This window comes from Bacillus salipaludis (genome assembly GCF_004358205.1).
This window is the reverse complement of record NZ_SMYO01000003.1, coordinates 114,337-172,007: the sequence shown is the minus strand read 5'-3', so window position 1 is coordinate 172,007 and position 57,671 is coordinate 114,337. Positions and strand designations below refer to the sequence as shown.

General features: G+C 39.1%; 51 protein-coding genes and 1 riboswitch. Of the genes, 34 read left to right on the top strand and 17 right to left on the bottom strand.

Annotated features, from left to right (window positions below; all coding sequences use genetic code 11):
• Positions 1-195 precede the first annotated feature (195 nt).
• The 4 genes from E2K98_RS06210 (at position 196) to E2K98_RS06195 (ending at position 3,726) form a co-directional block, all read left to right on the top strand.
• Positions 196-489 carry a hypothetical protein gene (locus tag E2K98_RS06210; RefSeq protein ID WP_133333394.1) on the top strand — a complete coding sequence of 98 codons (294 nt, stop codon included), beginning with the start codon at positions 196-198 and terminating at the stop codon, positions 487-489.
• A 132-nt stretch (positions 490-621) separates the two neighbouring features.
• Complete coding sequence (locus E2K98_RS06205; RefSeq protein ID WP_133333393.1) at positions 622-2,271, top strand: AAA family ATPase; 1,650 nt, start codon at positions 622-624, stop codon at positions 2,269-2,271.
• A 218-nt stretch (positions 2,272-2,489) separates the two neighbouring features.
• The gene (locus tag E2K98_RS06200; protein WP_133333392.1) at positions 2,490-2,672 is read left to right on the top strand and encodes a hypothetical protein; all 183 of its coding nucleotides are present in this window, start codon (positions 2,490-2,492) and stop codon (positions 2,670-2,672) included.
• 133 nt (positions 2,673-2,805) lie between these two features.
• Positions 2,806-3,726, top strand: coding sequence for a thermonuclease family protein (locus E2K98_RS06195; RefSeq protein WP_133333391.1), 921 nt, complete (start codon positions 2,806-2,808; stop codon positions 3,724-3,726).
• 618 nt (positions 3,727-4,344) lie between these two features.
• Here E2K98_RS06195 and E2K98_RS06190 read toward each other — a convergent pair.
• Positions 4,345-4,860 carry a J domain-containing protein gene (locus E2K98_RS06190; RefSeq protein WP_133333390.1) on the bottom strand — a complete coding sequence of 172 codons (516 nt, stop codon included), beginning with the start codon at positions 4,858-4,860 and terminating at the stop codon, positions 4,345-4,347.
• Between the two features lie 223 nt (positions 4,861-5,083).
• Between E2K98_RS06190 and E2K98_RS06185 the strand changes: the two genes are divergently transcribed.
• Together E2K98_RS06185 and E2K98_RS06180 are read left to right on the top strand one after the other, a co-directional pair.
• Positions 5,084-6,202: a lipase/acyltransferase domain-containing protein gene (locus E2K98_RS06185; RefSeq protein ID WP_133333389.1), complete on the top strand. Its 1,119-nt coding sequence runs from the start codon at positions 5,084-5,086 to the stop codon at positions 6,200-6,202.
• Between the two features lie 135 nt (positions 6,203-6,337).
• Positions 6,338-7,339, top strand: a complete 1,002-nt coding sequence (locus tag E2K98_RS06180) for an LLM class flavin-dependent oxidoreductase (RefSeq protein ID WP_133333388.1) — start codon at positions 6,338-6,340, stop codon at positions 7,337-7,339.
• A gap of 43 nt (positions 7,340-7,382) precedes the next feature.
• Here the strand turns inward: E2K98_RS06180 and E2K98_RS06175 are convergent, their stop codons facing one another.
• A complete protein-coding gene (locus tag E2K98_RS06175) occupies positions 7,383-8,126 on the bottom strand; it encodes a YoaK family protein (RefSeq protein ID WP_133333387.1) in 744 nt (247 codons plus the stop codon).
• A gap of 122 nt (positions 8,127-8,248) precedes the next feature.
• Between E2K98_RS06175 and E2K98_RS06170 the strand changes: the two genes are divergently transcribed.
• Together E2K98_RS06170 and E2K98_RS06165 are read left to right on the top strand one after the other, a co-directional pair.
• Positions 8,249-8,524: a hypothetical protein gene (locus E2K98_RS06170; RefSeq protein ID WP_133333386.1), complete on the top strand. Its 276-nt coding sequence runs from the start codon at positions 8,249-8,251 to the stop codon at positions 8,522-8,524.
• A gap of 84 nt (positions 8,525-8,608) precedes the next feature.
• Positions 8,609-8,836: a hypothetical protein gene (locus tag E2K98_RS06165; RefSeq protein ID WP_133333385.1), complete on the top strand. Its 228-nt coding sequence runs from the start codon at positions 8,609-8,611 to the stop codon at positions 8,834-8,836.
• Positions 8,837-8,896: 60 nt separating this feature from the next.
• Here E2K98_RS06165 and E2K98_RS06160 read toward each other — a convergent pair whose 3' ends face one another.
• Positions 8,897-9,601 (bottom strand): YjjG family noncanonical pyrimidine nucleotidase, encoded by a 705-nt coding sequence (locus E2K98_RS06160; RefSeq protein WP_133333384.1) that lies wholly within the window; start codon positions 9,599-9,601, stop codon positions 8,897-8,899.
• Positions 9,602-9,808: 207 nt separating this feature from the next.
• Between E2K98_RS06160 and E2K98_RS30810 the strand changes: the two genes are divergently transcribed.
• On the top strand, positions 9,809-9,946 hold the full coding sequence (locus E2K98_RS30810) for a hypothetical protein (RefSeq protein WP_165976190.1): 138 nt from the start codon (positions 9,809-9,811) through the stop codon (positions 9,944-9,946).
• 75 nt (positions 9,947-10,021) lie between these two features.
• On the opposite strand, the gene E2K98_RS06155 is transcribed toward E2K98_RS30810, so the two are convergent.
• On the bottom strand, positions 10,022-10,858 hold the full coding sequence (locus E2K98_RS06155) for an RMD1 family protein (RefSeq protein ID WP_133333383.1): 837 nt from the start codon (positions 10,856-10,858) through the stop codon (positions 10,022-10,024).
• Between the two features lie 194 nt (positions 10,859-11,052).
• Here E2K98_RS06155 and E2K98_RS06150 point away from each other — a divergent pair, with 194 nt between their 5' ends.
• Positions 11,053-12,090, top strand: coding sequence for a threonine aldolase family protein (locus E2K98_RS06150; protein ID WP_133333382.1), 1,038 nt, complete (start codon positions 11,053-11,055; stop codon positions 12,088-12,090).
• Between the two features lie 144 nt (positions 12,091-12,234).
• Positions 12,235-13,695, top strand: coding sequence for an amino acid permease (locus E2K98_RS06145; RefSeq protein WP_133333381.1), 1,461 nt, complete (start codon positions 12,235-12,237; stop codon positions 13,693-13,695).
• Positions 13,696-14,135: 440 nt separating this feature from the next.
• Here E2K98_RS06145 and E2K98_RS06140 read toward each other — a convergent pair whose 3' ends face one another.
• Positions 14,136-15,056 (bottom strand): nuclease-related domain-containing protein, encoded by a 921-nt coding sequence (locus tag E2K98_RS06140; protein WP_133333380.1) that lies wholly within the window; start codon positions 15,054-15,056, stop codon positions 14,136-14,138.
• A gap of 402 nt (positions 15,057-15,458) precedes the next feature.
• The gene (locus tag E2K98_RS06135; protein ID WP_133333379.1) at positions 15,459-16,238 is read right to left on the bottom strand and encodes a Cof-type HAD-IIB family hydrolase; all 780 of its coding nucleotides are present in this window, start codon (positions 16,236-16,238) and stop codon (positions 15,459-15,461) included.
• A 343-nt stretch (positions 16,239-16,581) separates the two neighbouring features.
• Here E2K98_RS06135 and E2K98_RS06130 point away from each other — a divergent pair, with 343 nt between their 5' ends.
• Positions 16,582-18,018: a DHA2 family efflux MFS transporter permease subunit gene (locus E2K98_RS06130; protein WP_133333378.1), complete on the top strand. Its 1,437-nt coding sequence runs from the start codon at positions 16,582-16,584 to the stop codon at positions 18,016-18,018.
• Between the two features lie 57 nt (positions 18,019-18,075).
• Here the strand turns inward: E2K98_RS06130 and E2K98_RS06125 are convergent, their stop codons facing one another.
• Positions 18,076-19,281, bottom strand: coding sequence for a nitrate/nitrite transporter (locus E2K98_RS06125; protein ID WP_133333377.1), 1,206 nt, complete (start codon positions 19,279-19,281; stop codon positions 18,076-18,078).
• Between the two features lie 336 nt (positions 19,282-19,617).
• Between E2K98_RS06125 and nirB (E2K98_RS06120) the strand changes: the two genes are divergently transcribed.
• The 17 genes from nirB (E2K98_RS06120) to E2K98_RS06040 all read left to right on the top strand — a co-directional run bounded on the left by nirB (E2K98_RS06120) (position 19,618) and on the right by E2K98_RS06040 (position 43,609).
• Entirely contained in the window at positions 19,618-21,729 is a 2,112-nt protein-coding gene (gene nirB / locus E2K98_RS06120; RefSeq protein WP_133333376.1) for a nitrite reductase large subunit NirB, read from the top strand.
• Positions 21,730-21,758: 29 nt separating this feature from the next.
• Positions 21,759-23,909 (top strand): assimilatory nitrate reductase catalytic subunit NasC, encoded by a 2,151-nt coding sequence (gene nasC / locus E2K98_RS06115; protein WP_133333375.1) that lies wholly within the window; start codon positions 21,759-21,761, stop codon positions 23,907-23,909.
• Between the two features lie 167 nt (positions 23,910-24,076).
• Complete coding sequence (gene nirB, locus E2K98_RS06110; protein WP_133333374.1) at positions 24,077-26,491, top strand: nitrite reductase large subunit NirB; 2,415 nt, start codon at positions 24,077-24,079, stop codon at positions 26,489-26,491.
• Between the two features lie 29 nt (positions 26,492-26,520).
• Positions 26,521-26,847, top strand: a complete 327-nt coding sequence (gene nirD / locus E2K98_RS06105) for a nitrite reductase small subunit NirD (RefSeq protein ID WP_133333373.1) — start codon at positions 26,521-26,523, stop codon at positions 26,845-26,847.
• Between the two features lie 112 nt (positions 26,848-26,959).
• Positions 26,960-27,733 (top strand): uroporphyrinogen-III C-methyltransferase, encoded by a 774-nt coding sequence (gene cobA / locus E2K98_RS06100; protein WP_133333372.1) that lies wholly within the window; start codon positions 26,960-26,962, stop codon positions 27,731-27,733.
• A 137-nt stretch (positions 27,734-27,870) separates the two neighbouring features.
• A complete protein-coding gene (gene purU, locus E2K98_RS06095) occupies positions 27,871-28,770 on the top strand; it encodes a formyltetrahydrofolate deformylase (protein ID WP_133333371.1) in 900 nt (299 codons plus the stop codon).
• 223 nt (positions 28,771-28,993) lie between these two features.
• Positions 28,994-31,717, top strand: a complete 2,724-nt coding sequence (locus E2K98_RS06090; protein ID WP_133333370.1) for a response regulator — start codon at positions 28,994-28,996, stop codon at positions 31,715-31,717.
• A 19-nt stretch (positions 31,718-31,736) separates the two neighbouring features.
• Entirely contained in the window at positions 31,737-32,579 is an 843-nt protein-coding gene (locus tag E2K98_RS06085) for a CheR family methyltransferase (RefSeq protein WP_133333369.1), read from the top strand.
• 28 nt (positions 32,580-32,607) lie between these two features.
• A complete protein-coding gene (locus E2K98_RS06080; protein ID WP_133333368.1) occupies positions 32,608-34,566 on the top strand; it encodes a PAS domain S-box protein in 1,959 nt (652 codons plus the stop codon).
• 41 nt (positions 34,567-34,607) lie between these two features.
• Positions 34,608-35,564 carry a sugar ABC transporter substrate-binding protein gene (locus E2K98_RS06075; protein ID WP_133333367.1) on the top strand — a complete coding sequence of 319 codons (957 nt, stop codon included), beginning with the start codon at positions 34,608-34,610 and terminating at the stop codon, positions 35,562-35,564.
• Positions 35,565-35,853: 289 nt separating this feature from the next.
• The gene (locus E2K98_RS06070) at positions 35,854-37,101 is read left to right on the top strand and encodes a multidrug effflux MFS transporter (RefSeq protein ID WP_133333756.1); all 1,248 of its coding nucleotides are present in this window, start codon (positions 35,854-35,856) and stop codon (positions 37,099-37,101) included.
• Positions 37,102-37,363: 262 nt separating this feature from the next.
• Positions 37,364-38,134, top strand: coding sequence for a 6-carboxyhexanoate--CoA ligase (gene bioW / locus E2K98_RS06065; RefSeq protein WP_133333366.1), 771 nt, complete (start codon positions 37,364-37,366; stop codon positions 38,132-38,134).
• On the top strand, positions 38,131-39,477 hold the full coding sequence (gene bioA / locus E2K98_RS06060; RefSeq protein ID WP_133333365.1) for an adenosylmethionine--8-amino-7-oxononanoate transaminase: 1,347 nt from the start codon (positions 38,131-38,133) through the stop codon (positions 39,475-39,477). Before bioW ends, bioA begins: the two co-directional genes overlap by 4 nt.
• Entirely contained in the window at positions 39,467-40,636 is a 1,170-nt protein-coding gene (bioF, locus tag E2K98_RS06055; protein WP_133333364.1) for an 8-amino-7-oxononanoate synthase, read from the top strand. The genes bioA and bioF overlap by 11 nt, the downstream gene beginning before the upstream one ends.
• Entirely contained in the window at positions 40,636-41,337 is a 702-nt protein-coding gene (gene bioD, locus E2K98_RS06050; RefSeq protein ID WP_133333755.1) for a dethiobiotin synthase, read from the top strand. The genes bioF and bioD overlap by 1 nt, the downstream gene beginning before the upstream one ends.
• Positions 41,334-42,341: a biotin synthase BioB gene (bioB, locus tag E2K98_RS06045; protein WP_133333363.1), complete on the top strand. Its 1,008-nt coding sequence runs from the start codon at positions 41,334-41,336 to the stop codon at positions 42,339-42,341. The genes bioD and bioB overlap by 4 nt, the downstream gene beginning before the upstream one ends.
• A gap of 65 nt (positions 42,342-42,406) precedes the next feature.
• Positions 42,407-43,609, top strand: a complete 1,203-nt coding sequence (locus E2K98_RS06040) for a cytochrome P450 (RefSeq protein WP_133333362.1) — start codon at positions 42,407-42,409, stop codon at positions 43,607-43,609.
• Between the two features lie 316 nt (positions 43,610-43,925).
• On the opposite strand, the gene E2K98_RS06035 is transcribed toward E2K98_RS06040, so the two are convergent.
• Genes E2K98_RS06035 through thiS form a run of 3 tightly spaced genes read right to left on the bottom strand, consistent with a single transcriptional unit; the run spans position 43,926 to position 45,914 of the window.
• Positions 43,926-44,945: a thiazole biosynthesis adenylyltransferase ThiF gene (locus E2K98_RS06035; protein WP_133333361.1), complete on the bottom strand. Its 1,020-nt coding sequence runs from the start codon at positions 44,943-44,945 to the stop codon at positions 43,926-43,928.
• Entirely contained in the window at positions 44,942-45,709 is a 768-nt protein-coding gene (locus E2K98_RS06030; protein ID WP_133333360.1) for a thiazole synthase, read from the bottom strand. The genes E2K98_RS06035 and E2K98_RS06030 overlap by 4 nt, the downstream gene beginning before the upstream one ends.
• Before the next feature lies 1 nt (position 45,710).
• On the bottom strand, positions 45,711-45,914 hold the full coding sequence (thiS, locus tag E2K98_RS06025; protein WP_133333359.1) for a sulfur carrier protein ThiS: 204 nt from the start codon (positions 45,912-45,914) through the stop codon (positions 45,711-45,713).
• Between the two features lie 141 nt (positions 45,915-46,055).
• Here thiS and E2K98_RS06020 point away from each other — a divergent pair, with 141 nt between their 5' ends.
• On the top strand, positions 46,056-46,805 hold the full coding sequence (locus tag E2K98_RS06020; RefSeq protein ID WP_133333358.1) for an MBL fold metallo-hydrolase: 750 nt from the start codon (positions 46,056-46,058) through the stop codon (positions 46,803-46,805).
• Between the two features lie 39 nt (positions 46,806-46,844).
• On the opposite strand, the gene thiO is transcribed toward E2K98_RS06020, so the two are convergent.
• Together thiO and E2K98_RS06010 are read right to left on the bottom strand one after the other, a co-directional pair.
• On the bottom strand, positions 46,845-47,978 hold the full coding sequence (gene thiO / locus E2K98_RS06015; protein ID WP_133333754.1) for a glycine oxidase ThiO: 1,134 nt from the start codon (positions 47,976-47,978) through the stop codon (positions 46,845-46,847).
• A complete protein-coding gene (locus E2K98_RS06010; RefSeq protein ID WP_328591964.1) occupies positions 47,953-48,585 on the bottom strand; it encodes a thiamine phosphate synthase in 633 nt (210 codons plus the stop codon). The genes thiO and E2K98_RS06010 overlap by 26 nt, the downstream gene beginning before the upstream one ends.
• A gap of 97 nt (positions 48,586-48,682) precedes the next feature.
• Positions 48,683-48,791: riboswitch (TPP riboswitch) on the bottom strand.
• A gap of 234 nt (positions 48,792-49,025) precedes the next feature.
• Between E2K98_RS06010 and E2K98_RS06005 the strand changes: the two genes are divergently transcribed.
• The 4 genes from E2K98_RS06005 to E2K98_RS05990 all read left to right on the top strand — a co-directional run bounded on the left by E2K98_RS06005 (position 49,026) and on the right by E2K98_RS05990 (position 52,455).
• Entirely contained in the window at positions 49,026-49,511 is a 486-nt protein-coding gene (locus tag E2K98_RS06005; RefSeq protein ID WP_133333357.1) for a GNAT family N-acetyltransferase, read from the top strand.
• A 281-nt stretch (positions 49,512-49,792) separates the two neighbouring features.
• Positions 49,793-50,962: a hypothetical protein gene (locus tag E2K98_RS06000; protein ID WP_133333356.1), complete on the top strand. Its 1,170-nt coding sequence runs from the start codon at positions 49,793-49,795 to the stop codon at positions 50,960-50,962.
• A gap of 74 nt (positions 50,963-51,036) precedes the next feature.
• Positions 51,037-51,267 carry a DUF2187 family protein gene (locus tag E2K98_RS05995; RefSeq protein ID WP_133333355.1) on the top strand — a complete coding sequence of 77 codons (231 nt, stop codon included), beginning with the start codon at positions 51,037-51,039 and terminating at the stop codon, positions 51,265-51,267.
• 453 nt (positions 51,268-51,720) lie between these two features.
• Positions 51,721-52,455 carry a rhamnogalacturonan acetylesterase gene (locus E2K98_RS05990; protein WP_268884023.1) on the top strand — a complete coding sequence of 245 codons (735 nt, stop codon included), beginning with the start codon at positions 51,721-51,723 and terminating at the stop codon, positions 52,453-52,455.
• A gap of 80 nt (positions 52,456-52,535) precedes the next feature.
• Here E2K98_RS05990 and E2K98_RS05985 read toward each other — a convergent pair whose 3' ends face one another.
• The 5 genes from E2K98_RS05985 to E2K98_RS05965 form a co-directional block, all read right to left on the bottom strand.
• Positions 52,536-54,440 (bottom strand): FtsX-like permease family protein, encoded by a 1,905-nt coding sequence (locus E2K98_RS05985; protein ID WP_133333353.1) that lies wholly within the window; start codon positions 54,438-54,440, stop codon positions 52,536-52,538.
• The gene (locus E2K98_RS05980; protein WP_133333352.1) at positions 54,415-55,185 is read right to left on the bottom strand and encodes an ABC transporter ATP-binding protein; all 771 of its coding nucleotides are present in this window, start codon (positions 55,183-55,185) and stop codon (positions 54,415-54,417) included. Before E2K98_RS05980 ends, E2K98_RS05985 begins: the two co-directional genes overlap by 26 nt.
• Before the next feature lie 176 nt (positions 55,186-55,361).
• The gene (locus tag E2K98_RS05975; RefSeq protein ID WP_133333351.1) at positions 55,362-56,336 is read right to left on the bottom strand and encodes a sensor histidine kinase; all 975 of its coding nucleotides are present in this window, start codon (positions 56,334-56,336) and stop codon (positions 55,362-55,364) included.
• Positions 56,333-57,034 (bottom strand): response regulator transcription factor, encoded by a 702-nt coding sequence (locus E2K98_RS05970; RefSeq protein ID WP_133333350.1) that lies wholly within the window; start codon positions 57,032-57,034, stop codon positions 56,333-56,335. Before E2K98_RS05970 ends, E2K98_RS05975 begins: the two co-directional genes overlap by 4 nt.
• A gap of 217 nt (positions 57,035-57,251) precedes the next feature.
• Positions 57,252-57,443, bottom strand: a complete 192-nt coding sequence (locus E2K98_RS05965) for a hypothetical protein (protein ID WP_026575434.1) — start codon at positions 57,441-57,443, stop codon at positions 57,252-57,254.
• Positions 57,444-57,671: the final 228 nt, after the last annotated feature.

The following is a 57,671-nucleotide window of genomic DNA, read 5'->3' as shown; positions in this document are numbered from 1 at the left end:
AATAAGAAGCTTGTTCATTTTATGTTTTCATTTTACTTTCTAAAGATGAACAAATTATGAAAAAAGGATGAAAGATATTTTAAAAGGTGCAGTTTTTTTCTAATTATTAGTCTGAAAATTTTAATTATTTAACCGATTATCTCATCACCTGTCCTATGCCGACCGCATATTTTGGAGTAAAGGTGGTGATAAAACATGTCGTTTACACTTTCAGATTGGCTGCTTTATACTTTGTGGGGCGTCTTTGGACTCATGATCATTGATTTTCTTATCGGATTTTTCCAATCCTTCTGGAAAGGTTCCTTCACTCCTTCCATTGTATTAAATTATTTAAAAGATATTATCTACCTCGTACTGCCATTAAATATCCTTATCTCATTGTTCCCGATTGACCCAAGCGGCTGGATCCTCGTGACCTTCTATTTCATTGGCGGACTCGGAGTAATCCTCAAATATTTAATGGACATCAAAGGAAAATTCACCAAGTAGTTGTGAAACAAATTCTGTGAAACAAGAAAAATCGGGTGGTGCCTGGCACTACCCGATTTTTCTCGACTCTAGGCAACTTATAAGTAAATTGCTCATAGAATATTCTAAATCTTCTGTAAAGGATATGAGACCATGAGGAATTATCGGTGGATTAAGTGGCGTAAAATTATCCTCTGGGCCGCAGCCCTCGTCCTGATCACGGTGTTGATTTGGAGTGGAGGGCCAACAGCCTGGAATATTGCAATTAGTATTCTTAGTTTATTGCTGCAGTTGCTGTTTGCAATGCTATTTATGATCATCCAATTTGTTGCGCTCTTTTGGTTCTTGGCCCGAGGGCGTACGTATTGGATTCTGCCAGGAGAGACAGGTTCAACTTGGGACGATTATCGAGGAAACCCGGAAATTGTAGAAAATGCAAAGAGAATTGTTACCTTGCTTAAAGGTGTTAAAGAGTTCAAGGAAATGGGCGGTGAGGCAATCCGAGGGTTGCTGTTATGTGGACCACCCGGAACAGGCAAGTCGTACTTGGCTCAAGTCATTGCCAACGAAGCACAGGTTCCTTTTGCCTATGCATCAGCGCCAAGCTTTCAAAATATGTTCTTTGGTGTTGGCAATCTAAAAGTGATGGGATTATATCGAAAAGCTAGGAAGCTTTCAAAGGTGTATGGGGCTTGCATCATTTTTATTGACGAAATTGACGCAATCGGTATGAGCCGTCAGACTGGTGGGGCCGGAGGAGGTATGATGGGAGGACTCATGGGTATGGGCGGTTCCGGTCTTCTCAATGAGCTGCTTTTGCAAATGGATCCACCAAATATTGACAACTCAAAAATAGCGAAGCTCCTTCGTTCACTCGGTCTTCGCCGCAAGAAAGCAGATCGTCCCGCAGTATTAACCATTGGAGCCACCAATCTACCCGACGTACTTGATCAAGCGCTCCTTCGCCCCGGCCGTTTCGACCGCAAGCTTTGGGTTGATTCCCCAGATTTTGATGGCCGTGTCGACGTCTTCGATTACTATCTTCAAAAAGTAAAAAAAGATCCAACCATTACTGCCGAAAAGGCAGCACTTGACACCATTGGTTACAGTCCCGCCCAAATAAAACATATCGTGAATGAGTCTGTTGTCATCGCACACCAGCGTGGTGCCCAGTTAGCAAGCTATGAGGATTTCCGGGCAGCGATGGAGACATATGAGTGGGGACTAAAACAGCCGCTCCGATCCATGAGCGAGGACGAAAAACGAAATGTTGCATACCATGAGGCTGGTCATGCGGTTGCACAATATCTTTTGAAGGCACACGAACGTGTGTGGAAGGTGACAATCATCCGCCGAGGCGGGGCACTGGGCCTCGCTGCAACTAAACCAACACATGAACGCTATAATCGAAGTGATGATGAAATTCTTGCAGAAATCCAAGTCTGTCTCGCGGCTAGGGCAGCTGAAGAAGAGTTTCTTGGAAAAAAATTAAACGGTGTTACCTCGGATTTGCAGCAGGCAACTTTGTTAGCCGGTGCTTACCTAGGTGCAGTGGGCATGGGTGACGAGTTGTTTAGCTGGCTCGCTTTAGGATCTCAGGCTGAGGGACTAAAGGCGCTTCGGTCAAAGATTAATGAATTGCTGAAAGCCCAGATGCTTGAGGTGAAAAAGTTAGTTCGCGAACACGCTGACTTCGTCCATTTGATTGCAGCGGAACTGCTGAAACAAGGCGATTTAACCGGTGAAGAAATTGAACAAATTTATATTAACATATATGGGCATAGCCGTCCGCAGCCGGCATAATGTAAATGCTCTTATTTAAATTATATAAAAACACCTTCGCTAAAGAAATTAGATTAGCGAAGGGGTCTTCATTTTTACTACACATTATTTGGTCCTAGAAAAGTGTCTTCCAAAGGAATTTGAAGGGAAAATTCATCAAAAGGATAAGATTGTGCCCTTTAGCCACACGTATAAAATATTTTGTTTAACAAAAACTACGTATGAAAAGGGGTGTTACTATGGCGAAAAAGGAAAAATTTTCTCCTCAGGAATTCCAAAACGAAACAGAAGGCAATGTTATCGATCAAACCCGTCAATCAGATAAAAGTAATATTGAACTAAATGATATCAAGTCAGAGACGGTTATTATTGGCGGCGGAGATCCTAATCTATCTCCCGATGCTGGTAAACCACTAATATAAGGGAAAAACAACCGAGATTGGTTGTTTTTTCTTTTGCAGACATAAACAATCCCTTTACATTAGAAATGTTTCTCACTATGATTAACTTTGGAAATATAATAGAAAGATTTCATAGTTTTAGGGAGAATTTATTTTGAAAAAAGGGAAATTAATAGCTTCATTGTCTTTGACAGTTTCGCTTATATTCGCTGGCTTCGCCAGCGCTAATACAACCTTGGCAAAAACAACAAGCCCCAAACTTGTTCCTGCAACCGTTTCAAAGAATATTGATGGGGATACCATCCAAGTAAAATATAATGGGAAAAATGAAACGGTTCGGATGTTATTGATTGATACACCGGAAGATGTCGATCCTCGTAAACCGGTAGAACCATACGGCTATACAGCAGCCAAATACGCAAAAAGTAAGCTTCCGGTTGGAAAACACATCTATCTGCAGCTCGGTAAAAAGGGATATGAACGTGATAAATATCATCGCTTATTAGCCTATGTCTACATCACAAAAACAGATTTATACAACAAAGATGTCGTGAAAAAAGGATACGCCAGAGTCGCCTATGTCTATAAACCAAATACCGACCATCTTTCTGAATTGCAAAGTGCCCAATCCTATGCAAAATCTAAAAAATTAGGGATTTGGAGCATTTCAGGATATGTAACGTCAAATGGATACAGTCTCAGCAAATCATGTTCTTATGCCAGAAGCAATGGATACTCAACAAACGGCTGTGGAATCACCGGTACAAAAACAACCAATAGCAGTTCCAAAGGAACCACTTCCAGTTCAACAAAAGTTACAGGTACAACATTAACTGTTAAACATGGTCAACAGGCGTCCATAACAATCAAAACGAAACCGGGTGCAAAAGGTACCATCCAAGTGATTTACAGCTCTGGTCCAAGTAAAGCATCAGGGTTAACAGCAAAAACAGCAAACAGCGGCGGCTACATCACCTGGTCATGGCGGGTAGGAACCAGCACAAAACCTGGAAGCTATCCTGTGATTATGAAAGCAAATGGCTCCACTATCAAGAAAACGTTAATCGTCCGATAAAGACAAGCCCGGCTTAGGGCTTGTTTTTTTTCAAAAAAATATCCGGCATTCGCCGGATCCATAAAAAATATATTAAAAGGGGGGTTTGGAAAGCTAGTTTCCGTTCCATAGATATAGTTTACCCCCGAAAAATGAACAAACTATGAACAAACTTTTAAGGTTCGTGTAATTTAAAAGGCTATACTATTTCTGTAAGTTCGGATACATGGACAAGTAAAATATTGAACCTATAACTTTCATCTTGGATTTCGCAAAAGTCGGAGGAATATTGATGGTAAAGGATATAATTCTTTCCTTGATACATGACACGTTTATTTTTCAAAATGAACAACACCTTTCAAAAAAATTATTCGGTTAACATTACACAATATGTAGAAATTCCATCGAATATGACAAATTTCAACCAACTCTTTAACTGAACATCGTCATAATTTGTAATTAAGTAACCTTAAGGAAAAAAGGTGCAAACGGTCGTCATCATGACAATTCTAAAAAGCATCACCATCATGATTACCCCTTCCAATATAGAAGACTTTTATAAAAATAGAATAGAGCATTTTTGTTAAGGTGTTATTATTTTATTGTAAATTTATGATTAAAATAGTGCCTCCTTAGAACTTACCTTAATTTATTATAGTGTTCATAAAATATTTTGAAAAGCTGCTCATCGCCGCCACGATCGGGATGAAGGCATTTGAGTAATTTTTTAAATTCCTTTTTTAACAAGGAAGGATCGGCGCTCTCATCTAATCCAAATATGGTGTTAAATGTAAGTGGGGGAGCAGCAGTAAGAGCATATTCTGCTTGTAACATTTTTTTTAGAGAACGAACCTTAGCTTGTTCAATGCGAACAGAGCTTTTTAATTGCTCAATATCCTCTTTTAATTTTTGGTTTTCCTTAAACGTTTTTTCCCAATGTTGAAAATCGACTCCATACCTCTTCGTTTTCTCCTCGATTTTCTTTTCAATAATAAATGATGCTAAATCACTGGGATTGACCAAGTAATCGATCTTTATATTTTTGGCCCTTCTTGCCGTTATTTTTCCCTCAAGAATCCACTGAATAACGGTTAATTCACTATCGGTAATACCTTCCTCTTTTAGGTGTACTGTCACTTCTTTTACATTTAACATAAGATCACTCATCAATCGTTTTCAGATTTTACACGCTAATTTTAATGTATCATACTGAAAACATTACATGTTTACTAAATTATTTAATTTTTATTAAAATAATTTGTCAAAAGTCTTACCGTAATAGAGACATTTTGACAAAGGAAGTCCACGTTCCTGCATAGAATAAAAAATATATAATATATTGGTAACTTTCAAAATTAAGGAGGAATAGGAATTAGTTATGATCCCTACGATCTTAATCCCGGGTATACAAGGTACAAAACTCGTCAATACCAATACCCTAAATTTCGATACCATCTGGTCAGCTGTTCAAAGTAAATTTGAAACCATCTATGATCTGGCATTAAAGCGGGATAGCCGTTTTGAAGTGAATCCAAAATCTATGATTGAGCGGAGTGATGTGGAAGATTTGGCTTACCGCCAAGCCGTACACATTATTGAAAAAAAGACGGCAAGTCCTGTCTATATTTTTGGGTACGACTGGCGGAAATCCTCAGAAGAAAATAGTAAGCGTTTGGAAACCTATATTGAATATTTGAAAGAAAAACTTTCTGTGAAAAAGTTTAACTATATTGCTCACAGTCTTGGCGGAATGGTGTTTAGCTGTTATTTGAAAAATTTAAAAGGGAATTATGAGTCAATTGAGCATGCCGTTTTGGCAGTATGCCCGTTTATGGGTTCGGTTCGGGCGCTAATTTCCCTTACTGCTGGAGAGGGCGGATTTGAATTTCCACTTTTCAATGCAAATGATGAATTTCGAAAAATTGCCCGGACGTTTCCATCGGTATATGAATTATGCCCAATCTATAAAGATGCCATTGTATTTGAAGGCGGCTCGGCATTTGATTTAGGTAATCCTGATGATTGGCAATCCAATATCGGTAATGATGACAGAGCAATGTTTCTTGACCGAATTAGTCAGGTGAGAAAATTTCGGGATATTAATCATCCAGCTATGCTTGATTTAACGGAGCTCCCAGATGAGGTGCAGAAAAGATTACTAATTCTTGCAGGAGTGGGCGAAGACACAAAAAGCAAAGTAATTGTAGAGCCCCAAAGTCCTGATGGCGGGGTGAAAAATTTCTTCAATTTTGATACATTATATTCCAGTGGAGATGGGGATGGAGTCGTTCCGATTGAGAGTGCTGAAATTTACAAGCAGTCCGTTTTAACGCTCACGGTGCGGAAAAAGTGGAATCAAGTAGCCATGCATCCACTTTTCTTGAACGATGGCAGAGTCCAAACGCTCATTACTCGCTTTTTTTTAAATAGTACTTCTGAATATGCCAATGGTAATCCTTGGTGGTCGGTGATAGACGGGTCGGTTAATAGGTTATAAATAGAAGGAACAGCAAAACTAGGAGTCCTTTCTGTTTTTTAGTTGATAATATTCTATATAAGCATTTAAGTTTGTTTTCTCGATTCGGATTGTTACTATAGTAATATCATCTTCACCTTGAAAGGACAAATGATTATGGCAAACATTCATATCCCTTTATCCGTATTAAATCTAGCACCAATTCGCGCAGGACAAACCTCGAAACAGGCGATTGATTCAATGGTCGATCTCGCACAAGCGGTTGAAAAAATGGGTTATCAAAGATACTGGATTGCTGAACATCATAATTCACCTACCTTGGTAAGTTCAGCAACTTCTATATTAATCAAACATACATTAGAACATACTAGTACCATTCGTGTCGGATCAGGTGGGATTATGCTTCCAAACCACTCTCCCTTAGTTGTAGCCGAACAATTCGGTACAATGGCAACGATTTATCCAAATCGTGTTGAACTGGGACTTGGCCGGGCACCAGGTACGGACATGATGACGGCTAATGCCCTCAGACGTTCAAAAAATGATTCTGTCTATACCTTTCCTGATGATGTTCAGGCCTTACTTACTTATTTTGGACCTGAAGAACAGCAAAGCTATGTTAGAGCATATCCTGGCATTGGGACTAAGATTCCAATTTATATTCTTGGTTCTTCAACAGACTCAGCCTATTTGGCTGCAAGTCTTGGACTACCGTATGTGTTTGCTTCCCACTTTGCACCAACCTATATGGAAGAAGCCATATCGATTTATCGCGCACGCTTCCAGCCGTCAGAATATTTAGATAAGCCATATATGATGGTATGTTTAAATGTAATTGCTGCGGAAACGGATGAAGAGGCACACTTTCTGTCAACAACCATGCATCAATTTTTCTTAAATATTGTTCGGAACACACGAAATCCATTACAGCCTCCAGTTGAGAACATGGACGAGCTGTGGACACCGATGGAAAAAGAAATGGCTAACCAAAGAACCGATGTGGCGTTATTAGGCAGCAAAGAGACAATTCGTCAACAATTAACAAGCTTCCAGGAAAAATATGATGTCCAAGAAATTATGGCGGTATCCTATATTTATGATTTTGAAAAACAAAAGAGGTCCTACGAAATCTTTAAAGAAATAGTAGAGGGGAAATAAAATATTTCAGAATGGCAAGATAGCTCGAGTGATCTTGCCATTTTTATTTGGCCTTGCGAATCAAAGTTTTCGGATTCGCATTTAGAACTAGCAAAGCCCCAACAAGTACGATAGAAGCAATCCAAATGGCTTTAGTGCCATAGTGAATAGTGGACAAAGCACCTGTGAAAGCCCCAACTAAAAAGGAAAGAATGATAACCGTGAAATCAAAAAATTGAATGATTCCTTGGCGGTCATGAAGGACTAGAGCTGTATAGGCTGCTTGTGCAGCTGTTCGCAAATTTCCCGTAACCATTGCCGAATTATAGGGCCATTTTACGAGTGTGCGGAAAGATGAAATTTGAACAGAAGCAACGAATGCAATAGTTACGGTAACAACAATATTTGGTACTTCAACAGGCCATGTTCCTACAAAGACTAACACAATGCTCTCCAATAAAAGAACCGTTCGGGCCGGAAAGGGAAAGGTTCTTGTAATCTTTGGATGCTTCAACCCCTCGGCGACCGCCACTCCCAGAACAAACGCCAAAATAGGAGGAATATGTTTAAATCCTTGGTCCCATTGTCCTTGTGCTGTCTCTACGCCTAACAAAACAAGGTTTCCTGTCTGGGACGTCGCAAATACACCATCCCTGCTAACATAGGTGTAAGCATCTAAAAACCCTCCGACAAAGGCCAGGAAAATGCCTAAAGCCACGGATTCAGCTGTTATTCGCGGTAGCTTCGCAAAGCTACTATTAATATACTTGGTAAAAGGGGTAAAATTTATTTTTTGAATCTTTTCCATCAAGGGTCTCCTATCCATTTTTTATGCGCTAAATTTTATCATCCCCCTTTGTACTAGAATTTTTGCGTCTCGAATCATAAAAACTTATAATAATAACACTTGTTTGAAAGGAAGAGCGATAAATGGAAAAAACACTTGAAACATTACAAGAACTGCATCGATCAGTTCAAAAATTGGAAACCGTCCTGCAAGAAGTATGGACTTATGTAGATGAGCTTGGTGAAGACGATGACTTCAAGGAATTGAAGAAAAACGCAAAACAATCTAAAAACGGTCTTTTAGAAAGGATGAATGAATTTAATCAGTTTCTTGGGGAAATTCCCGAAGATGGTACGTCCGCAGTTGATTTGGAGGATGCCATTTCAGAGCTGATTGATTGGATAAAAGCAAATACATAATAATGATCCAATTTTTATATGGAATAATCCAGTATGAAAGGTACACCTTAAGAGTAAGAAAATTTGTTTGAAGGAGAATACCTCGTGAATTCATATGAAATTAACGATATGATCATCGATGATGATTTTGCTAGTGAGGAATATGTAACCGTAGAATTTTCTTCCAATCAAAGAGAGTATAGGATCACATTTAAAAAAGCAGATCTTGAAATCATGAATAGCTGGGTGTTCGAGAATGGCACATCCCTACCGGCAAATATATCAGAAGAGATGGTTGAATCGATTAGAGACGATGTGAAAAAGAGAATTTAGCCGTATTAAAGAAAAGGGGGGAGCATTTTTAATGCTCCCCGTAATCCTAATAGATTTTAATCATGAATGAACCGCAGTTAAATTTAAAATTTCATACAACTCATCAAGCTTCTGTATTTGATAGCTTGGAATAATCTCAGAGTGATTAGGCTTTAACTTTGAATTGAACCAGCATGTGGTAATTCCAGCGAGCTGTCCGCCTTTCATATCAGAACTTAACGAATCGCCAATAATTAGGCAATCTTCTAATGCGAAATCTGGGATTCTTGCAAAAACATAATCAAAAAATCCCTGCATTGGTTTTTGGAAGCCTGTTTCCTCTGAAACAAAAATATCCTTGAAAAATGGTGATAATCCTGAATCGCGGAGGCGTTTATATTGAGTCTCCGAAACACCATTTGTGACTATATATAAATCAAAATGATTTTGCAGGTTGGAAATTAATTCAAGAGCCCCCGGAATAAGTTGATGACTTTCTGCAAGTAATCTCCGATATTGTTTTTCTAATAATGAACCATCTACCTCAAGGCCATATTCCTTAAAAAGAATCGAAAAACGAGAATTCAATACCCCATCTAGATTAAGTTTTCCTTCTTCAAAAGCAGTCCACAGTCCTTGATTGATATTTTTATAACGACTGACTACTTCATTTGTAAGGGGAAAATTCTGTTCCTCAAGAAGTAAGCGTAAAGCTTCTTTTTCAGCCGCACCAAAATCCAATAATGTGTCATCAACATCAAATAATAAGGTTTTGTATTTTTTCAAAATAATCTCACCATCTTTTTTCCATTCTTTTATACTTCTAATCATTTTACATTAATTTTTATAAAATTGTATAGATAAAAATTGGTGCATGCCCCACAGTGCTTTAAAGCTTTGCAGTGGTGGGGGAAGGCACCATGAATAGTTCAGTTGAAAAAAGTTTAAATTAATAGAAGCGTTTATAAATCAGGGCAAATGGAGGGAATTTTTATGAAAAAAGACATGAATAAAACGGTGAAGATTGTGTCGAATGATGCAGTAGTTGGCAAACCCTATCTTGATATTGACAGGGTGATACTTGAAGGTAAATCAGATTATTCAAATGAAAAAGGCAATGATCAAAGGTAGGTTTAACCTAATTTAATTGGGAATTCCTGCCGACACACGGCTTGATTTGAAAGATAAGCATTTTTATATGAATTTTTACGGAAACCAGCCGATAATTTGTAAAATGGTCAGAGCAATTTCAATCACAATAAGTATCACGATGATCCATTCGACAAATAGTCCTCTAATAGAGTGGCTGATGGTAGAGAAGCCGTCCATTATATTATATAAAATGTCTGTTTTGCTTTTTAGAATTTTATACCGATCGTTTAATTCGAAGAACTCGAGCATCTTATCATAAAATTCATTCGCTGTGCTGCTGGTCCAGGTAATATCGGGCTTATCCAAAATCATGATATATGCAAGGGTATTGTACTCATGCCGGACAATTTTCGCTGTTGTTCTAGCAAGCTCTTTATTGCCGATCCGCAGCTTTCCTTTTTCGAGCCGGTCAATCATTGTTTCTAGCTTATCGTGGATTTTTCCAAGCTGTTCCTCTGTTTTTTCAAGTGCAACTGATTTGGCGAGCACAGTAGAAATTAACTCGGGGTAAAAGCTTTCATACCTCGGTACCACTACATATTCGTCTGTTAATTCAAGGGTTTCGGTGCCACGAACATGAAGGCTGTAATCATCCGTATATTTGTAGGTTTGATTAAGATCAATGTCCGGTTCAAAGAAATGGAAAAATTGAAAAAAAACCATCATATCATTGGTGTCGATTAGATTGATGAAAACAACGCTGCCAAAGGAAAAAACCAGAACCATTTGCGATTCCTCAACTTCTTGTCCAAGGATGGTTTTTAAAATATTTCCCCTCAAGATTAAAGGCTCTTCCCAAGTGAATTTTTTCGGAATACCGCAATGAATGGCAATTTTGTTTAGATCAATTTCATGGGTGATGGCAAATGCTTTAAAGGTAATGGCCTTCATAAAGATCACTCTTTTCAGCGAATTGGTCATGCTTTCTATAAGTCTATTCATTGGAAAATCAATTTTGACCATTTCTTTGGATAGATAAGAATTTACTAACCTTAAGCAAGCACTCATTTTTTTTTAAAAAGGGGAACTACAGCATAAAATAAATAATGTTACAATAGGAATAAAATGAAATGGTGGGGTAACATATGTACAGCTTTAAAAATGATTACAGTGAGGGTGCACATCCAAGAATTTTGAATGCTTTAATAGAATCAAACTTCGAACAGGAAGAGGGGTATGGGGAGGATCGTTATACCCGCAAAGCGATTGAATCGATAAAGAATAGAATCGGCCGGTCGGACATCGATGTTCACTTATTATCGGGTGGAACGCAGACCAATATGATCGCAATATCAGCATTCCTGCGACCGCATGAAGCTGCAATTGCGGTTAGTACCGGTCATATATTAGGGCATGAAACGGGTGCAATTGAGGCGACCGGACACAAAATTCTATCTGTAGAATCGAGTGATGGAAAAATAACCCCATTCCACTTGCAAGCCGTATTGGACTCCCATCCGGATGAACATATGGTGAAACCAAAGCTCGTGTACATATCTAATTCGACTGAAATAGGGACAATTTATAAGAAAAATGACTTGGTGCAATTGCGGGAATTCTGCGAACGCCACCATCTAATCTTATTTATGGATGGTGCAAGACTGGGATCCGCTCTTTGTTCAACGGAAAATGACCTTGAGTTAAGTGACTTACCTGCATTGGTAGATGCATTTTATATTGGCGGAACAAAGAATGGAGCACTTTTAGGTGAAGCATTAGTGATTTGCCGTGATTCCCTTAAGGAAGATTTCAGATATCATATGAAGCAAAAAGGGGCGCTCCTTGCAAAAGGAAGACTTTTGGGCATACAGTTTTTGGAACTATTTCAGGATAATTTGTTTTTTGAATTGGCAACACATTCAAATAGGATGGCAGAAATGCTAAAGGTTGAAATTCACGGAGAAAATATTTCATTTTTGACTGATTCTCCCACAAACCAAATCTTTCCGATTTTGCCCAATTCCGTGATCGTTGAACTTGAAAAGAAGTATGGCTTTCATATCTGGGAAAAAGTCAACCAAGATTATTCAGCGATTCGACTTGTAACCTCTTGGGCAACAAAAGAGGAGCAGGTAGCAGCATTTATTGAGGATTTTAAAAAGATAGTAGATAAAAGAATATAAAAATAGATGACTTTGTTTCATTTGAGACAAAGTCATTTTTTTATTGACTGGATAAAATAAAATATATAATATAAAATATACAAAAGACTGAAAATTTGGAAAGCCTTTTGTAATGAATAGATAAGTGAAAGGAGATGTAAGGTATTGAAACTAGAATTGAATAAAGGGAAGGGGCTTGCAAGTATGGAAAATAAAAGCCATGAATTAAAGCGTGGGCTTAGCTCCCGACATATTACCATGATTTCCATCGGTGGAACCATCGGTACAGGTCTTTTTCTAGCATCTGGGAATGTTGTTTCAAAAGCGGGCGCGCTTGGCGGTCCTATTGCGTATTTAGTTATTGGAATTTTAGTTTATGTTTTAATGAAAGGACTTGGCGAAATGTCCACATTCATGCCGATTCCTGGTGCGTACACGACTTATTCCGGTCTGTTTGTTCATCCGGTATTAGGCTTCATGGTTGGCTGGAATTTATGCATCAACGGCTTTCTCGGTCTCGGGGCTGAAATCGTTGGAGGGGGGATGATTTTAAACCAATTTTTCCCGAGTATTCCTCCCGTTGCTTTCTGTATCATGCTTTCCTTATTGATTCTGGGATTAAACTTAATCGATGTAAAAACATACGGTGAAGCTGAATACTGGTTTGCCGGCATCAAAGTAATTGCAATTATCATTTTCCTCATTGTTGGTGTTTTAATGATTTTTGGTGTGATTGGAAAACAAGGCTTTATTGGATTATCCAATTTGAACAGCCATTCTATGTTCCCAAATGGATTTTCTGCGGTTATCTTGATGATGACTGGGGTCATATGGTCATATCTGGGTGTTGAAACGGTTGTAACAGCAGCAGGAGAAACCAAAAACCCTCAGAAAAATGTGCCTAAAGCAATAAACACCATTTTCTTTAGGATTTTAATTTTCTACGTTGGTTCGGTAACTGTTATAGGATTAGTTGTTCCTTTTGAAAATGTAAGCGTTTTAAGTAATGGCTATGCGGGACTGTTTGGTTTGGCTGGTATACCGGGTGCGGCTACGATCATGAATATCGTAATTTTGACATCATTGGCTTCCGCGGCAAACTCTATCGTGTATGCACTTAGCAGAACATTAGTTGCATTATCAAAAGAGGGAAAAGCACCAAAAGCATTGGCAAAAGTTAATAAGCGTGGGATCCCAATGAATGCCGTTCTTCTCACATTGTTCCTTGGACAGGTTTCGCTAATTACCAACTTCGTATCACCAGATAAAGTGTTCATTTGGCTCATTTCCATCGCTGGTTTTAATACACTTCTTGGTTGGTTCGGTAGCTTCCTTTCTCACTATCGATTTAGAAAATGGCTTACTGAACAAGGCGGATCTGTGGACAAGCTTAAGTTCAAAATGGGTACGTATCCGATTCCAACAATCATCTGCTTATTCGTTTTAGTGGCAATTGCCATTTATACAGCTTATAGCTCGGATACAAGATTTTCATTCTATATAGGTGCACCTATGCTCGTTTTATACTTCATTATCGGAACGATCTTAAATAAAAAAGGAAAACTGCATGAACCAAACTACAAACCTTTCTTAGATGCTCACATCAATGATACGGAAATTAAATAAAACTAGTAATCTAGTTTTGGTTAAAAGATTAGGCCTTCTTTTCAGAAGGGAAAGGTCTTTTAAGGGGAATGGAAAGACAAAGCTTGATTGAAAAAAGGAAACTTGTCCTTCTGGGGTAGCTGGAGGGACAAAAAACCGGATTTATCAAGGAAACTGTCCTTCCGGAGTGGGTGGAGGGACAAAAAACCGGATTTATCAAGGAAACTGTCCTTCCGGAGTGGGGGAAAGGATAAAAACATTAGATTATCAAGGAAACGTGTCCTTCCAAAATTTCTGGAAGGACACAGCTTTTTTTATAAAATAGGAAACTGTCTTTTAAATGTTCTATAAAAACAGAAAACTTACTTAAGGGAGAAAGCTTTCTTCCGGGTTGGCTGAAAAGAACAAAGCCCTCATGGAAGAGAATCACCAGGTTACTAAAAAGGTAAATTATAAGTAAGCTATATATTTAATTTTTCAACATAAAAGGCATAATGCCTCGCCCCAATTATATTAAAATGCTTCTTTAAGACCCTACAAATTCTTTTTCTCGACTCTATGACCCTACACCAATCATAAACCAGTTTCGTCGTAATTTTTATTTCTGGAAATAGCAGCTTAATTTCTTCTACCATTCGCAAAACGGCGGATTCAACCTCTTCTTCATGACCGCACTGGTGACATTTACACTTATTACCGTTAGTGGGATTCAAAAACGAGAGACACTTTTCACATGTCAGTCCTTTTTGCACCGTATTATATTGATACGACGGAATATTTTTATAAGGGGATTCCTCAACATGTACTGAGAGTAATTTGGATGCTAGATTCCTGTGATTTTCGTTTAGTGATGAAGGGGCCAAGTCGAATTTAGCTAAGTACCGTTTAATTTGTGTTGGGAAAATAATAGGTTCGTTGAGAGGGGCCTGATATAAAGTAAACTGAGGGTTGATAAATACAACAAATGCTTCAATTGGGTAATGATAGCTGAGATGATAGAGCAATTGCCTGAGTAAAGATTCACTACGCTTCAACTGTAGAACTGGATTCTTAATTTCAGATTTAGATCTAGTATTATATGCTTCTTTTTCGTAAAAATAGTCCCCTTCATAATTTTTAACCTCAAATAAGTGAATCTTTTTTTGAGTAATAATAAGTGAGTCAATTTGAAAGAGTGTATTATTAACCTTAAATAGCAAATCATTTAAAATATAGCATTCACATTGAAGTTTATTTGTTAATTCATCAAACATAACTTCTCCCTCATAACCTTTTTTTAGGTTAAGATAATTCTGTCTGTCATCTTCTGATAAATTCATCCTTGTGTTTAATGACCTAAGCACTTTTAAATTCTTTGGTTCTAGCCGCGGTTTTATGATCATACGCCACACCCTTTCTTATTTTGAACTCAATAATATTTTATAAATAGATTGTCGTTATTGGGGATAATTTTATTGAAGATTTTGTTAATATTTTTGAAAATATTATTTTTAATATAGATGATTTGGTGGGGAACAAAATCACTAGATTATTTAGGAAACTTCCTTTCCAGAATGGCTGGAGTTACAAAAACATTTATTTATCAAGGAAACTGTCTTTCCAGAGTTGCTGGAGTTACAAAAACATCAGATAACCAAGGAAACTGTCTTTCCAGAGAGGTTGGAGGGACAAAAACATCAGATAATCAAGGAAACTGTCCCTTCCAGGGCACGCTGGAGGGACAAAATCAAACAATTAACCCACATTTTGTCCTTCTAAAGCATACCGCCTAGAAGGACTGAGTTCTAAATTAACCCGAGCCGCTCTAATCCAAACCGGACTCCGTCTTCTTCGACAGAAAATGTGACCATTTTCGCAGCCTGTTTTACTTCATCGCGTGCTGACCCCATCGCCACTCCCATTCCTACCAGCGATAGCATTTCAATATCATTTAAGCCATCGCCGAACGCAATCGCTTCATCTGGAGCAATTCCCATCTTTTCTAATAATTTTGATACGCCGACCGCTTTGTTGGATTTGGTCAAATTCACATCACAGGTTCTAGCACCCGAAGTCCATCTTCTGAAATCTAATTCCGGAATCTCCTGTTGGTAGGATACCTCATCCTCTAGCTCACAATGAAGAAATAATTGATAAATATCTTGGTCCTTCCAAAAATGAGGAGGTGCCAGTTCAAGCTGCCATGAGTCATGCATGTACGCTTCCGTCACGAACGGGTGATTTAGGTCTGAAACAGTAAAACGAGTTCCAGCTAAAAAGGTAAGCGGATGCAGATAACCATGGGACATGGTTAGAACCTTTTCTAAAACCTCTTTCTCAATGGCATTCTTATATATTTCTTTTCCTTCATGATAGGCATAGGCCCCGTTAAAAAAGACCATTGAATCCACGCCCGTATCGTGAATAATGGAATTTGAAAAATAAGGAGCTCTACCCGTAGCTATTACCACTTTTATATTTTTGTCTCTTAATTGCTGAATGGCACCAAACGTGGCTGGACTAATTGTTTTTCCATGGGGAAGAATCGTCCCATCAATATCTAAGATGACAACCTTGTAATTCATTTAATACTCTCCTCACAGTAAAAACTTGTAATCTAAAGAACAGTATAAACATGTTTTGTTAAAAGTAAAATTTAACGAATCCAACGCTTACTTTCTTATGTGGAAAATTGTTGGAAATATGATTTGTTTTTGGATAAATAGCCATTTAAACTTAAAAAAATAAAACCATCGATGTGTTGGGGCTTGCCAGCGGTAAATGTACATAAGACGAAATATAATATTCCTGTAAAATTTTTCGGAAACCGAAGCAACTAAATAGAAAAAATAGAGAAAATCGGTTAATCTGTAAAAGTATTCTTTTTAGGATGGCAATTTTTAAATATTAACTATGGGGGATGGTTGAATGGTGATATCAGGTAATAAACACTCCACGATTGTGGCACTTTTACTAGCGGGAACGTTTATTGCGATCTTAAATCAAACGTTGATGATTACAGCAATTCCTCCGGTAATGGATGAAATGAATGTTACGGCCAATAGTGCACAATGGCTGACAACAGTATTTATGCTTGTCAATGGAATTATGATTCCTGTAAGCGCGTTTTTATTGGAGCGTTTTACAACAAGACAGCTTTTTATTTCGGCCATGAGTATTTTTGCGGTGGGTACCTTAGCAGGGGGGATTGCGCCAAATTTTGAGATGCTATTACTCGGGCGAGTCATCCAATCGATTGGAGCAGGAGTTATGCTTCCCCTGATGCAAACAGTATTTTTAATGATATTTCCGGTCAATCGCCGCGGTTCAGCAATGGGCTTGGTCGGACTCGTGATTTCCTTTGCCCCCGCCATTGGTCCCGCTTTGTCTGGATGGGTAACATCACACTTTTCTTGGAGAGTTCTGTTTTTCATCATTTTACCAATTGCACTTCTCGATATCCTCATTGCCTTTATTGCCTTGAAAAATGTAACAGAGATCTCCAAACCAAGGGTTGACATGATTTCCATTATCTTTTCTTCGTTTGGTTTTGGGGGACTGCTTTACGGATTTACTGCTGCTGGAAATTACGGATGGACCAATTCGACCACCATCCTTTCTCTAGTAATTGGTGTGATTTCATTAGTATTATTTATTTCCAGGCAGTTACGTTTAAAGCATCCAATGCTTGAATTTGGAGTGTTTAAGTATTCCATTTTCCCGTTCGCCATTATCATTGGGATGATTGGCTTTATGGGTTTAATTGGGGCTGAGACGATTATTCCTCTGTTTATGCAGAACATGCGCGGATTTTCTGCATTCGAAGCTGGCCTCGCCCTCTTACCAGGGGCACTGGTCAGTGGATTTATGGCACCGATTGTAGGTAGAGTGTTTGATAAAATTGGTGCACGTTGGTTAGTGATGATTGGGTTAACGATTATGACTGCGGCTTCCTTTGCCTTTACACGTTTAGGTTCCTCGACGACGATGACCTATATTACCGTCTTATACGGAATCAGAATGCTTGGACTTTCGATGGTGATGATGCCGGTCGCCACGTCTGCGTTAAACCAGCTACCAAAACGATTAATTCCTCATGGAGCTGCCATGGATAATACGATGAAAATGATTGCTGCCTCAGTAGGGACTGCGATTCTTGTTACAGTTATGACCACAACAGCAGAAACAGCAAAACAGCGCCCGGAGATTTCTCATCCAGATATGTACGGTGCAAACGTGGCCTTTATGGTGGTTTCCATACTTACACTGCTTGGACTCATTCTTTCCTTTTTTATAAAAAAGGACCAACAGTCAGAAGGGGAATTGAAAGGGAAAAGCAAGGTAAGCGTTAAAATGCAGGAATGAAATTAACTAAAAGAAGACATATGCTCGCTGGCACATGTCTTCTTTTATTTTTAGGATCTAAATTTTAACGGAAGCTTCTTTCGATACCAGTGCTTTTCGCCATGAGACTTGGACAATTGTTAACACTAACAATGCTGCAAAGCTGACCCCCGCATAAACCAAAAAACCAGCTGCATACGATCCTGTAAATTGTTTAAGTGTTCCCAAAATATTCGGAACAAAAAATCCGCCAACCCCGCCTGCAGCTCCAACAATGCCGGTGATCATCCCAATTTCTTTTTGGAATCGCTGCGGAACCAATTGAAAAACCGCCCCATTTCCCATCCCAAGACAAAGCATGCCTATCAATAACAAAATGGTCACCAGGGTTAATCCGGGAAGCAGGCTTACACCAAACATCATGAGCGTCACCCCAATGAACAAAAAGATTAGAAGGCGGCCCCCGCCAATTTTATCAGCAATCCATCCTCCAACAGGGCGGAAGAAGCTCCCTGCAGCTACACAAAGGGTAACAAAATCCCCGGCCTTTACTTTTGATAAATCATATTGGTCCACAAAAAAGATGCTCAAAAAACTGGATAGGCCGACAAATCCGCCGAATGTGACGCTATAAAGCATGCAGAAAAACCAAGTATCTTTCTTTTTAAAAACATTGAAGTATTGGGCGATAGGTTTTGCCTGTGGCTGCGATGGAGCATCCTTGGCTATCAAGCTATAAATAATAAAAACCAATAAAAGTGGAATAATAGCCAACCCTATAACATTATGCCAGCCAATTTGGTCTGCAATCCGCGGTCCAAATAAAGTGGCGAATAGCGTTCCGCTGTTTCCTGCACCGGCAATCCCCATTGCCAGACCTTGTAAGTGCGGTGGATACCAGCGACTTGCCATTGGAATGGCTGCTGCAAAACTTGCACCTGCTATACCGAGCAGAATTCCGATAAAATATAGCTCGATTAAGGATTTCCCAAACAACCAGGCCCATAAAAGTGGAACCATTGTAATAAGCATCCCGCTGATGGCGGTTTTACGAGGACCGATGCGATCGGTTAAGATCCCAAGTACAATCCGGAAAAACGAACCGCTTAGAATCGGAATTGCGACAATCAACCCTTTTTGAGAAGGGGAAAGGCCAAAATCCCTTGTAATATAAACTCCAAGTGCCCCCAGCATCACCCAAATCATGAAACTTACATCAAAGTATAAAAATGAAGCAACTAATGACGGTGTATGACCGCTTTTTCTTAAATCTGATATTTTCATCTTCTAACACTCCCTTTGAGAAATATCCTTACCAACCGATACCTGGATTCTTTAAGAACCATACTTTCCCTAGTAAAAATATAAATAAAATCCAGCTAATCTCTTTTTTCATTTCTTTAACCTCCGTTTTTGAAATTTTTGTCTGCTTAAGCGTAATCGTTAAGTTCCGGAATTGTCAGTTTTTCTGTTAAGAAATCTAACACGGTTTTTAATAATGAATTTTCTATGTTAGAAAATGTAACATGTATGATTTTTTTCAATTGGACTTATGGAATAATAGGTGTGTTATTTATCCCGTAATATTAACCATCTTTAAAAAGAGCTGGAGGTTTATAAATGGAGAAGGAAAAACTAGTGCTAGTTGGCAACGGTATGGCGGGTGTGAGATGTATTGAGGAAATAATCAAAATATCACATGTTCAATTTGATATTACGATTTTTGGAAGTGAGTCACATGTGAACTATAATCGGATTCTTTTGTCATCAGTTCTGCAGGGGCGGGAAACATTCAAAGAGATTACCTTAAATGAACGAGAGTGGTATGACAAACATCAGATTCAACTTTTTACAGGGGAAACGGTAACAAAAATAGATAAAGAGAAACAAGTGATAAAAACCGATCAAAATCGTGAAATTTCCTACGATCATTTGATTCTAGCCACCGGTTCCGTCCCGTTCCTCCTTCCTATTACTGGTGCAGATAAGGATGGAGTGTTTACATTTCGGACCATTGAAGATTGCAAGAGAATAATCGAAGCATCGAAGCATTATAAAAAAGCAGCCGTAATCGGTGGAGGAGTATTAGGCCTGGAGGCAGCGAGTGGGCTGCTCAATCTTGGGATGGATGTACAGGTAATCCATAATGGGAGCTTCCTCATGGAAAGGCAGCTCGATCAAACAGCATCCCAAATGCTGCAAAATAACCTAGAAAAACAAGGGGTAAAGTTTCTGTTTGAAAAAGAAACAAAAGAAATCATCGGGAACAGCCGAGTAGAGGGGCTTCGTTTTAAAGATGGTACTGACGTTGAAACCGATTTGGTTGTGATAGCAGTAGGGGTGAAACCAAATGTCCAATTAGCTATAGATAGCGGAATCAATACAAACCGGGCGATTCTTGTCAATGACTATATGGAAACAAGTGCACCAAATATTTATGCAGTTGGAGAATGTGTTGAACACCGCAGGATGGTTTATGGATTGGTGAAACCTTTGTATGAACAAGGGAAAATACTGGCGAAACGGATCTGCGGTCAGGACACGAAAGGGTATGTAGGGTCCATCCTATCCACCCAATTAAAAATATCAGGTGTGGAGGTATTCTCTGTCGGGATGTTTGCCGAAACAGAGGCATCAAAGTCTATTAATCTCTATGATGGACCGGGAGGAGTTTATAAGAAGCTTGTTTTTCAAGATCAAAAGATGATGGGTGCCGTCTTATTCGGAGATATAAAAGACCAAACGAGATTGCTGGAAATGATTGTGAATCAAGAGGTTGTACCTGATGGGGAAGAGTTGACACTGCTTCAACCTGCTAATCAAGAGGAAAGTACGGTTGCTATAATGCCTTGCCATACCATGATCTGCAATTGTAACGGGGTCACGAAAGGGGCTATTATTGATACGGTTCAAAAAAACGGATTAACGAACGTCGACGAAATAAAAAAATACACAAAGGCGTCAGGCTCTTGTGGTGGCTGCAAGCCGTTAGTTGCTAAGCTTCTTTCCTATATTCAGAGCGATAAATTTGAAGAAAAGCTGGTCAAAGAGACCTCAATGTGTGACTGTACTTCGTTGACTGAAGAGGAAGTTGTTCTTGAAATGCAGGTTCAAGGTCTATCATCTTTACAGGAAGTGATGGATGAACTGGCTTGGAAGAACAGGGCTGGTTGTACAACTTGCCGACCTGCCATTCACTATTATTTAACTATGATCGACCCTGAATATGAGAACAAACAAAGTAATCTTACTGATTATGATGGGATGAATGTAATTCATCAAGTGAATAAATTCACATGTAACTGTGAAAAAAAATCCTCACTTGAATTGGCAAATGATCTGGTAAACAGATTTGAATTCCTCTTAACACCTTCTCAGGTGAAAATCTCTGTTTCTGCTTGTATTCATAATGGACCCGATTCAACCATAAATGATCTAGTCGTTATCGGGATAGACAGAGGATGGGAAATCTATGTCGGCGGGTGGAGCGGAGGCAATGCACGCACTAGCGAGTTGTTATGCATTGCTGAAACCAATCTAAAAGCAATAGAAATGATCTCCGGTTGTATTCAATATTATCGGGAAAGTGCCAATTATATGGAGAAGATGGGGAAATGGATGGAACGAGCGGGGCTTATCCATGTCAGAGAAGTCTTGTTTGACGACGAACATCGCCAGCAATTGTTAGATCGTTTAGGCGAAGAGGCGTCCATAAGGAAGGCAGTTTTATAAAGAAGTTTAAAAAAGAAAGGGTGAGAGTCTTGACGGAACTTTTATTAAAATATTTCCGGACGAAACAACAAAAGGTCCAATCAGAAAAACTATTTGAATCGCAATGTCCCTATTGCAGCATGCAATGTAAGATGACCTTAGTGGAACAATCCATTGTCTCAAGAAAAAAATATTTGACGCTTGGAAAAGAAAATCCCACTTCTGAAGGGCGTCTATGTATTAAGGGTATGAATGCCCATCAACATGCCTTCAGCAGGGAGCGATTGAAGCATCCTATGTTAAAGGTGAATGGAGAATTTGTCCGTGTTTCCTGGGAGGAAGCGTTAAATCACATTAAGGAAAATTTTACAAGAATCCAAAGGGAAGACGGACGAAATGCCTTAGCTGTTTATGGGAGTGCATCGATTACAAATGAAGAGGCATATTTGCTGGGGAAATTTGCCCGTGTAGCAGTAAAAACGAAATACGTTGATTATAATGGCCGGCTATGTATGTCTGCAGCTGCTTCTGCCGCGACTCAAACCTTTGGAATGGACAGAGGGTTTACAAATAGATTGTCAGAAATTCCTTTTACCCGCTGTATCATTTTAGCGGGAACCAATATTGCAGAATGCCAGCCGACCATCATCCCATATTTTGAAAAAGCAAAAGTGAACGGGGTTTACCTGATCGCCATTGACCCTCGGGAAACAGCAACGACCAAGATGGCTGACTTACATTTAAAACTGAAGCCGGGAACAGATGCAGCTTTAGCAAATGGATTGCTAAAGGTAATCATTGAGGAAAACTATGTTGATAAAACATTTATCAAAGACCGGGTAAATGGCTTTGAAAAAGTAAAAAGCTATGTATTGTCATTAAGCTTAGAGGAAATTGAAGAAATAACAGGGGTTCCGCGTGAAAAAATTCGAAAAGCAGCAATTATGTTTGGTAAGGAAGCATCAGGAATGATTTTTACAGCAAGAGGGGTAGAGCAACAAACAGATGGGGTGATGGCTGTTCGTAATTTCCTGAATATTCTTGTTTCTACTGGAAAAATCGGAAAACCTAATTCCGGTTACGCTGCCATTACTGGTCAGGGCAATGGTCAAGGTGCAAGAGAACATGGTCAGAAAGCAGACCAGCTCCCAGGGTATCGTTCTATTGAAAACGAGGAACATCGGGCCTATATTGCTAGTGTGTGGGGGATCAACAAGGATGAATTGCCGAGAAAAGGAGTTTCTGCTTATGAAATGATGGGGAAAATCCATGAAGGTGAAATCACGGGGCTTTTTTTAATGTGCTCCAATCCGATTGTCTCCAATCCCAATGCTCATTTCGTAAAGGAAGCACTGAAAAAATTAAAATTCTTTGTAGTGGTTGATCTATTTATTTCAGAAACTGCGAGATTAGCAGATTTAATTTTACCCTCGTCCTCATACTTGGAGGATGAAGGAACGATGACGAATCTAGAGGGGCGGGTGACCTTACGGGAAGCAAGCTATCCTTGTCCGGATGAAGTAAAGCATGATTGGCAAATTATTTGTGAGATTGCGAGGGTTCTTGGAAAGAGGGATCACTTTTCATTTTCGTCTGCGGAAGATATTTTTAACGAATTAAGAATGGCCAGCCGCGGTGGAATTGCCGATTATTACGGGATCACCTACGAGCGAATCCGAAATGAAGGGGGAATCCTTTGGCCTTGTCCAGACACTAACCATAAAGGGACGGATGTGCTGTTTGAAAATTCTTTTGCTCATGAAAATGGCAAGGCAGCGATGGTGGTCGTGCCTAACTTGCCTGTTATTCATAAGGAAATGGTAAACGATGAGTTTCCTCTGTATTTAACAACTGGTCGCGTCATGTCTCATTACTTAACTGGTGTACAAACGAGAAAAAGTGCCGCCTTAGCGGCTAGAAATGTAGAGGCATTCATGGAAATTCATCCAGTCACAGCGAAAAAGTACCGCATTTCGGACCAGTCCTTAGTGAAAATTGAATCGAGAAGGGGAAGTATTATCGTTCGAAGCAAATGGTCAGAAACGATTCGTAATGATACGGTCTTCGTTCCGTTTCATTGGGCAGATTCGCAAAATGTTAATCTCCTTGTTTCTGATAAACTAGATCCTGACTGTAAAATGCCGGGGTTTAAAGTGAGTGCTGTTAGAATAAGTCCGATTGTAGATTTTCCGGTCAATTAAATAAACATGAACGGTGCCTGGGTTAAGTGACCCAGGTTTTTATTGATGAAAAAATTATTTTAAAAAAATTCTTAAAATTCAATGTTAGAAAACCTAACATGTTCAGTCATGTTTTGATTGCGCTGTGTTATAGTTTGTGAAGAAACTTTCAAAGGGAGGAATATCTGGTGGAAAAGAAAAAGTTGATTCTCATTGGGAATGGCATGGCGGGAGTCAGAGCGATTGAAGAAATTTTAAAACTTTCAAAGGAAGCTTTTGAGGTTACTATCTTTGGGAGCGAACCGCATCCCAACTACAATAGAATTCTCCTTTCCAAGGTTTTACAAGGAGACACAGAAGTTAAGGATATTACATTAAATGACTGGGACTGGTATCGAGAAAACAATATTAAACTATTTACTGGAGAGACCGTAATCCAAATTGATTCAACCAAAAAAGTGGTGGTAACAGACTTAGGCCGAATTGTACCTTATGATGAGCTAATTATAGCAACAGGGTCAGTGCCCTTCATCCTTCCAATACCGGGGGTGGAGAAAGAAGGAGTTACGGCTTTTCGGGATATAAAAGATACCGAAGTAATGCTCGAAGCTTCAAAAAAATATAAAAAAGCGGCTGTAATCGGCGGAGGGTTATTAGGACTTGAGGCGGCAAGGGGGCTATTAAACTTAGGGATGGAGGTTTCTGTCATCCATCTTGCACCCTACTTAATGGAACGGCAACTCGATCATACAGCCGGCAAACTATTACAAACAGAGTTAGAAAAACAAGGGATGAAGTTTTTACTTGAGAAACAAACCCAAGAGATTTATGGGAATGAAAGGGTGGAAGGATTAAGGTTTAGTGATGGAACAGATATTGAAGTAGACTTAGTCGTAATGGCTGTTGGGATTAAGCCAAAAAGTGAATGGGCAAAGGAAAGTGGAATTCTTGTCAATCGCGGGATTGTGGTGAATGACTATCTGCAAACCAATACCCCTCATGTTTATGCAGTGGGCGAATGTGCTGAGCATAATGGAATGGTTTATGGTCTGGTATCCCCTTTGTATGAACAAGGAAAAGTATTAGCGAAAACCGTCTGTGGCATTGAAACCAATCCATATAAAGGCTCCATATTATCCACTCAACTGAAGGTTTCAGGTGTAGAAGTATTTTCTGCAGGGGACTTCATCGAGGGAGAAGGTAAAAAAGCAATCAAGGTCTTCGATGACCAGGATAATATTTACAAGAAAATCGTATTACGTGGAAATCAAATCGTTGGCGCTGTGTTGTTTGGTGATAGCAGCGAGGGGAATCGGTTGTTTTCCATGATTCAAAAGAAAGCAGATATCTCAGACACGGAAAAGGTAACGATTTTACAACCGTTGCATGAGGAAGCAGGCAGCAGTCTAGTCGCTGTTATGAACGATGATGAAATGATTTGCGGTTGTAACGGGGTAACAAAAGGAACGATTGTTCAAGCGATACAGCAGCAAGGCTGCACATCAGTGGATGCAATCAAAGCGTGTACGAGTGCTTCTAGATCCTGCGGGGGCTGTAAACCGCTTGTAGCTGATCTCTTGCAGCACACGCTCGGTTCCGCTTTTGTGGAAACAACTCAAAAAGAAGCCATCTGCGGTTGTACCACTTTATCAAGGGATGAAGTGGTGGAAGAAATAAGGGCTAAGGGGCTGTCAACGATTAAGGAAGTCATGTATGTCCTTGGTTGGAGTTCGGAGGAAGGCTGTTCCAAATGCCGCCCCGCATTAAACTACTATTTAGGAATGGTTCATCCAATTGAACATAGGGACGAAAGAGAATCGCGATTTGTGAATGAGCGGATGCATGCCAATATTCAAAAAGACGGGACCTACTCTGTTGTACCGCGTATGTATGGCGGTGTCACCAATTCAAGCGATTTACGCCGAATTGCTGATGTTGTTGATAAATATGAAATACCGCTCGTAAAATTAACCGGCGGCCAACGAATCGATTTATTGGGCATTAAAAAAGAGGTCTTACCAAAGGTTTGGGAGGATCTCGACATGCCATCTGGATTCGCCTATGGAAAATCACTACGAACAGTTAAGACTTGTGTCGGAGAACAATTTTGCCGATTTGGAACCCAGGATTCGATGGGGCTTGGTATTGTCTTGGAAAAGAAATTCGAAGGTCTGCAAACGCCTCATAAAGTAAAAATGGCTGTTTCTGCCTGTCCAAGAAGCTGCGCAGAGTCAGGTTTCAAGGATATAGGATTTATTGGAATCGACGGCGGATGGGAAATTTATGTTGGCGGAAACGGTGGAACCCATGTCCGCGGAGGGGATTTATTTTATAAAGTCAAAACCGACGAAGAGGTTGTCGAGATTACGGGTGCTTACTTGCAATATTACCGTGAAACAGCAAACTACTTGGAACGTACATCTGCTTGGATTGAACGTGTTGGTCTAACACATATCCGTTCGGTCCTTGACGATTTGCAGAAACGGAGGGAGCTGAATTTACGGATGGAGGAAGCATTGTCCGTCCTGCGTGATCCGTGGAAGGAAATAGCTGAGGATGAAAAGGTGAAGAAGCAATTGTTTGAGACACTAGTGATGTCTTAAAAATTACATGATAAAGGAGGAAATAGCTGATGGCTAGCAAAAGTGTGACAAAAATATCAATTGGTTCCATCCATGAGCTGAAAGAGCGGATTGGAAAAACGGTATGTATTGGGAAAAAAGAAGTGGCTGTATTTAAATTATCCAGTGGAACGGTTCGGGCAGTAGAGAACAGCTGTCCCCATAAAGGCGGAGTCTTAAGTGAGGGCATGGTGAGCGGAGAATTTGTTTTTTGTCCGATGCATGATTGGAAAATCTGTTTGGATGACGGGAAGGTTCAAAAGCCGGATAGAGGCTGTGTGACAACCTATCAAACATTGATTGAGAGTGATCAGGTTTATCTATTATTTGAAGAGTGATAGAAGAAACTGTCTTTTGACCAGTGGTTGAAAGGCAGTTTTCTTAAAAATATTACCGATCATTTTATGCAAGTTTGCAATAGTTACGGCTGGTTAGAAGGGGTGTGGAAAAATGAAACAAAAAAAGGGGAAAGTGTATCTAGTCGGTTCAGGTCCTGGCGACCCAGATTTAATTACTGTAAAAGCGACAAAATGCCTTCAACAGGCAGATGTTATTTTATACGACAGATTGGTGAATCCGGTACTTCTTGATTATGGAAGACACGAAGCAGAATTGATTTTTTGCGGAAAAGAGCCGGGAAACCATTGTGTCTCTCAGGACGCTATACATGAATTATTGGTGGAACAAGCGATGGAAGGGAAAACCGTTGTTCGGTTAAAAGGCGGTGACCCGTTTATTTTTGGCCGTGGCGGTGAAGAGGCAATGATACTTGCCGAATATGGAATTGAGTTTGAGGTAGTTCCCGGTATTACGTCTGGAATAGCGGCACCTGCTTATGCTGGAATACCAGTTACATATCGAGATATAAGTCAATCATTTGCCGTAGTAACAGGGCATTGTGTTAATGGGAAGCCGAAAAACATTCGTTGGGACTATTTAGCTCATGGTTTTGATACCCTTGCAATTTATATGGGAATCAAGAATCTTCCATATATATGTAGCCAATTGGAATTATACGGCAAGTTTCCGAACACTCCTGTAGCCGTCATCCAACAAGGAACAACAAGTGAACAACGAACGGTGATTGGAACACTTGAAACAATTGTAAATATAGTAGAAGAAAATCACATGACCAATCCTGCCATGATAATTATTGGAGAGGTGGTAAACTTGTCGGAAAAATTATCGTGGTTTCCTGAAAGAATTCGCATACCAACCGATTGAACAATTTTTTTCCAGAAAACATAAAACTGTTGCCCAAAAACTGTCCTCATAAGAAAGTAAGTATGAAAATTCTTAACATTAAACGCGGACTAAGGTATAATAATTTTCATTACTTAATAGGAAGGTTTTAAAACATCATGAATTCTAATTTCAAAGAACAAATTGAACAATTTAAACTGCGGAATCAAAACCGCGGGCGTTTACTTGTCAGCTGTCCCGACCAGCCGGGGATTGTTTCAACGATTTCTCAATTTTTATTTTCCCATAATGCCAATATCATTGAATCCAGTCAGTACTCAACCAATCCTGAGGGTGGAGTTTTTTTCATTCGCATTGAGTTCGAATGCCCCTTTTTAAAAGAAAAAGCAAACGAAATGAAAGAACAGTTCACAGAAATTGCTGAAAAGTTTTCAATGGAATGGACGTTAACACCAGTATTTAAGGTGAAAAAAGCAGCTATTTTTGTATCAAAAGAATTGCATTGTCTTTTGGAACTGTTATGGGAGTGGCAAAGCGGCGATTTGATGGCCGATATTGCTCTAGTCATCAGTAACCATGAAGCAGCAAGATATGTCGTTGAGGGGCTTAATATCCCATTCTATTATATTCCAGCTAATAAAGATATCCGTGAACAAGTAGAAAAAGAGCAGTTGCAGCTTCTTAAAGAACATGATGTGGATCTCATTGTTCTTGCGCGTTACATGCAAATTTTGACACCGAACTTTGTAGCAGCAAACCCGCATAAAATTATTAACATCCATCATTCATTCTTACCTGCTTTTATTGGGGCAAGACCGTATGAACGGGCATATGACCGCGGCGTTAAATTGATAGGGGCTACATCACACTATGTAACGAATGATTTGGACGAAGGTCCTATTATCGAACAAGATATAGCAAGAGTCGATCACCGTGACAATGTTGAATCCCTAAAGAAAATCGGCCGCACAATTGAACGAAGTGTATTAGCACGCGCTGTAAAATGGCATCTGGAAGACCGAATTATTGTACATCAAAATAAAACAATTGTTTTCTAAAACAACAACTCCCCAGGCCATTCGGCTTGGGGAGTTGTTTTTCATAAAAAACCTAGTATTGAAAGGTCTGTCCTCTTCTGATTCTCGCTTTTTTTCAAAAAAAATATTTTATCCTCGATAATAATGCAGTATGATAGATAAAGTTAAAGGCAATGATTTTTTTTGCTACTAATATTCAGTCTTTTTAGAAACTTAAAAATTTAAAAAAGGAATCTGGGATATTATGAAATTTAAAACAAAGCTTTATACGGGCACGGGGTCTTTACTGCTATTATTTTTTATCATCGCGTTAGTTTTAATGAACATGCTCGAACAAACAACCGTGAATTTAAACCTTGTAGTGAATGATTTAAATGAAAGAATCGAAATGGCTTCTGATATTAAATTTGAAACAACTAGAATTGGTTTAGAGCTTAGTTCTGCATTAACCGATCATCACCAGGAAATGAATAAAGCCGCAAAGAATGATTGGGAAGATTCACAAACCACTTTAGCCACAGCGCTGGATGCACTAAAAAAAAGGGACACCGACCAGAAAGCGCAAGAGCTAATGGAAAAGTTAAAAACATTGCATGATACCTACAATAATATGGGGCAGCAAGCTTTGGTTGAAAAAAAATTAAATAAAGATATTGAAATTCCAGATTCTTTTTGGAAGGATTCAGAACTGCTTCGGCAAAGAATGATGCAAATTGCCGATATTCTTTATCGCTTGCAATCACAAAAGTTGAAGGATGAACTGATCGGGTCTAAAGATACATATAATTGGGCAGTCACCGTGATTTACAGCTACCTTGCCATTGCCTTGGTTATTGGTATTGGTTTTACGTTTTGGATTATTAGAAGCATTACTAAAAACTTGAACAAAATCACCGATGTCATGAAAAGGGCAACCACAAGCAACTTTGACTCTTTACCACGAATTGATCATTCTGCAAAGGGTGAGTTAGGGGAAATTGCCGTTGCTTTTAATAAAATGGCAAATGAACTGGAGAAGCATAGTAAGCTTGAGAAACAATTTTTACTAGAAGCAGAAGAGCAAAGTTGGTTAAATACAAAAATTGCTGAAATCGCGACGATTTACCCCGAAATTGAAAATGTGGCGATGTTAGCAGAGCTATTAATAACGAAGCTTGTTCCAATGGTAGAGGCGAGTTTTGGGGTTTTTTATATAAAAGAAGTGGAAGAAGATCAATATTATTTAAAAAAGATTTCAAGTTATGCCTCCTTAGATAAGAATAAAGATTATATGCGTTTTCGTTTTGGAGAAGGGCTGGTTGGACAATGTGCACTTGAAAAGCGTCCGATTCTTTTAAGTCATGTCCCGGACAATTATATAAGAGTGGGGTCTGGAACAGGAGAAGCTTCACCGAAAAATATTATTATATTGCCGGTCCAGTTTGAAAATCATGTACTAGCAGTTATTGAAATTGCTTCCTTCACGTCCTTTAGTCCGTTGCAAGTAAAACTGCTCGAAGCAGTCAATAATAATATTGGCATCAAGATTAATAGTATTGTGAACCATATGAAGGTTGAAAAACTTTTACAGGAATCGCAGGCACTTACCGAGGAACTTCAAGCCCAATCAGAGGAACTGCAGTTACAGCAAGAAGAGTTACGGACAACAAATGAAAAACTCGAAGAGCAATATGAAGCCTCTGAGCAAAAAAATGTTGAAATCGAAAAGGTTCGGGAGGAGCTTGAAGAGAAAGCGCAGCAACTAGAGCTTAGCTCTCAATATAAATCTGAGTTTCTAGCAAATATGTCGCATGAGTTAAGGACACCACTGAATAGTTTGCTCATTTTAGCGCAAATCCTCTCTGAAAATGGGCAGGGAAACCTTACAGCTAAGCAACAAGAGTATATTCGGACCATCTACTCGTCTGGGAACGATTTACTTCATTTAATAAATGATATTCTGGATTTAGCAAAGGTAGAGTCAGGTAAATTAGATATTAATCTAAAAGAGGTTGAATTGCAGGAATTAGAGAAATTTATTCATCGCCAATTTTCTCCTGTCGCGATTCAAACAAATGTTGGCTTCACAACAGAATTAGAAGAAGGATTATCGGAGACGTTCTTGACAGATGAGCAGCGTTTGCAGCAAATCTTGAAGAATTTACTTTCTAATGCCTTTAAATTCACGGAGGTCGGCAATGTAACCTTACGAGTACAGAAGGTAATAAAAAATGCCAGTGGTCCACTAACCAATGGAAAAACAAAAAGGAAAACAATGCTTGCTTTCTCCGTTATCGATACGGGAATCGGAATTGAGGAAGACAAACAAGTCTCGATATTTGATGCCTTTATTCAAGAAGACGGAACGACCAGTCGTCAATATGGCGGTACCGGCTTAGGACTTTCGATTAGCCGGGAGATGGCCCATTTATTAGGTGGATTTATTGAGGTATCAAGTAAAAAAGGAAAAGGGAGCACTTTTACGTTATTTTTACCCTACAGCCAAAAAACAGTGGTTGAAAATACGGCAATGGATGAAGCAGCCGTAACGCTTTATGAGAATGAAACATTTGAAACTGTAGAGATTCAACCAAAACGGTGTGAGAATTCAATCTTGAATAATAAGAAAATTCTTATAGTGGATGATGATATACGCAATGTATATGCCCTTACCATTGCCCTTGAGGAGAATGGGATGGAAGTAATTGTAGCAGAAAACGGTCGGGAAGGAATTGAGGTATTAAAGAATAGCCCGGATACTGATCTTATTTTAATGGACATTATGATGCCGGAGATGGACGGGTTTGAGGCAATGCGGAAAATTCGGCAAACCTCAGAATTTAAAACCTTACCAATCATTGCCCTTACAGCAAAAGCGATGAAGCGGAGCAGAGAGGAATGTTTAGAGGCGGGGGCTACGGATTATATTAGTAAGCCAATTAATTTAGACCAACTTTTCTCGTTAATGCAGGTTTGGCTGTATCAATAGAAGGGATTGAAATAATACAATGAAAAATCCTCCAATTCTGCAATCAGAAGAGATTGAAAATATTGAAATTGAATTACTGCTTGAGGCTGTTTTTCGCTATTATGGATACGATTTTAGAAACTATGCGTTTCCTTTTATTCAAAGGAGAATTAGCCAACGTGTTAAAAAGGAGAACCTATCGAGTGTTTCGGCTCTTCAGGAAAAAGTCCTTCGTGACTCAGAGACGATGTTGAGTTTGTTTTTGGACTTTTCCATTAATGTGACGGAGATGTTTCGCGATCCTACATTTTTTAAGTCTTTTCGAACAAAAATTATCCCGATGATAAAGGATTATCCGGAAATACGAATTTGGCATGTTGGCTGCTCTTCCGGAGAAGAAGTTTATTCGATGGCGATTCTCTTGTATGAAGAAGGTATTTATGAAAAATCGAAAATTTACGCGACGGATTTAAACCATCTGATTCTCGAAAAAGCAAAGCAGGGAACTTTTCCATTAGATGTAATGAAACTATATACGAAAAACTACCTGGAAGCGGGTGGAAAGAGGGCATTTTCGGAATATTATAAGGCCACTGGCGATAAGGTTTTTTTTCATGCCTTTCTTAGAAAAAATGTATTTTTTGCCCAGCATAATCTGGTAACCGATCAATCCTTTAATGAGTTTGATATTATTATTTGCCGGAATGTACTCATCTATTTTAATAAAACGCTACAAAATGAGGTTCATAAATTATTATATAACAGCCTAAGCCATTCAGGCTTTCTCGGGCTGGGAAAAAGAGAGGGGATAAAGTTTACGAGTTATGAAAACTGTTACGAAGAATTCGACGGATCAGAAAGACTATTCCGAAAAAATAAGTAGTTTCCCAACAAATAAAGTGAACATATTAATGGTAGACGATCATCCAGAAAATCTTTTAGCGTTGGAAGCTGTACTGAATTCTCCCAATTATAATTTGGTAAGTGCTAACTCGGGAAAAGAAGCGTTAATTTGTATGCTAAAGCAGGATTTCGCGGTTATATTACTAGACGTACAAATGCCTGGACTAAATGGTTTTGAAACGGCTAAGCTGATTAAAGCCAGAGAAAAAACGAGACATATTCCCATTATATTCATTACGGCCATTAGTCAAGAAAAGGAACATGTACATCAAGGTTATGCCGCAGGGGCAATTGATTATGTTTTTAAACCATTTCATCCTGATACATTAAAACGGAAAATCGAACAATTTGTAAAAATTCATCAAAAACATGAAGAAAATATTCTTCAAACGAATCGCGAGCGGACAAATGAGCTGAAAGAAATCAATCGAAAATTGGATCGAACCACGTTAAATCTACGTCGAACTGAGGCACTGTCGAAAGTTATTGGAGAAACCATAGTCGATACGATTGTTACCTTTGATGAACAAGGTTCTGTTTTATCCGTGAATCCTGCTATAAAAAAAATGTTTGGTTATACAGCTGATGATATCATAGGGAAAAACGTTGCTGTCCTATTTCATAAATCTGATGACGATCTTGTCCGGTTATCTTTTTTAACCACTATAAAAAAATCAGTCGGTAGAGTGATTGAATCTGTAGGCATTAAGAAAGACCGGCGCCACTTTCATGCGGATATTCTCATTGGTGAAACATCCGTTGAAAATCACCAGATCTTTGTATGTACGATCCGTGATGTAACAGAAAGAAAGCAGATTGAGGAAGTTAAAAGATTGAAGTTCAATAATCTCGAATATATTGTCGAAAAACGAACAGAGGAACTAATTAAGGCAAACGAAAAGCTTCAATCCGAAATTGAGGAACGGAAAAAAATTGCTGACCATTTATTCCAATCACAAGAAAGATTTCGGAAAATATTTGCTGCTAGTCCAAGTTTAATGGCGATTTTCTCCAAAAGAGATTTTACGATTATTGAGGTAAATACCAGTTGGTTAAGTTATACAGGCTATTCTCTTGAAGAGATTAAACAACAAAAAATAAATTTGAACAATTTTATTGAGGAAGCTACGGGGAACCCAATTCAGATTGATTATAAGATTCGCAATAAGAAAATAAATTATCGGACGAAAACCGGCGATCTACGCGATGGATTATTATCAACTGAAATGATAGATGTGTATCCTGAGCCATGTATTTTGATTGTATTAAACGATATCTCTGAGAGGGTACTTCTGGAAAAAGAGATGTCCCGATTAGATCGGTTAAATTTAATTGGGGAGATGGCTGCCGGGATTGCCCATGAAATTCGGAATCCGATGACGACGGTTCAAGGATTTTTACAAATATCAAGAAATAATAAAGACCCTTTAGCACCTGATATTATCGATATCATGTTAGAAGAATTAACGAGAGCTAATTCCATCATCACGGAATTTCTTAACCTAGCGAAAAATAAGGTTAGTGTAAAGAAAAAACAAAGTTTGAATGCGATTTTAAAAGCTATTTTTCCACTAATTCAAGCGGAAGCAATGCGTTCTAGTAAACAGGTAAAACTGGATTTACATGATTGTCCAGATATTTTCCTTGATCATAAAGAAATTCGCCAGCTGATCTTAAATATTTCATTAAATGGATTTGATGCGATGTCGTCAAATGGGCAGCTTACGATAAAAACCTATACCGATCAACAGGCCGTTTTTTTGGAAATAAAGGATCAAGGTCATGGAATCAACCCGGAAGTTTTGCAAAAATTAGGGACACCTTTCTTTACTACAAAGGAAAAGGGAACAGGCCTGGGTTTAGCCATCTGTTATAGTGTGGCCAAACGCCACCATGCTGAAATTGATATTAAAACCGGGAATGAAGGAACTACGTTCTCGATTCGTTTTCAATTAAATTCCTTTTAAACTACCCATAGTTTTTAAAACAGAAAAGAGGGAAGGATTTTGTGTTTAAAAAAGGAAAAGTAGTTATTCTGATGATTGTTATAATTTCCGTCATACTAGTTGGACTAATCTATAAATCATATAATAAACCGAAAGTGGTTGTAGTGTTAAAAAATTTAGACACACAATATTTTGAAATAGTGAAATCAGGTGTCGAACAAGGATTTAAAGACTTTGGTATTAATGGGGAAGTAGTCGGAACGGATAAGGAATCAGTTGAAGAACAGGCCCGGATATTAAAGAAACTCTATCAAGAAAAACCTGATGTTTTAATTGTCTCGCCAATTAGTTCTTCTGTTATTCCGATATTGGATAAGTTTACGAAAAAAAAGCATATTCCTGTTCTTTTGATGGATCAAAATAATCCATGGCCGAATAAAACGGCGTATGTTGGTTCTGACAACGTTGATTTAGGCAAGAAGGCAGGTTCATTATTGAGCTCTGAGCTGCATCCGGGCAATAAAGTAGCGATTATCGCTGGAAATCTATCAGTCCCAGTTTTTAAAGATAGGATAACGGGGGCTAAAATTGCCTTAAAAAATTCAGGAATGATTGTGGCAGCGGAAAAAGCGGGCGTTCCAGATGATTTAAAGATGGTTAGAAAAGAAGTGAATCAGATTTTGATAGAAAATCCTAATCTTAAAGGATTCATTGCTACACATGATAATCTTGCTTATCGGATTATAAAGGTCCTTAAGGAAGAGGACCGGGTAATGCCGGTTATTGGAGCAGATGGAATTCCTAATATGGTGAAATATATCAAGGATGGAACCATTTCTGCAACAGTCGCTCAAAATCCCTTTGATATGGGCCATTTAGCTGTTGAAACAGCCCTAAAAGTCATAAAGGGAGAGCATGTAAAGAAAATAGTTGATACAGGTGTTGATATCATCATTAAAGAAAATGCGCAGGAAAGATTAGACTTTTATAAAGAAAAGGTTCATTTTGGTACGAAATAGACGAAAGAATCTAATTCCTTCTCAAAAAAGATAAAACGATATTTAAAGAAATCCACCAGCCGTGATTGGTTGAGGGATTTAATTTTTAGCGTGAACGAATAAACCGTCATCTTCAAGCCATTCTGCTAAAAACACATTATATTATAAGTGTTTTTCTTATCAATTTTTTGGAAATTTGCTAACATATGTTAGTAAGATCATTTCTTTTAGGGATTCGAAAAAAAAGAAATGAATTGGTAATGGTATGGCTTTTTATAAACTGAAATGACGGAAGGAATGATTGATCAATATGGCAGATTATTCAATGAATAATCAGGAGGGACTTTCCCGCTCTAAGAGGGTATGGATGGCAATTGTACTTGGTTCGCTGGCTGCATTTGGTCCGTTATCCATTGATATGTATTTACCTGCTTTACCTAATATTGCAAAGGATTTTGAATCAAATCCATCTTTCGTACAGCTTAGCTTAAGCTTTTTCGTAATTGGTCTAGCTTCCGGTCAGCTGTTCGCCGGACCAATCAGTGATGTAAGCGGACGGCGTAAACCCCTTTTAATTGGTTTAATTACCTATTTTATCGCGTCCTTTTTATGTGTATTTAGCCCATCCATTTGGGGATTAATTATCTTGCGGTTGGTCCAAGGCTTGGCGGGTTCGGCGGGAATTGTGATTTCAAGGGCGATTGTCCGTGATTTATACTCCGGCAGTGAATTAACAAAGTTTTTTGCGCTCCTTGCGTTGGTCAATGGCCTCGCCCCAATTCTGGCTCCAGTGGTAGGGGGCCAATTGTTAAAATTCGTTCCATGGCAGGGAGTATTTATTGTTTTAAGTGGTATCGGCATTGTGATGTTTTTTGTTGTACTTTTTGGTTTACCGGAAACTCTTCCTCATGAAAAGCGTTCTGCCGGAGGTGTTAAAAATACATATAACACCTTTCTAAGGATAATTTTAGATCGTCGATTTATGGGCTATGCATTAGCACAGGGTTTGGTTTTTGCAGCCATGTTTGCCTATATTTCGGGATCTCCTTTTGTAGTGCAAAATATTTATGGCGCTTCACCGCAAATGTTCAGTCTTATTTTCGCAATTAATGCGGTGGGAATCATGATCAATAGTCAGACGGCCGGGAGATTGGCAGGACGAATTCATGAATCAAAACTGCTGGTATTTGGTTTGGGGACATCATCAATAGGAGGAATTGTTTTACTCCTTTTAATACTGGCACATGCAAAATTGATTTTCATTTTAATTCCATTATTTTTCGTTGTATCGAGTGTCGGCATGGTAAATACCGCAGGATTTTCACTAGCAATGCAATCACAAGGTAATAATGCTGGCAGTGCATCTGCATTGCTAGGGGTCATGTCGCTGGCATTTGGTGGAATTGTCGCACCGCTCGTCGGAATTGGCGGAGGACATTCAGCAATTCCTATGGGAATTGTCATCGTATTTGCCGGTTGCGGAGCAGTACTTTCATATGTATTGCTTGTAAAAAGGAAGCCGGAAAAAAACAACAAGCACTATATATATAAAGCATAGTTAAAAAAATTTAATACCTGATAAAAAACTGTACAGGATGGTGTCTGTACGGTTTTTTTGTGCCTTACTAGATGAGGTACTGCTTCCTATATAAAATCAATTCCTTTTAGCACTCTTTTTTTCTTGTGGAACATTTTTGTGGAACAAGAAAAATCGGGTGGTGCCAGGCACCCTATTGACAAATTTGATGGATGATTTTAACATTTAATATGTTAACTTAATATTTTACTTGGTTAACATATTGATTTGGGAGGAAGAGATTTTGAGTGAGGAGGGCTTTTATAGTGTTAGAATGAGAGCTTCTGAGAATGGGGCCCATAAGCAGGGGGGCAAGCATATTTCCGGCGGCGAACTTATTTCTACCTATGGCAATTTGAAAAATGCAGTTAATGTCCTGCTTGAAAAAGCATTAACACATTCAAGAGGCATCCCTGATTTTATGCAGATTCAGCTTGAATTAATAGATCAACCAATAACAAAACTAAAGCCATTACCGATTGGAACAAATGAAGTGGAATCAGTAAAAGAAGGGCATTCAATCGCACAAAACCTTTTAGAGATAGCCGGGGTTCCCCGAAACTGTATTGAAAGAGCATTTGAGCAAATTACGGAAAATTCCGGGCTTAGAGGGGCCATTTTGTTTGATATCCGTTCTAGTGAACGAATCGATAATCGAAACGAAAAAGGAATTCGGGTTTCGCGAATGGACTGGTCTACCTCGAATTTTGACAAATGGGCAGTTTACCATAAAATCACGCGAAGTCAAAGGGTAAAGGAGGCACTTGTACTTGCAACAAAAGTAAGTCAGCATCCAGCTACAATCGCAGAATTATGTTGGTCCGATGATCCGGAATATATTTCAGGATATGTTGCCAGCAAAAATCTTGGCTACCAGCGAATTACGAGATTAAAAGAGTTTGGTGATGAACGCGGCTGCCGCATCTTTTTTATAGATGGTTTAAGTGATCTTCATGCTTACATAACATACTTAGAAAAACAGCCAATATTCGTTGAATGGGAGGAAGAAAAATGACACACGACTTAATTGAAAAAAGTAAAAAGTACCTTTGGTTACCGTTCACTCAAATGAAAGATTACGATAAAAATCCAATTATCATTGAAAGCGGCCAAGGCATAAAAGTAAAAGACACAGATGGAAAGGAATATTATGATGGATTTTCTGCTCTTTGGCTAAATGTCCATGGTCATCGAAAAAAAGAATTAGATGAAGCCATTAAAAAACAACTTGATAAAATTGCTCACTCAACTCTTTTAGGAATGACCAATGTCCCGGCAACAGAACTGGCAGAAAAACTAATCGAAATAAGTCCCGAAAAACTGACTCGTGTTTTTTATTCCGATAGTGGTGCAGAAGCGATGGAAATTGCACTCAAGATGGCCTTTCAATACTGGATGAATATCGGACGGCCGGAGAAGCAAAAATTTATCGCGATGCACAATGGTTATCATGGAGATACAATTGGCGCGGTAAGTGTTGGTTCGATCGATCTATACCATCAAGTGTACGGCCCGCTCATTTTTGAAAGCTATAAAGCTCCGATTCCAGTTGTTTATCATTCTGAAAGCGGAGATCCAGCGCAATGCCGCGATAAATGTTTACATATACTTGAACAATTGCTGATTGAAAAACATCAAGAAATCGCTGCACTTTCAATCGAATCAATGGTTCAGGGAGCCGGCGGAATGATTGTGATGCCAGAGGGATTTTTGTCAGGTGTTCGTCGCCTCTGCACAAAATATAATGTCCTAATGATTGTCGATGAAGTTGCTACCGGATTTGGCCGTACGGGGAAAATGTTTGCTTGTGAGCATGAAGGGGTTCAGCCTGATTTAATGGCAGTCGGGAAAGGAATTACAGGGGGCTACCTGCCAATTGCAGCAACCTTGACAACAGAGGAAATTTACCAAGCCTTTTATGATGACTACGATAAATTAAAAACCTTATTCCATGGTCATTCTTATACAGGTAACCAGCTGGGATGTGCAGTTGCACTTGAAAATATCCGTATATTTGAAAAAGAAAACCTTGTAGAAAATGTATCTGAAAAGGCAGAGTATCTCCATAAATTACTTGAGGAGCTGAAATTGCTCCCTTACGTTGGCGACATCCGCCAGCTCGGGTTTATGTGTGGGATTGAGCTTGTTTTTTCAAAGGAAACGAAGGAGCCTTTCCCGAAGGAAAAACGGATCGGCTATCAAGCTACCCTGAAGATGAGAGAGCTCGGTATGCTGACGAGACCTTTGGGCGATACTATCGTCTTTATGCCGCCGCATGTAAGCACAATTGAAGAATTGAAGGAAATGGTAGTGATTATGAAAGAAGCGATTATTGAGGTGACGAACGTTGGAGTTTGATGAATGGCTAAGTGTACGAATTGATCAAACGAAAGCGGCCGGTTTACATCGGAAACTGCGAACAATGAATACAGCTCCACTGCCAAAAATGTTAATTGATGGTAAGGAGCAGATTGTATTTTCCTCTAATAATTATCTAGGGCTCGCGTATAATTGTCATTTGGTTTATGCTGCCGAAACGATTCTCCACGAATTTGGCGTAGGCAGCAGCGGCTCTAGATTAACAACCGGTCATACCGAATGGCATCGAAGGCTGGAAGAAAAAATTGCTCAATTTAAGCAAACAGAAGCTGCCTTACTTTTTTCAAGCGGCTTTTTAGCGAATGTCGGCGTGTTATCTTCTCTCCCAGAAAATGGAGATGTCATTTTAAGTGATCAATTAAATCATGCCAGTATTATCGATGGCTGCCGACTTTCCAAGGCCTCAACTGTTGTCTATAAACATATCGATATGGATAATCTTGAAGAAAAATTGAAAGAGACATCTAACTTTAAACGGCGTTTTATCGTAACCGATGGTGTTTTCAGTATGGATGGAACGATCGCCCCGCTTAAATATATTATCTCCCTTGCGAAACGGTATCATGCCTACGTAATTGTTGATGATGCCCATGCAACAGGTGTTTTGGGAGAAAAAGGCAGGGGTACAAGTGAATATTTCGGTGTCCATCCCGATGTTGTAATTGGAACTTTAAGTAAGGCCGTTGGAACGGATGGCGGGTTTGTTGCGGGTTCTCAGATACTAATTGACTTTTTGCTCAACCATGCAAGAACTTTCATTTTTCAAACCGCTATGCCGCCGGCCATTTGTGCCGCTTCCTATGCCGCACTCGAAATCATCGGGGAAAGTGATGAAAAGCGGAGGCAGTTGTTTTCGAATGTAAAAAGACTAAAAACGAATTTAGCAGAAATGGGATATGTCGTGAAGGGGCATCTGACCCCGATTATTCCTGTCATCATCGGAGATCCGAAAAAGGCGGTTATTTTTGCTGAAAAGCTTCAGGAAAAAGGAATATTTGCTCCTGCAATCCGTCCGCCTACGGTACCGGTTGGGGAAAGTAGGATTCGCCTTACTGTCACATCCGACCATTCTTCGAATGAAATTGATTACTTACTTAAATGCTTTTATTGCATTGGAAAGGAGCTGAATATGATTTGATCAGCGGTATTTTTATTACAGGAACAGATACGGATGTTGGGAAAACAATTATATCAAGCGGAATCGCAGCAGTACTTAAAGAGCAGCAAATAGATATTGGGGTATTTAAGCCATTGCTTAGCGGCATTACGCGTGAGGATCCAAGAAGCGATACAAGTCTTTTAAAACAATTGTCCAAAACGTCATTATCTTACGAAGAAATTACGCCTTTTGTATTTAAGGAACCACTTGCACCATACGTTGCAGCCAAGCTCGAAGGTAAAAGCGTAAGGATGGAAGAGGTTTTAAGTCACTGGGAAAAGATTAAAGAAAAACACGAATTTTTTATTGTCGAAGGGGCTGGCGGGATTTCGGTCCCATTGGGAGAACAGTTTTTAGTAAGTGACTTAATAAAGGAGTTAGAACTGCCGATTGTAATTGTTGCCCGGCCTAATCTTGGGACCGTCAACCATATTTTTCTAACGGTTCAATATGCAAAAAGTCTGGGACTTACGATCACCGGGATTGTTTTGAATGGAATTAGTGAACAACCTAGTCTTGCTGAAAAAACAAATCCTAAATTAATTGAAGAGTTATGCGGTGTACCTATTTTAGGAATTACTCCTAAACTGAGAGATTTAACATTAGAAAACATGAAAAATATGGTAAAAGAACACATTGATGTGACATTACTTTTACAGGAAAAGGAGTTAATAATATGAATAAATGGATGGAGCTTGCGGATCAGGTATTAAAGGGTAAGGAAGTAACGAATGAGGAGGCTCTTTCAATTTTAGAATGTCCGGATGAGGATGTTTTGTTGCTCATGCATGCGGCATTTCAAATTAGGAAACGTTATTTCGGGAATAAAGTAAAGCTGAATATGATCATGAATACTAAATCAGGTTTATGCCCTGAAAATTGTGGTTATTGTTCACAATCTTCCATTTCAACCGCGCCGATTAATACATATAGAATGGTAGATAAGGATACAATCATTGAAGGCGCAAAGCGTGCCTATGATTTAAACGTGGGAACATACTGTATTGTGGCAAGTGGCCGGGGGCCATCCAATAAAGAGATTGATCATGTAGTCGAAGCGGTTAAGGAAATTAAAGATTCATACGGTTTAAAAGTCTGTGCCTGCCTTGGTCTGTTGAAGCCTGAACAAGCTAATCGTCTGAAGGAAGCCGGGGTAGACCGTTACAACCATAATATCAATACATCTGCAAACAATCATGCCAACATTACTACTTCTCATACCTATGATGACCGTGTCAATACCGTTGAGATGGTAAAAGAATCCGGGATGTCGCCGTGTTCAGGGGTTATAGTTGGCATGCGGGAAACGAAGCAGGATGTCGCCGATATGGCCTATAGCTTAAAGGCTCTTGATGCGGATTCAATTCCAGTTAATTTCTTACATGCGATTGATGGTACTCCACTGCAAGGTGTAAAGGAATTAAAACCGCTTTATTGTTTAAAAGTGCTCGCACTTTTCCGTTTTATCAATCCAACGAAGGAGATTCGAATCTCAGGAGGACGTGAAGTCAACCTTCGTTCTTTACAGCCGTTAGGGTTCTATGCAGCCAACTCAATTTTTATTGGCGATTATTTAACGACAGCAGGGCAAGAGGAGAATGAGGATTATAAAATGTTACAGGATTTAGGATTTGAGATTGAATCAGTGGAAGAAATGAAGGCAAGCTTGGCGGCAGAAAAATAGAAAGGATAAAAGTCTTACAGAAATTCATTCTGTAAGACTTTTATCCATATAGGAAGGGGACCGAAATGAAAACGATTCTTAAACAAACGATACCAGCTAGCCCACTTGATTTTTTTCATAATCCGTATCCACTTTATGATAGGTTTCGATCTATTCATCCAATCCATTGGGGAAATCTATTGAAGCAGCCGGGATGGTATGTAACAGGATATGAAGAAGCAAAAATGATTCTGAAAGATACCCGCTTTATAAATCGCATCCCGCTGCCCTTGGCATCAAAAAAATATGACGAATTAAAAAATATCCAAAACGATATGATGCTATTTAAAAATCAACCAGATCATAAACGGTTACGTTTCCTGGTAAGTAATGTATTCACACCAAAAACGGTTGATCAACTTCGTCCTTATATCGAACAAACGGTCAACGAATTACTAGTGTCGTTTCAAAATAAAAAAACCATGGATATTGTATCCGATTTTTCGTTTCCATTAGCAAGTCAGATTATCGCGAAAATTTTGGGAGTACCGCGAGAAGATCGATATCGATTTAGGGAATGGGCATCAAGCTTAATTCAAACCATCGATTTTACACGATCGAGAAAGGTGTTAGACAATGGGAATGCAGAGATGTTAATCATTAGGAATTATTTTAAAGAGCTGATTATGAAACGGAAAGTAAGACCTGAACAGGACCTAATCAGCTTGTTAATAAAAGAGGAGCAGCAAGGTGACAGGCTAACGGACGATGAATTATTGGCAGCCTGCATTTTACTTGTGATTGCCGGTCATGAGACTACCGTTAATTTGATCAGCAATTCCATGCTCGTTTTATTGAAACATCCCCAACAAATGATGGAGTTAAAGGAAAACCCCTTGCTAATGGAAAGGGCGGTTGAGGAATTTTTGCGCTATGAAAGTCCAACACAGATGACCGCTCGGGTTGCGTCAGAGGATATCGAGATCAAGAAGAAAAAGATTAATAAAGGCGACCAGGTTTATATTCTTTTGGGTGCTGCCAATCGAGATCCAAAGCAATTCCATGAACCATATTTACTGGATATCAAAAGGGAGCCGAATCAGCATCTTGCCTTTGGGTATGGTTCACATTTTTGTTTAGGTGCTCCTTTGGCACGGTTAGAGGCACAAATTGCACTTCAATCGCTCTCAGCTTGGAAGGATAACCTTCAATTATCTGATCCTGAAGTGCAATGGAGAAAACTGATTGGGTTTCGATCGTTAAAGGAACTGAATATTACATTCGATTAAGTTGATGGCAGCAGAAGGTCATAATCTACGTAAATTGATAGAAAACATCTTTCCAACGCCTGTGCAAGGATAAAATCTAAAAAAATAAATGAAAAATGTCCCTCCAGCCGTGGAGGGACAAAATTCAAAGCGAAAAGTAAAATAATGACTCTCCAGTGTTGCCGGTAGGACAAAGCCATGAAAAATCATGAAAATGTCTTATCGGACCTCCCGGAGGAAAAAAATCCATTACCAAAAGAGGAAACTGTTTTTCAAAAGCCGCCGAAGAAACGTAATTCAAATAAAAACATGTAAACTGTCCCACACGAAGTCCTAATTACCCCAAGTAACGATGATAAAGCACTTTTGCTTCCATAAGATCCTTCGTTCCGTGCACAATCACTCTACCATCTTTAAATATAACCATTCTAAAAGAATCTACGCTATAAGACAATAGATAAGGATTCCGCTGCACCATGCCTCCTTGGTTCACCAATACCTTCTCCAAAGCCTCCAAATCACGCACAACAGGAGAGGAGGGACGAATCTGAACCGAATCCCTTCCGCAAAGCACTGCTGACTTTGTTACATTTTCATATGACAAAAACGGGTAGGAGCGCTCAACACCGCACGAAGGACAATCCGTGTTTTTCAAGGAATCTACCGAAATAGCACTATATTGGTTCCTCCAAACATCAAACGAAACAAGTTTGTTTCGTAATGAATTCAAATCCCCAACCAATACTTTTAAAGCTTCACTGATTTGATAAGAAACCACCATGTTCACAGCTGGACTAATAATGCCAGCTGTATCACAGGTCATTCCTCCTAAAGGAACCGTTTCCAGTAAACAAGAAAGGCAAGGCGTCCGATCAGGAACAATCGTATAAGATATTCCATAGCTACCCACACATGCACCGTAAATCCATGGAACCCCATACTTTTGCGATACATCATTTAAAATCATTCGTGTTTCAAAATTATCGGTGGCATCGATGATCAGGTCCACTTTCCGAGCCCATTCCTCGAGCTCTATAACAGAGGCATCCTCAATCAAAGCCTCAACAGATACAGATGAATTTATCGCGTTCAAGCGATTTTTAGCCGCAATCGCTTTTGGCGTTCGGTTCTTCGCATCTTCTTCTGTATATAACTGCTGCCGCTGCAAATTCGACCACTCGACGTAATCGCGGTCAACAATCGTTAATTTCCCGATTCCAGCACGAACAAGAGCCTCGGCGCTCCCTGAACCTAGCGCTCCGGCGCCAATAATCAGCACTTGTTTATCTGCAATCCGTTGCTGCCCATTTTTTCCAATTGGTGCAAAAAGCTCCTGGCGTGAGTACCGACCGTTCACCCAATACTCATTCCTTCCTTAGGACTGCTGGCCGTCGCATATCGCTTTTTCTCAATGCGTCCGGCTTCATAGCCTAAGCGCCCAGCTTCAATCGCTAGATTCATAGCTTTTGCCATTTTCACAGGATCCTTTGCTGCAGATACAGCGGTATTTAATAACACACCATCCGCCCCAAGTTCCATTGCCAAAGCCGCATCAGCAGGAGAGCCAATTCCGGCATCGACAATGACCGGAACCACTGCCTGTTCGATAATAAAGCTAAGGTTAACAGGGTTGATGATTCCTTGGCCGGAACCGATGGGTGATGCTCCTGGCATAATGGCATGGCATCCCAGCTCTTGCAGTTTTCTTGCTAACACAACATCATCAGAAGTATAAGGGAGAACGATAAATCCTTCCTTTACCAATTCCTCGGTCGCCCGTAATGTTTCAACAGGGTCAGGAAGCAAGGTTTGATCGCAGCCAATCACCTCGACTTTAATCATGTCGCACAAGCCGGATGCTTTCGCTAGTTTCGCAATGCGGACCGCCTCTTCGGCCGTTTTTGCCCCCGCTGTATTGGGGAGGAGTGTAAATTTAGAAGGATCAAGCTGTTCTAAAAAATTCGGCTGGCCAGCTTCAAATATATTCATTCTTCTCACAGCAAAGGTAAGAATTTCTGCTTTAGAAACTTCAACTGCTTCCTTCTGGATTTCAAAGCTTGGATATTTTCCCGTTCCAAGTAATAAACGAGATTGAAAAGATAATGGACCAATTTTTAACATATCAACCGCCTCCTACAAAATGAACAATTTCGATTTTATCTTTATCTGATATTCTAGTACTCTGGTGTTCCGTTTTGGTTAAAATCTTGCCATTGAGTTCCACGACCACCACTTTATTGTGAACCTCAAAGTGATTAAGAACATCCGAAACAAACACAATATCATCGGGGAGTATAACTCTTTCGCCATTTAACAAAAGCTTCATGTAAAGCCTCCTTTGTTTTGATAAATACCTTGACGGAAAAATTTTTATATGGTATGATTAAATGTTTGCGTATTGATAAAACTTTTTTAAAGATGTAATATTGGATTCGCAGTGATGATTAATTTTCTCTGGAGGGATCCAATGTTTAAGAAAAATGGTATTCACATGTTAGAAATCTCTATCAATTCTACTGGTGAGGTAAATGTCATCCACCCGGCCATCATTTGGGATGAAGATGACCTAATCTTGATTGACACAGGTTATCCCGGCAACTTGAATGATTTGCGTGTTGGGATTGAAAAAGCAGGCGTTTTATTTGAACGACTGACGAAAATCCTCATCACTCATCAAGATATCGACCATATCGGCAGTTTACCAAACATCCTGGAAGAATCCCCGGAAAAAATAGATGTTTATGCGAGTGAGTTAGAAAAGCCGTTTATTCAAGGTGAAAAAATGATTCTAAGGATTACCCCTGAATCCATTACGAAAGCCTTGGAATCGCTTCCGCCTGAAGTTCCAGAAGACTTTCGCCGCGCTTTTAAATCTCGATTAGAAAATCCACCAAAGGCAAAAGTAGACCATGTAATTGAAGGTGGTCAGGAATTACCTTACTGTGGTGGAGTGATTGCGATCGACACGGCTGGACATACTCCGGGTCATTTGAGTTTTTACCATCAAGCAAGCAAAACCTTAATTGCCGGGGATGCATTAATTGTTCAAGAAGGACAATTATATCCGGCTGATCCGAAATACGCCTTAGATAATGAAATGGCAATAAAATCACTTGATAATCTTTTAAGCTATGACATTGAAAAAGTCATTTGTTATCATGGCGGATTATTTGCTGGCAATTTTCGTGAAAGATTGCTAGAAATTTTAAAAGGGTAATGTATCAATGAGGTCGGAACGCAATATTCCGTTCCGACCTCAAATTACCGTTTCGGTGTGCCTCTCCAACTGAAACGCGGAAAGAAGAGAATCCTGATTACCAACTAATAAGTCAGCGACAAGTTTTCCTGTAATCGGACTTAACAGGATTCCATTCCGAAAATGCCCGGTCGCGACAAATAAACCCTTCCATTCCGGATGCTCGCCTATATAAGGAAGTCCATCACCTGTTTGAGGCCGGATTCCACACCAAACCCGCTCCCATGCTGCATCCTTAATTTTAGGAATAAGATGGGTTGCTCTTTCAATTAATGTTGCAATTCCTTGCGGAGTGACCTTGTCATCAAAAGTATCTTCTATCATTGTTGCGCCAATATAAATCTCCCCATTTCGTTTTGGGACGAGATAACAGCGTTTATCGGAAAAAATCGTCCGATTAATGAATGGTACATCCGTTTTGATAGAAAAACATTCACCTTTAACAGGGAACACAGGAAGGTCTAAACCGGATTCCTTCATTAATCTGCCAGCCCAGGCACCGGTTGCCACGATCACTTGTTCACTATGGACGAGGCCATTTGAAGTTTTAACCCCTTTGACCTGCCCGTTTTCAAAAAGAAAAGAGAGGACCTCCGTATTTTCATGAATTTCTGCTCCATAGTGGATGGCGGCTTTTGCAAAGCCCTGAGTTAATTTTTCCGGCTGTACATGTCCGTCATTTGGGAGATACATCCCACCGGCAACACTCGGTGAAATAGCTGGTTCCATTTCGCTTATTTCCCATGAGTCGAGCCATTGGATTTTGGAATCCCAATTTTGTTGGAAAATAACCTGTTTTTTCAACTCGGTTGCAATTTCATCTGTTTCTGCGACTTTTAACATTCCTTTTTGGACGAACTCAATATCGACCCCTGTAAGATCGAATAACTCGTTTGAAAGCTCAGGAAACATGGACTGACTTTTTATTGCCAGCTGGAAGAGGGGACCTTCTTGTTCGATTTCCGCTTGGGCTGCGAGCATTCCCGCGGCGGCACTCGAAGCCTTGCAAGCCAATCCTTCTTTTTCTAAAATAATGACTTTTTTACCCAACTTGGAAAGCTGATAGGCGATGGAAGCACCGTTAATTCCGCCGCCGATAATGGCAACATCATATGAATGACACAATTGATTCATCTCCATTTTTTAGTTCATTTGCGTAAGACTTTACCGCTGCTACTGGATCCTTTGCATCTAACACTCCCGATATAACCGCAATACCGGTTGCACCTGCCTGAAGAACTTGATAAGTATTTTCAGGTGTGATCCCGCCAATTGCAATAACCGAGATGTTTAATTGAGATACCTTTTTTAATTCCTCAAGACCTTTAGGGCATCTTCCAGGTTTTGAATGAGAAGGGAAGACGTGGCCGAACAACACGTAATCAGCACGATCTATCGCCTTTAGTCCATCCTCATAAGAGTGGATGGAGCTTCCTACCCGAAGTCGTGGGAAATTTTTTTTAACAATGTCTGCCTCTAAACTGTGATAAGCTAATTGAACGCCTGAGGCATTTGTAACAATGGCAACATCGACACGATCATTAAGAATAATTTTTGTTAAAGGGATGTTTTTCTTTGTTAAAAATTCCACAGCATCAAAAAGTTCTCTGGCTGTTTTTATTTTTTCTCGCAGGTGAATCGCTGTTATGTATGGATGGATATCTGTGGCAATTTCAGCAAATTGCTCAATTGGCATTTGACCATTTGAAATAAGATGGAATTCCTTTGAAATATTAGTCACCCCTTTAGAAGATTCCGTTAAAATGAAAAAAACCACTTCCAATTTGTAAGGAAGTGGTTTTTGAAAATTTGAAATAAACAATCTTTTGGTTACTCAAATATCCTATTTTCCACTTCCCTACGCTGGTATTAACCAGATCAGGTTCATAGAGTCCCGAAGTAGCACTTCAATCTCAGCCCTTTAAAAAGGCACCTCTAGCGGAATAGCTTTAATTATTCATTTGTAATGTTTTCCTGCAGTTATTATATTAACACGCTGGTCGGATATGTCAAATCATTTTGTCAACTTTTAAAAATGTTTTCTTTTACTAGATTTTAATATTTATCATTTCTAATGTCCTAATTTTGTATAAATACTTTTCAATTTTTCGACATTCTTAAGAAAATATTATCTTCCATGTGTTAAACTTAAATAGATTGATGATGGAGGGAAGATTAGGCATGTTGAATATTCGAAACGTAAAAGAGCAGGACTTATCAGATATTGTAATCATTGAACAGCTTTGTTTTCCTCAAGAAGAGGCGGCGACAAAGGAAGCATTTGAAATGAGGATTGAAGTTATCCCTGATAGTTTTTTTGTTGCGGAAGAAAATGGGGTAATCATCGGTTTTGTAAATGGACCGGTTATTAAAACTCCCTTCATTACGGATGACTTATTTAAGGATCTAAAGGAAAACCCAGAAACGGGGGGACATCAAAGTATCCTTGGGATAGCGGTAACCCCACATTTTCAAACACGTGGTGTGGCAGCGTCACTCCTTTCTCATATTGAAAAAGCCGCAAAGGAAAAAAATCGCGAAACCATTACCCTTACCTGTAAAGAAGAACTAATCGGCTTCTATCAAAATCATGGATACCGAAACCTAGGAATCTCGGACTCCCAGCATGCCGGAGTTACGTGGTATAACATGGTTAAAAAATTATAATCCCGTGGAACATTATGTGAAACAAGAAAATTCGGGTGGTGTCTGGCACCACCCGATTTTCTTTATTTGTTTAAGGAAAAGGCTCTGTTAAAGGACAATGTTGATTTTAAACCAACGTTGATTGGAGCGGAAGGCACGAAGACTCCCCGAACCGCTTGTACCTGGAGCGGAAATCAACAACCAGGTTTAACAGAGCCAAGAAATAAATAACTTTTAGAGGGTTTGCTTTCCGTTTGTCGAACTATTTAGATAATAATTAATCGACAATTGAGGTGGGGAAGTTGAACGATATCCAATATGCATTTTTCAATGAGTATGGTGATTATGGTTTTGATTTTGACAACAGTGACGTCTCAACCCACTTTATGATTACGGCTATTCTAGTAAAAGATACCGATAAAGAAGGGCTAGAAGGAGAAATTGAAAGGATATGGCAAAAATATATTCAAAATGGAGAAAAACATTTTAGTTATATTAAAGATCAACCAGAACGTATGTTGCAAATTTTGAATGAAATGAAGGATTTACCTTTTAAAATATATGCATATGTAATCGACAAGCAGAAAATAAGAGAAAACAGTGGCGTCACCTATAAAAATACTTTTATAAAATATTTAACACGCAAGGTCCTCGAAGATTTATCAAATACATATGAAAAGCTTGATATTATATCGGACGATCAGGAACCGAAAGAGTTTATGAATGCGTTTATCAACTATGTAAAACAAGAATGTATACCTGATCTCTTTAATTATTCAAGCTTCGGATTCAATAACACGAAATCAGATATTCTTATCAAATTGGCGGAATATACTGCACGAACACTGGCAATAGGGTATGAGAAAAATCTTTCAAAATATTATCAATCATTTTATAAAATCATCAAATCTCAAATTGTCCGAATCAATTTATGGCCCCATGACTATCGGAATTTTCTCTATGACTACAAGGTAGATTCTGCTGACATTAAGAATGACGAGGTAATCATCAAACAGGCAGTCAATTTAGCTTATCAATACATTGATAAGTATCGCAAAAGTGACGATGAGGATGAAAAACTTCGCATTGATTTTTTAAAGTTTTTACTTTTTAATCTGAAAGAAAATCCAGATGAATATGTTTACACACAGGAAATATTAAATAATCTCAATGCTATACGCAATATCGAGTTGAACCCGCATAATTTTCGCTCCAACATCGTCTCGAAGCTGCGTGATCACGGGTTATTAATTGCGAGCAGTAATAAAGGCTACAAATTGCCTGTATGTTTGGCTGATTTATATGACTTTGTGAACCTCTCAAGTCTAACCATTTTCCCGATGATTCAAAGAATTGCCAAATGCAGAGATCAAATTCTAAAGGCTACTAACAAAGAAATTGACATCCTCGAGCAAAAAGAATATGAATATTTGAAACGGGTCATTGAAATGGAAATTTTGAAGGTAAAGTAATTTTTTATAAAGACTAAATGTTGTGCCCATATCTTGGTAATACTAAAAACGAAATCAAAGTGGAGGTACAAAAAATGGCAGAAGAAAAATCAACAAATGAGAACGGGAAGGAAAAAGCCAGTGTTGCAAATGTACAGTTAGATGAATTGGTCGAGATCAAAACCGGAGAATACAAAGGGAAAAAGGCAAAAGTTATACAAGTTCGCGATAACTCAGTTATTGTGGAACTAGGAATGAAGACCAAGGCAGGAGAGCCAGTGTTAACCGTGGTGAATCATAAAAATTACAAAAAGCTTAATAAATAATTTCTCCTTCAACGTGATAAGCTCCATCATAGTTTGTTTTTGCCAATTGTCATGAAGACGGATACATGTTTTTTAAAAGGTATCAAGCCTCCGAATGGTGGAAGATACCTTTTTTTATTTAACGGATGTTGAAATTGCTTGTTGCAATCCAATCCAACGCTAATGTTTGGAAACTAATCTAAGGTGGTAATTTTATTAAATGAAAACATAAAGCTGAAAAGGGAAAAATAGAACCTAGGAAAAAAGGTGTATTAGTACTTAGGTTCGTATTATAATACTAATGGCATATATTACTTTAGTTCGGCAATTTCCCAGATAGTTCGATGAGTTATGGAAAGCTTATAATAATAAGGAATACATATTTCGCGGGGAAGGGAGGGAAAAACGCTGAAACATTATCGAGAAAAGAAATTTACCATAGTTGCTATGCTGTTTGTTGCTGGTGTTTTGACTTTGTTTATCACCTCCAATGTGTTCGGGAAATTATCAAAGGATGCATCTCAGCAGGATAGAATTACTTTGTATCTCGCTGGGGACTCTACCGTTTCCAATTACCCCGACAATATGGCACCGCGGACCGGTTGGGGACAGGTGTTACCGGAATTTTTTAATAATAGGGTTCGAATAAAGAACTGTGCGGTACCTGGCAGAAGTTCAAAAAGTTTTATCATGGAAGGCAGATTGGCAGGAATCTTAAAACAAATTCATAAGGGGGATTACCTTTTCATTCAATTCGGCCACAATGATGAAAAATTCAAGGATCCGACACGTTATACGAAACCTTCTACTACATATAAAAGCTATTTAAAGCAATATATTGCAGGTGCTCGTCAAAATGGTGCGATCCCAGTGCTTGTCACTCCGATGGAAAGAAGACGTTTTTCCTCAGAAGGCGATGCTTTGAATACGCACGGAAGGTATCCATCGGCAATGAGAGAGCTTGGACACGAGGAGCATGTTGCGGTTATTGATTTAACGGCGAAAAGTAAGAAGCTTTTTCAACAGCTAGGGCCAGAAAAAACTAAAGAACTTTTTATGTGGATAGACCCAGGAACAAACCCTAATTTCCCGAGAGGTGTACAGGATAATACTCATTTTCAGGATAAAGGTGCAAAGGAGATTGCAAAACTCGTCGTGGATGGGATAAAAGAGCACCATGGATTGGGACTGCGTGCATATCTAAAATAAAAGAAGCGGATCTACAAAACAATTGATTTAATCCCTAAAAAAATAAAACAGCTCTCCAATCATGAGAGCTGTTTATTTTTTTAAATCAACGTTTTCCTCAAATTCTGTAAATATCGATATCGGATAAAGAAGAAATAAATAAGTTGAGCAACTAGGAAGCTTGCAAGGACGATGATAATTTCTGTAACAATGGATAACTGGTAAAAGCTTTGTAACGCCATAAAGGCAAAAGCACTGTGTACAAAAGCTACCACAATTGGAACAAAGAAAAGTAAAGCTAGCTGCTGAGTGACAATCTTATTTAATTCTTGATCCGTCAATCCTACTTTCTTGATTGTTAAATATTGGCGGCGGTCGTAATCTAAATCAGCATATAGTCTAAAGTATAGGAAACTACCTGCAGCGATAAAGAATACGGCACCTGTTAATAAGGCGACAAACAACATCATCTTATACATATTCATTTGGTTTTCATAAATGGTTCCACTTACGGTCATTGAGTATGAATTTTTATCTGAAGAAAACGACATTCCATTTTTCGTTAAGTTCTTACCCATGCCCGCAGTTTTTCCCAAATCCTTCGTATAATAGCCTGTAAATATTTCTGTGTTTACAGGTCTTAGCTTTTTAAAAAGTTCATCACTAACAATAATCCCTTGAGACATAATTAATTGCATAGGAAGGACGATAACTTTGGTTATTTTTTCATGTTGAAGTTTCAAATGATTCTGTTCCAACGTATAGGTGATCGGCTCCGCCTCACTTAAAATCGCTGTTCGCATTTCAAGGATTTCTTTGCCGATCAACTGCTTTTCGTTAGCATCAAACCCAGCTGCTTTTGTTATTTTTATATAATCCGTGAAAGATACAACAGCAATTTTTTTTGGTGAATATCGATCCGTTGATGATGATATTGCAACGTATTTTATCGGAACTTTGTTCGTTGTATACTTTATATTTCGAGCCTTCAATTCAGTTTCGATTTGCTGCAGGTGTTTCTGATGGACAGGTTGATCGTCCTTAGCTAAATAACTGATTTCAGCGGGAAATTGTGCTTTTATTTGCTTATTCATTACATTAAACGATGCAAGTGTACCGACTGCACAAAAGGCGACGGTTGAAACAATCGTGACCATGAAAAACATGCGCGCATTATCTTTTAAGCGGTAAGCTAAACTTGAAATCGTAATTAAATTGGTTTTTCGCCAAAAAAATAAGCGTTGTTTTTGAAGTCGTTTCATCAAGAAAACGGATAGCTGTGTATAAAAAAAGTATGTTCCGATAATCGTCATGCCGATAACAGGCAGCATTCTAAAAAGTAATGATTGCATCGTAGCTGTAGCAGCTAAAAAATAACTTGCAATCAACAAAATGGCTGAAAGAAGGGATAAGAAAACTGATGCTTTTGGCTCTTTTTTCGGTTTTTCCCCCGCTTGAAATAAATCGATTAATTTATTTACCCTGACAAGGATAGTGGTAAACAAGGAAATACTAAAAAATAGGATTAAAAACGCCACAAGTGTTAAAAGCAATGCTCTTTTCGACAAGTAAAATGGAAGTGGGGCGATCCCAATCATTTTTGAGCCAATCATTAAAAACAGTTTCCCCGTGACCATCCCTAATGCAATTCCAACGGCAATCGCACCAATACCAATAAGCATGTTTTCGAGAAACACCATTCGATTTAATTGACTCCTTGTCATTCCGTGCATCATCAAGATCCCGAATTCACGTTTCCGTGATTTTAAAAAGGTACTAACAGAATAAAGCACAAAGAAGAATGAAAACACATACATAATGACTTCAGCTGAGGACATTAATTGTACAGCCGTCGCTGAGGTCACACCCTTTTTTATATCCGGATGAAAAATAAAAAGGGCGTAAATAAAGAAAATTAACACCGAAAGGGCACTGCTTAAAAAATAGGCGGAGTAGGTCCGTTTATTCCGGACAACATTTCTAAAGACGAACTGTGGAAAGGTCACGACTGTCTCCTCCTAACAATGCAAGCATATCGATGATCTTTTGGAAAAAAGTCTGACGGTTATCGCCACGGTAAATCTCATTATAGAGCTGTCCGTCCTTAATAAAGATGACACGGTGGCAATAGCTGGCCGCGACAGCATCATGCGTTACCATTAAAGCGGTTGCGCCATCCTCTTTGTTAATCGTCGTCAATGTTTCCATTACATCCTTAGAAGCTTTAGAATCTAAATTACCTGTTGGTTCATCTGCTAAAATGAGAGATGGACTGTGAATGATTGCTCGCGCAATCGCAGTCCGTTGCATTTGCCCGCCAGAGATTTCATAGGTTCGTTTCTTCAGAATTTGATCAATCCCAAGCTTCCTTACTACCTTTTGAAGCTTTTGCTCCATTTGACGTACGCTTACACCATCAAGGGTGAGCGGTAGAACAATATTTTCTTCCACGGTTAGTGTGTCGAGCAAATTAAAGTGCTGAAACACAAAGCCGAGTTCATGGCGTCTGAATAGAGCCGTATCCTTCCGGTTTAGAATATGGGGATTCTTTCCACTAATCAAAACCTCCCCGGAAGTGGGCCGGTCAATCGTGGCAATCAAGTTGAGGAGGGTGGTTTTCCCACTCCCGGACGGTCCCATAATCCCAACAAATTCACCTTGCTCAATCGAAAAATTAATATTCGTTAACGCCTTATGCGCAACTTTCCCTTCATAAATCTTCTCTAAATGCCGTACATCCAAAATCGACATTCTCTCAACTCCCTAATCAATTTATACCCATATTCTAACGACAACCCCGTCCCCACTGCCATTTCATTAACTTACACCTACCTTACAAAATTGTAAGGTTGTGCAAAGTTGAACAAAGTGACAGGCACCGTTCGTGGACAAATCGTCTTTTTTGTACGTGTAGGGTGGACAGTCTATTATCCAAATAGGATTCGGATGGTGGTTCCCTTGTTGACAGTTGATTCGATTTCGATGTAATGGCCGAGTTTTTCACATATTTGCTTGACGAGATAGAGCCCCATTCCGGTAGATTCTTGGAAGTTGCGGCCATTTTCTCCAGTGAAGTAGGGATTAAACACCCTTGGGAGGTCGCTCTCCGGGATCCCAACGCCTTCATCTCGTACCTCAAGGACGGTTTTGATTCCGCGTTTATAACTATGGAAGTAGATTTTTCGATTTTCATGAACGGTGTAGCGAATCGCATTGGTAATGAGTTGTGTCAACACAAAAGAGAGCCACTTTTCATCAGAAGCTATTTGATATTCCTCACCGAATTGATACGATGGGAAAATCCGCTTTCGAATAAACAACCGTTTTTGACTTGAAACAACTGACCGCACAACTGTTTCTAAACTTAATTTCTCTACAAAAAAATCACGTTCAAATGTATCAAGCCTTGCTGTATAAAGAACCATATCCAATCCTTTTCTCAAGCGATCAAGTTCATCACCAATCGCATCAAAACGAGGGTCATCCTCATCCTGAATCATTAAATGAATGACCGACAATGGAGTTTTCATTTGATGCACCCATTGATTGATAAACTGGATATGCCCATCCAGTTTGTGCTTATAGTTATATAGTTCGTTTTGGTAATGTTGAAATTGGCTTAAAAGAAGCTGCTGTAAGCTTTCTTCTAATGGTGCATGACGGTTCTCACTTCTAAAATCCCCCATTGAATCAAGCGGCTTTTCTAGGCGTTGATAAAACGAGCGGTTTGTTATATACCGGAATATAAGATACCCGGCAAAAAGAAAGCCGCTCAGCAAAGCAGCATATAAACTAATCATTAAATGGTGAAAACCGTCAAGCCAGTAAATAGCAGTAATCACCACTAATTGGCCGATATAGATAAAAATAAGAGGAACCTGCTCACGGATGAAAAGCTTCATTCCTTTTCACCCCAGTTCGGTACAAGCCGATAGCCCTGTCCGCGAACAGTTTGCAGTGCCTGCTCCACTCCTATTTGGGATAATTTTTTCCTTACCCGTGTAATGTAAACATTCAGGGTATTATCATCCACAAAGGCCTGGTCATCCCAAATTTTTTCTAACAAGCGATCACGGCTTACAACGCGCTCCGATTTTTTAATCAACTCATCTAATATTTTTGCCTCAGTATGACTTAGTTCAATGGTATTTTCTTGTAAAGAAAGGCTCAGCCGTTCAACATCAAGGCTTAATCCTTTCACAGTGTTCGTTCGTCCAGACTGGGTGTTCGCATAAGAACCGTAGACGCGGCGAAGCTGGCTATTGATCTTCGCAAGAACAATATCATAATCAAATGGTTTTGTTATGTAATCATCTGCACCGTTTTCGAGAGCCATTACCTGGTCCATTTTTCCTTCACGTGCCGAGATAAACAGAATCGGGCAGGTTGAGATACTACGAATTTGCCGGCACCAATAATAGCCATCAAATTTCGGTAAATTGACATCCAGCAAGACGAGGTGGGGCGCATATTGTTCAAACTGATTCCGGACAGTTTCAAAATCCTGCACTGACTTTGTATCAAAGCTAAATTTATGTAAATGCTCCTCAAGTAACCGGACAATCTGCTGGTCGTCTTCAATGATAAAAATTTTAAACATACTGTGTTCCCCTTCCTAATACTTCCATGATTGTAACAAAATAACGGGGCTCATTGAAAATAAGAAGCATTAGTATATTCGATAATACAGACCGTAGAGAAAGATCAGGAAGAGGAATTTAGCTTGTTAGGGACGGAATGGATGGTATAAATATGAAAAGCTTCTCCAAAAAACTCCAATAAAAAAGAAGGTGAAATTCACCTTCTACATGACAAGATTATGTGCGTTGAATTTGTGAGGTGGCAAAGGTTTTAATCAGTTTTTGTAAATTCCGATGGCCTTCTCTCAATCTAATTGTTTCATCAATAATCAGTTGAAATCCTTCCAATTCTTTGTCAGATGCATTTAGTAGGGATTTCGGTAAACCTTCTGCTAGTTGTTGTAGGGTGTAATCTTTTGTCACGGACATCGACCATCCTTTCAACTTATTCAATAGACACCATTTTGTCTTTTTCTAATATTTTGGGATAGGGGCTCGTTTTTCCTGCCACCATCATAAAAAACTTATCTACATAAATCAGCAGATTTCTTTTAGAACAGCGATGATTTTGCACCTGCCGACAGCCAACAACTAAGATACTTAGTTTTTTGTAGAAAAATATTAGGAGTGCATGCTTGCTATAAATAAGTAAGCACA

Excerpts from the sequence above, each read along its gene's own strand:
- E2K98_RS06210 (WP_133333394.1), top strand. The coding sequence starts at position 196 with ATGTCGTTTACACTTTCAGATTGGCTGCTTTATACTTTGTGGGGCGTC.
- E2K98_RS06205 (WP_133333393.1), top strand. The coding sequence starts at position 622 with ATGAGGAATTATCGGTGGATTAAGTGGCGTAAAATTATCCTCTGGGCC.
- E2K98_RS06200 (WP_133333392.1), top strand. The coding sequence starts at position 2,490 with ATGGCGAAAAAGGAAAAATTTTCTCCTCAGGAATTCCAAAACGAAACA.
- E2K98_RS06190 (WP_133333390.1), bottom strand. The coding sequence starts at position 4,860 with ATGTTAAATGTAAAAGAAGTGACAGTACACCTAAAAGAGGAAGGTATT.
- E2K98_RS06185 (WP_133333389.1), top strand. The coding sequence starts at position 5,084 with ATGATCCCTACGATCTTAATCCCGGGTATACAAGGTACAAAACTCGTC.
- E2K98_RS06180 (WP_133333388.1), top strand. The coding sequence starts at position 6,338 with ATGGCAAACATTCATATCCCTTTATCCGTATTAAATCTAGCACCAATT.
- E2K98_RS06175 (WP_133333387.1), bottom strand. The coding sequence starts at position 8,126 with ATGGAAAAGATTCAAAAAATAAATTTTACCCCTTTTACCAAGTATATT.
- E2K98_RS06170 (WP_133333386.1), top strand. The coding sequence starts at position 8,249 with ATGGAAAAAACACTTGAAACATTACAAGAACTGCATCGATCAGTTCAA.
- E2K98_RS30810 (WP_165976190.1), top strand. The coding sequence starts at position 9,809 with ATGAAAAAAGACATGAATAAAACGGTGAAGATTGTGTCGAATGATGCA.
- E2K98_RS06155 (WP_133333383.1), bottom strand. The coding sequence starts at position 10,858 with ATGAAGGCCATTACCTTTAAAGCATTTGCCATCACCCATGAAATTGAT.
- E2K98_RS06150 (WP_133333382.1), top strand. The coding sequence starts at position 11,053 with ATGTACAGCTTTAAAAATGATTACAGTGAGGGTGCACATCCAAGAATT.
- E2K98_RS06140 (WP_133333380.1), bottom strand. The coding sequence starts at position 15,056 with ATGATCATAAAACCGCGGCTAGAACCAAAGAATTTAAAAGTGCTTAGG.
- E2K98_RS06135 (WP_133333379.1), bottom strand. The coding sequence starts at position 16,238 with ATGAATTACAAGGTTGTCATCTTAGATATTGATGGGACGATTCTTCCC.
- E2K98_RS06130 (WP_133333378.1), top strand. The coding sequence starts at position 16,582 with ATGGTGATATCAGGTAATAAACACTCCACGATTGTGGCACTTTTACTA.
- E2K98_RS06125 (WP_133333377.1), bottom strand. The coding sequence starts at position 19,281 with ATGAAAATATCAGATTTAAGAAAAAGCGGTCATACACCGTCATTAGTT.
- nirB (WP_133333376.1), top strand. The coding sequence starts at position 19,618 with ATGGAGAAGGAAAAACTAGTGCTAGTTGGCAACGGTATGGCGGGTGTG.
- nirD (WP_133333373.1), top strand. The coding sequence starts at position 26,521 with ATGGCTAGCAAAAGTGTGACAAAAATATCAATTGGTTCCATCCATGAG.
- cobA (WP_133333372.1), top strand. The coding sequence starts at position 26,960 with ATGAAACAAAAAAAGGGGAAAGTGTATCTAGTCGGTTCAGGTCCTGGC.
- purU (WP_133333371.1), top strand. The coding sequence starts at position 27,871 with ATGAATTCTAATTTCAAAGAACAAATTGAACAATTTAAACTGCGGAAT.
- E2K98_RS06090 (WP_133333370.1), top strand. The coding sequence starts at position 28,994 with ATGAAATTTAAAACAAAGCTTTATACGGGCACGGGGTCTTTACTGCTA.
- E2K98_RS06085 (WP_133333369.1), top strand. The coding sequence starts at position 31,737 with ATGAAAAATCCTCCAATTCTGCAATCAGAAGAGATTGAAAATATTGAA.
- E2K98_RS06080 (WP_133333368.1), top strand. The coding sequence starts at position 32,608 with ATGGTAGACGATCATCCAGAAAATCTTTTAGCGTTGGAAGCTGTACTG.
- E2K98_RS06070 (WP_133333756.1), top strand. The coding sequence starts at position 35,854 with ATGGCAGATTATTCAATGAATAATCAGGAGGGACTTTCCCGCTCTAAG.
- bioA (WP_133333365.1), top strand. The coding sequence starts at position 38,131 with ATGACACACGACTTAATTGAAAAAAGTAAAAAGTACCTTTGGTTACCG.
- bioB (WP_133333363.1), top strand. The coding sequence starts at position 41,334 with ATGAATAAATGGATGGAGCTTGCGGATCAGGTATTAAAGGGTAAGGAA.
- E2K98_RS06040 (WP_133333362.1), top strand. The coding sequence starts at position 42,407 with ATGAAAACGATTCTTAAACAAACGATACCAGCTAGCCCACTTGATTTT.
- E2K98_RS06030 (WP_133333360.1), bottom strand. The coding sequence starts at position 45,709 with ATGTTAAAAATTGGTCCATTATCTTTTCAATCTCGTTTATTACTTGGA.
- thiS (WP_133333359.1), bottom strand. The coding sequence starts at position 45,914 with ATGAAGCTTTTGTTAAATGGCGAAAGAGTTATACTCCCCGATGATATT.
- E2K98_RS06020 (WP_133333358.1), top strand. The coding sequence starts at position 46,056 with ATGTTTAAGAAAAATGGTATTCACATGTTAGAAATCTCTATCAATTCT.
- thiO (WP_133333754.1), bottom strand. The coding sequence starts at position 47,978 with ATGAATCAATTGTGTCATTCATATGATGTTGCCATTATCGGCGGCGGA.
- E2K98_RS06005 (WP_133333357.1), top strand. The coding sequence starts at position 49,026 with ATGTTGAATATTCGAAACGTAAAAGAGCAGGACTTATCAGATATTGTA.
- E2K98_RS05995 (WP_133333355.1), top strand. The coding sequence starts at position 51,037 with ATGGCAGAAGAAAAATCAACAAATGAGAACGGGAAGGAAAAAGCCAGT.
- E2K98_RS05980 (WP_133333352.1), bottom strand. The coding sequence starts at position 55,185 with ATGTCGATTTTGGATGTACGGCATTTAGAGAAGATTTATGAAGGGAAA.
- E2K98_RS05975 (WP_133333351.1), bottom strand. The coding sequence starts at position 56,336 with ATGAAGCTTTTCATCCGTGAGCAGGTTCCTCTTATTTTTATCTATATC.
- E2K98_RS05970 (WP_133333350.1), bottom strand. The coding sequence starts at position 57,034 with ATGTTTAAAATTTTTATCATTGAAGACGACCAGCAGATTGTCCGGTTA.
- E2K98_RS05965 (WP_026575434.1), bottom strand. The coding sequence starts at position 57,443 with ATGTCCGTGACAAAAGATTACACCCTACAACAACTAGCAGAAGGTTTA.